Origin of the sequence: Bradyrhizobium sp. JYMT SZCCT0180 (genome assembly GCF_018130165.1) — a bacterium.
Classification (GTDB): Bacteria; Pseudomonadota; Alphaproteobacteria; order Rhizobiales; family Xanthobacteraceae; genus Bradyrhizobium.
The window spans coordinates 1-57,671 of the sequence record NZ_JAFCLZ010000010.1; the positions used below are offsets into that span (position 1 = coordinate 1).

The 57,671-nt window shown below is 63.6% G+C and carries 51 protein-coding genes and 2 pseudogenes (1 of these 53 running past the window's edge); 32 read left to right on the forward strand and 21 right to left on the reverse strand.

Annotated features, from left to right (window positions below; translation table 11 throughout):
- Positions 1–507: 507 nt before the first annotated feature.
- The 4 genes from gcl (at position 508) to JQ641_RS16105 (ending at position 4,524) form a co-directional block, all read left to right on the forward strand.
- Entirely contained in the window at positions 508–2,301 is a 1,794-nt protein-coding gene (gene gcl, locus JQ641_RS16090) for a glyoxylate carboligase (protein WP_211996934.1), read from the forward strand.
- Between the two features lie 14 nt (positions 2,302–2,315).
- Complete coding sequence (gene hyi / locus JQ641_RS16095) at positions 2,316–3,101, forward strand: hydroxypyruvate isomerase (protein WP_211996937.1); 786 nt, start codon at positions 2,316–2,318, stop codon at positions 3,099–3,101.
- Between the two features lie 26 nt (positions 3,102–3,127).
- Entirely contained in the window at positions 3,128–4,015 is an 888-nt protein-coding gene (locus tag JQ641_RS16100) for a 2-hydroxy-3-oxopropionate reductase (protein WP_211996938.1), read from the forward strand.
- Between the two features lie 119 nt (positions 4,016–4,134).
- Positions 4,135–4,524, forward strand: a complete 390-nt coding sequence (locus JQ641_RS16105) for a DUF1236 domain-containing protein (RefSeq protein WP_211996939.1) — start codon at positions 4,135–4,137, stop codon at positions 4,522–4,524.
- Between the two features lie 73 nt (positions 4,525–4,597).
- Here the strand turns inward: JQ641_RS16105 and JQ641_RS16110 are convergent, their stop codons facing one another.
- The 3 genes from JQ641_RS16110 to JQ641_RS16120 all read right to left on the reverse strand — a co-directional run bounded on the left by JQ641_RS16110 (position 4,598) and on the right by JQ641_RS16120 (position 6,208).
- Entirely contained in the window at positions 4,598–4,789 is a 192-nt protein-coding gene (locus JQ641_RS16110) for a VanZ family protein (protein WP_211996940.1), read from the reverse strand.
- Between the two features lie 232 nt (positions 4,790–5,021).
- Complete coding sequence (locus tag JQ641_RS16115; RefSeq protein WP_211996941.1) at positions 5,022–5,627, reverse strand: thiamine pyrophosphate-dependent enzyme; 606 nt, start codon at positions 5,625–5,627, stop codon at positions 5,022–5,024.
- An 8-nt stretch (positions 5,628–5,635) separates the two neighbouring features.
- On the reverse strand, positions 5,636–6,208 hold the full coding sequence (locus JQ641_RS16120; RefSeq protein WP_211996942.1) for a thiamine pyrophosphate-binding protein: 573 nt from the start codon (positions 6,206–6,208) through the stop codon (positions 5,636–5,638).
- Between the two features lie 198 nt (positions 6,209–6,406).
- Between JQ641_RS16120 and JQ641_RS16125 the strand changes: the two genes are divergently transcribed.
- The 3 genes from JQ641_RS16125 to JQ641_RS16135 are packed head-to-tail and all read left to right on the forward strand — an operon-like array spanning position 6,407 to position 9,338.
- Positions 6,407–7,372: a Bug family tripartite tricarboxylate transporter substrate binding protein gene (locus tag JQ641_RS16125; protein ID WP_349628568.1), complete on the forward strand. Its 966-nt coding sequence runs from the start codon at positions 6,407–6,409 to the stop codon at positions 7,370–7,372.
- Between the two features lie 16 nt (positions 7,373–7,388).
- A complete protein-coding gene (locus JQ641_RS16130; RefSeq protein WP_211996944.1) occupies positions 7,389–8,273 on the forward strand; it encodes an amidohydrolase family protein in 885 nt (294 codons plus the stop codon).
- A 15-nt stretch (positions 8,274–8,288) separates the two neighbouring features.
- On the forward strand, positions 8,289–9,338 hold the full coding sequence (locus tag JQ641_RS16135; RefSeq protein WP_211996947.1) for a hydroxyacid dehydrogenase: 1,050 nt from the start codon (positions 8,289–8,291) through the stop codon (positions 9,336–9,338).
- Positions 9,339–9,341: 3 nt separating this feature from the next.
- Here the strand turns inward: JQ641_RS16135 and JQ641_RS16140 are convergent, their stop codons facing one another.
- Positions 9,342–10,232, reverse strand: coding sequence for an MBL fold metallo-hydrolase (locus JQ641_RS16140; protein ID WP_211996949.1), 891 nt, complete (start codon positions 10,230–10,232; stop codon positions 9,342–9,344).
- A gap of 10 nt (positions 10,233–10,242) precedes the next feature.
- On the reverse strand, positions 10,243–11,457 hold the full coding sequence (locus JQ641_RS16145) for an ABC transporter substrate-binding protein (RefSeq protein WP_211996951.1): 1,215 nt from the start codon (positions 11,455–11,457) through the stop codon (positions 10,243–10,245).
- A 115-nt stretch (positions 11,458–11,572) separates the two neighbouring features.
- On the opposite strand from JQ641_RS16145, the gene JQ641_RS16150 reads away from it, so the two are divergent.
- The 4 genes and pseudogenes from JQ641_RS16150 (at position 11,573) to JQ641_RS16160 (ending at position 14,549) form a co-directional block, all read left to right on the forward strand.
- Positions 11,573–12,280: a TetR/AcrR family transcriptional regulator gene (locus JQ641_RS16150; RefSeq protein ID WP_211996952.1), complete on the forward strand. Its 708-nt coding sequence runs from the start codon at positions 11,573–11,575 to the stop codon at positions 12,278–12,280.
- Positions 12,258–12,416, forward strand: a pseudogene (locus JQ641_RS37955) (carboxymuconolactone decarboxylase family protein); the annotation flags it as partial. The gene JQ641_RS16150 and the pseudogene JQ641_RS37955, both read left to right, overlap by 23 nt.
- Before the next feature lie 17 nt (positions 12,417–12,433).
- Positions 12,434–13,270, forward strand: coding sequence for an SDR family NAD(P)-dependent oxidoreductase (locus JQ641_RS16155; RefSeq protein WP_211996953.1), 837 nt, complete (start codon positions 12,434–12,436; stop codon positions 13,268–13,270).
- A gap of 79 nt (positions 13,271–13,349) precedes the next feature.
- Positions 13,350–14,549, forward strand: a complete 1,200-nt coding sequence (locus JQ641_RS16160) for an ABC transporter substrate-binding protein (RefSeq protein WP_211996954.1) — start codon at positions 13,350–13,352, stop codon at positions 14,547–14,549.
- Between the two features lie 544 nt (positions 14,550–15,093).
- Here the strand turns inward: JQ641_RS16160 and JQ641_RS16165 are convergent.
- The gene (locus JQ641_RS16165; protein ID WP_211996955.1) at positions 15,094–15,543 is read right to left on the reverse strand and encodes a cupin domain-containing protein; all 450 of its coding nucleotides are present in this window, start codon (positions 15,541–15,543) and stop codon (positions 15,094–15,096) included.
- Positions 15,544–15,699: 156 nt separating this feature from the next.
- On the opposite strand from JQ641_RS16165, the gene JQ641_RS16170 reads away from it, so the two are divergent.
- From JQ641_RS16170 to JQ641_RS16185, 4 genes are all read left to right on the forward strand, one after another.
- Positions 15,700–16,461 (forward strand): SDR family NAD(P)-dependent oxidoreductase, encoded by a 762-nt coding sequence (locus tag JQ641_RS16170; RefSeq protein WP_211996956.1) that lies wholly within the window; start codon positions 15,700–15,702, stop codon positions 16,459–16,461.
- A gap of 112 nt (positions 16,462–16,573) precedes the next feature.
- Positions 16,574–17,410, forward strand: coding sequence for an enoyl-CoA hydratase family protein (locus JQ641_RS16175; protein WP_211996957.1), 837 nt, complete (start codon positions 16,574–16,576; stop codon positions 17,408–17,410).
- 223 nt (positions 17,411–17,633) lie between these two features.
- On the forward strand, positions 17,634–19,985 hold the full coding sequence (locus tag JQ641_RS16180; protein ID WP_211996958.1) for a bifunctional salicylyl-CoA 5-hydroxylase/oxidoreductase: 2,352 nt from the start codon (positions 17,634–17,636) through the stop codon (positions 19,983–19,985).
- A gap of 83 nt (positions 19,986–20,068) precedes the next feature.
- Complete coding sequence (locus JQ641_RS16185) at positions 20,069–21,313, forward strand: flavin-dependent oxidoreductase (protein ID WP_211996959.1); 1,245 nt, start codon at positions 20,069–20,071, stop codon at positions 21,311–21,313.
- Positions 21,314–21,472: 159 nt separating this feature from the next.
- On the opposite strand, the gene JQ641_RS16190 is transcribed toward JQ641_RS16185, so the two are convergent.
- Positions 21,473–21,928, reverse strand: coding sequence for a cupin domain-containing protein (locus tag JQ641_RS16190; RefSeq protein WP_211996960.1), 456 nt, complete (start codon positions 21,926–21,928; stop codon positions 21,473–21,475).
- 47 nt (positions 21,929–21,975) lie between these two features.
- Positions 21,976–23,151, reverse strand: coding sequence for an ABC transporter substrate-binding protein (locus JQ641_RS16195; RefSeq protein WP_192734382.1), 1,176 nt, complete (start codon positions 23,149–23,151; stop codon positions 21,976–21,978).
- Positions 23,152–23,368: 217 nt separating this feature from the next.
- Between JQ641_RS16195 and JQ641_RS16200 the strand changes: the two genes are divergently transcribed.
- The 3 genes from JQ641_RS16200 to JQ641_RS16210 all read left to right on the forward strand — a co-directional run bounded on the left by JQ641_RS16200 (position 23,369) and on the right by JQ641_RS16210 (position 26,238).
- Entirely contained in the window at positions 23,369–23,863 is a 495-nt protein-coding gene (locus JQ641_RS16200; RefSeq protein WP_211996961.1) for a MarR family winged helix-turn-helix transcriptional regulator, read from the forward strand.
- A gap of 166 nt (positions 23,864–24,029) precedes the next feature.
- Entirely contained in the window at positions 24,030–25,691 is a 1,662-nt protein-coding gene (locus JQ641_RS16205) for a benzoate-CoA ligase family protein (RefSeq protein WP_211997140.1), read from the forward strand.
- Between the two features lie 88 nt (positions 25,692–25,779).
- Positions 25,780–26,238, forward strand: coding sequence for a RidA family protein (locus JQ641_RS16210; RefSeq protein WP_211996962.1), 459 nt, complete (start codon positions 25,780–25,782; stop codon positions 26,236–26,238).
- Between the two features lie 124 nt (positions 26,239–26,362).
- Here JQ641_RS16210 and JQ641_RS16215 read toward each other — a convergent pair whose 3' ends face one another.
- Positions 26,363–28,672 (reverse strand): penicillin acylase family protein, encoded by a 2,310-nt coding sequence (locus JQ641_RS16215; protein WP_349628570.1) that lies wholly within the window; start codon positions 28,670–28,672, stop codon positions 26,363–26,365.
- A gap of 240 nt (positions 28,673–28,912) precedes the next feature.
- Here JQ641_RS16215 and JQ641_RS16220 point away from each other — a divergent pair, with 240 nt between their 5' ends.
- Positions 28,913–30,160, forward strand: coding sequence for an aminotransferase class III-fold pyridoxal phosphate-dependent enzyme (locus JQ641_RS16220; protein ID WP_211996964.1), 1,248 nt, complete (start codon positions 28,913–28,915; stop codon positions 30,158–30,160).
- A 12-nt stretch (positions 30,161–30,172) separates the two neighbouring features.
- Positions 30,173–31,750 carry a gamma-glutamyltransferase family protein gene (locus JQ641_RS16225; protein WP_211996966.1) on the forward strand — a complete coding sequence of 526 codons (1,578 nt, stop codon included), beginning with the start codon at positions 30,173–30,175 and terminating at the stop codon, positions 31,748–31,750.
- A gap of 2 nt (positions 31,751–31,752) precedes the next feature.
- Here JQ641_RS16225 and JQ641_RS16230 read toward each other — a convergent pair whose 3' ends face one another.
- From JQ641_RS16230 to JQ641_RS16265, 8 genes are all read right to left on the reverse strand, one after another.
- Positions 31,753–33,042 (reverse strand): aspartate aminotransferase family protein, encoded by a 1,290-nt coding sequence (locus JQ641_RS16230; RefSeq protein WP_211996969.1) that lies wholly within the window; start codon positions 33,040–33,042, stop codon positions 31,753–31,755.
- A 3-nt stretch (positions 33,043–33,045) separates the two neighbouring features.
- Positions 33,046–34,110: a phosphotransferase gene (locus JQ641_RS16235; RefSeq protein WP_211996971.1), complete on the reverse strand. Its 1,065-nt coding sequence runs from the start codon at positions 34,108–34,110 to the stop codon at positions 33,046–33,048.
- A 45-nt stretch (positions 34,111–34,155) separates the two neighbouring features.
- On the reverse strand, positions 34,156–35,091 hold the full coding sequence (locus JQ641_RS16240) for a 2-hydroxyacid dehydrogenase (protein ID WP_211996973.1): 936 nt from the start codon (positions 35,089–35,091) through the stop codon (positions 34,156–34,158).
- Between the two features lie 2 nt (positions 35,092–35,093).
- Positions 35,094–36,710 carry an ABC transporter ATP-binding protein gene (locus tag JQ641_RS16245; RefSeq protein WP_211996975.1) on the reverse strand — a complete coding sequence of 539 codons (1,617 nt, stop codon included), beginning with the start codon at positions 36,708–36,710 and terminating at the stop codon, positions 35,094–35,096.
- Positions 36,711–36,712: 2 nt separating this feature from the next.
- Positions 36,713–37,552, reverse strand: coding sequence for an ABC transporter permease (locus JQ641_RS16250; protein WP_211996977.1), 840 nt, complete (start codon positions 37,550–37,552; stop codon positions 36,713–36,715).
- Positions 37,549–38,520 (reverse strand): ABC transporter permease, encoded by a 972-nt coding sequence (locus JQ641_RS16255; protein ID WP_211996979.1) that lies wholly within the window; start codon positions 38,518–38,520, stop codon positions 37,549–37,551. The genes JQ641_RS16250 and JQ641_RS16255 overlap by 4 nt, the downstream gene beginning before the upstream one ends.
- An 87-nt stretch (positions 38,521–38,607) precedes the next feature.
- The gene (locus tag JQ641_RS16260; protein WP_211996981.1) at positions 38,608–40,173 is read right to left on the reverse strand and encodes an ABC transporter substrate-binding protein; all 1,566 of its coding nucleotides are present in this window, start codon (positions 40,171–40,173) and stop codon (positions 38,608–38,610) included.
- 57 nt (positions 40,174–40,230) lie between these two features.
- Complete coding sequence (locus JQ641_RS16265) at positions 40,231–41,004, reverse strand: class II aldolase/adducin family protein (RefSeq protein WP_211996982.1); 774 nt, start codon at positions 41,002–41,004, stop codon at positions 40,231–40,233.
- Positions 41,005–41,157: 153 nt separating this feature from the next.
- On the opposite strand from JQ641_RS16265, the gene JQ641_RS16270 reads away from it, so the two are divergent.
- A complete protein-coding gene (locus JQ641_RS16270; RefSeq protein ID WP_211996983.1) occupies positions 41,158–41,844 on the forward strand; it encodes a GntR family transcriptional regulator in 687 nt (228 codons plus the stop codon).
- A 57-nt stretch (positions 41,845–41,901) separates the two neighbouring features.
- Complete coding sequence (locus tag JQ641_RS16275) at positions 41,902–42,927, forward strand: histone deacetylase family protein (RefSeq protein WP_211996984.1); 1,026 nt, start codon at positions 41,902–41,904, stop codon at positions 42,925–42,927.
- A 198-nt stretch (positions 42,928–43,125) separates the two neighbouring features.
- On the opposite strand, the gene JQ641_RS16280 is transcribed toward JQ641_RS16275, so the two are convergent.
- Positions 43,126–46,590 carry an indolepyruvate ferredoxin oxidoreductase family protein gene (locus tag JQ641_RS16280; RefSeq protein ID WP_211996985.1) on the reverse strand — a complete coding sequence of 1,155 codons (3,465 nt, stop codon included), beginning with the start codon at positions 46,588–46,590 and terminating at the stop codon, positions 43,126–43,128.
- Positions 46,591–46,747: 157 nt separating this feature from the next.
- Between JQ641_RS16280 and JQ641_RS16285 the strand changes: the two genes are divergently transcribed.
- Positions 46,748–47,203 carry an Lrp/AsnC family transcriptional regulator gene (locus JQ641_RS16285; protein WP_211996986.1) on the forward strand — a complete coding sequence of 152 codons (456 nt, stop codon included), beginning with the start codon at positions 46,748–46,750 and terminating at the stop codon, positions 47,201–47,203.
- Between the two features lie 86 nt (positions 47,204–47,289).
- A complete protein-coding gene (locus tag JQ641_RS16290) occupies positions 47,290–47,577 on the forward strand; it encodes a hypothetical protein (RefSeq protein ID WP_211996988.1) in 288 nt (95 codons plus the stop codon).
- A gap of 92 nt (positions 47,578–47,669) precedes the next feature.
- On the opposite strand, the gene JQ641_RS16295 is transcribed toward JQ641_RS16290, so the two are convergent.
- From JQ641_RS16295 to JQ641_RS16305, 3 genes and pseudogenes are all read right to left on the reverse strand, one after another.
- Positions 47,670–48,176, reverse strand: coding sequence for a tetratricopeptide repeat protein (locus JQ641_RS16295; protein ID WP_349628571.1), 507 nt, complete (start codon positions 48,174–48,176; stop codon positions 47,670–47,672).
- A gap of 115 nt (positions 48,177–48,291) precedes the next feature.
- Positions 48,292–49,191 (reverse strand): annotated as a pseudogene (locus tag JQ641_RS16300) (Mrp/NBP35 family ATP-binding protein); the annotation flags it as partial.
- A complete protein-coding gene (locus tag JQ641_RS16305; RefSeq protein WP_502754968.1) occupies positions 49,154–51,142 on the reverse strand; it encodes a 4Fe-4S binding protein in 1,989 nt (662 codons plus the stop codon). The pseudogene JQ641_RS16300 and the gene JQ641_RS16305, both read right to left, overlap by 38 nt.
- Before the next feature lie 183 nt (positions 51,143–51,325).
- Here JQ641_RS16305 and JQ641_RS16310 point away from each other — a divergent pair, with 183 nt between their 5' ends.
- The 8 genes from JQ641_RS16310 to JQ641_RS16345 all read left to right on the forward strand — a co-directional run.
- A complete protein-coding gene (locus JQ641_RS16310) occupies positions 51,326–52,081 on the forward strand; it encodes a biotin/lipoate--protein ligase family protein (protein WP_211996994.1) in 756 nt (251 codons plus the stop codon).
- 7 nt (positions 52,082–52,088) lie between these two features.
- Positions 52,089–52,664: a DUF6505 family protein gene (locus JQ641_RS16315; RefSeq protein WP_211996995.1), complete on the forward strand. Its 576-nt coding sequence runs from the start codon at positions 52,089–52,091 to the stop codon at positions 52,662–52,664.
- Complete coding sequence (locus tag JQ641_RS16320; protein WP_211996996.1) at positions 52,661–53,683, forward strand: DUF6352 family protein; 1,023 nt, start codon at positions 52,661–52,663, stop codon at positions 53,681–53,683. The genes JQ641_RS16315 and JQ641_RS16320 overlap by 4 nt, the downstream gene beginning before the upstream one ends.
- Before the next feature lie 25 nt (positions 53,684–53,708).
- Positions 53,709–54,227, forward strand: coding sequence for a DUF3305 domain-containing protein (locus JQ641_RS16325; RefSeq protein WP_249150479.1), 519 nt, complete (start codon positions 53,709–53,711; stop codon positions 54,225–54,227).
- Entirely contained in the window at positions 54,224–54,919 is a 696-nt protein-coding gene (locus JQ641_RS16330; RefSeq protein WP_211996997.1) for a DUF3306 domain-containing protein, read from the forward strand. The genes JQ641_RS16325 and JQ641_RS16330 overlap by 4 nt, the downstream gene beginning before the upstream one ends.
- Before the next feature lie 146 nt (positions 54,920–55,065).
- Positions 55,066–55,848: a molecular chaperone TorD family protein gene (locus JQ641_RS16335; RefSeq protein WP_211996998.1), complete on the forward strand. Its 783-nt coding sequence runs from the start codon at positions 55,066–55,068 to the stop codon at positions 55,846–55,848.
- 41 nt (positions 55,849–55,889) lie between these two features.
- On the forward strand, positions 55,890–56,114 hold the full coding sequence (locus tag JQ641_RS16340) for a hypothetical protein (RefSeq protein ID WP_211996999.1): 225 nt from the start codon (positions 55,890–55,892) through the stop codon (positions 56,112–56,114).
- Positions 56,115–56,127: 13 nt separating this feature from the next.
- On the forward strand, positions 56,128–57,671 hold the 5' portion of the coding sequence (locus JQ641_RS16345; RefSeq protein ID WP_211997000.1) for a formate dehydrogenase subunit alpha. 1,423 nt of this gene lie beyond the right edge of the window; the window shows 1,544 of its 2,967 coding nt (coding positions 1–1,544); its start codon is at positions 56,128–56,130; the stop codon falls past the right edge of the window.

A 57,671-nucleotide genomic window follows, 5' to 3' on the forward strand; every position in this document is an offset into this window, starting at 1 on the left:
AGAACTCGTCTCCGGGGAGATCACGGCATAAGCCGTAAAGCCATTGCGCAGGGAAGGCCGGGTGTTCACCGCTGCCCTGTATGCTCGTGTGCATTTTGTTTTGTGCAAACCGCACACGGGACCGCGGGTGCAGCGCGCACCCGGTCTTCCCTGCGCCCTCTGTCTTCGAGGGCAAGGATTTCTGGCAAAGCTCGGGCGCGATGCGCCGCGAGAATGCGAAGTTGTGTATTCCAACCACAACTGTCATCGCCCGCGAAGGCGGGCGATCCAGTATCCCAGAGACGGCAGTGATTGAACCGGGAGGCCGCGGCGTACTGGATCACCCGCCTTCGCGGGTGATGACAATGCAGCTTGTAGCGATTTCACCCCGCATCCCGCCCAACCACCTGATCCACCGTGCTTTTCCCCACCCCTCCCACATCGCGGGAAACAAAAGCGTCGTCGTTGAGATCGAAGGTGGCAACCGTGATGATCGCGCCAGAGCAACACGGTCAAGCGAGGTGCAAAATGGCGAAGATGCGAGCGATCGATGCCGCGGTACGTATCCTCGAAAAAGAGGGCGTGGTGACCGCCTTCGGCGTGCCGGGGGCGGCGATCAATCCGCTTTATTCCGCGCTGAAACGGCGCGGTTCGATCAGCCACATCCTGGCGCGCCATGTCGAGGGCGCCTCCCACATGGCCGAAGGCTATACCCGCGCCAAGGCCGGCAATATCGGCGTCTGCATCGGCACATCAGGTCCGGCCGGCACCGACATGATCACGGGGCTTTATTCGGCCATCGCGGATTCGATCCCGATCCTGTGCATCACCGGGCAGGCGCCGCGCGCGCGGCTCTACAAGGAAGACTTCCAAGCCGTTGACATCGAGTCGATCGCAAAGCCCGTGACGAAATGGGCGGTCACGGTGCGTGAGCCCGCGCTGGTGCCGCGCGTGTTCAGCCAGGCGTTTCACATCATGCGCTCGGGCCGTCCCGGGCCGGTCCTGATCGACCTGCCGCTCGACGTGCAGCTGGCCGAGATCGAGTTCGACGACGAGACCTATGAGCCGCTGCCGGTCTACAAACCATCAGCGACGCGCAGGCAGATCGAGAAGGCGCTCGCCATGCTCAACGCCGCGGAGCGGCCGCTGATCGTGGCGGGCGGCGGCGTCATCAATGCCGACGCATCCGAATTGCTGGTGGCGTTTGCGGAAGCCGTCAACGTTCCCGTGGTGCCGACCTTGATGGGGTGGGGCGCCATTCCCGATGACCACGTGCTGATGGCGGGCATGGTGGGCCTGCAGACCAGCCACCGCTACGGCAACGCCACCATGCTGCAATCCGACTTCGTGCTCGGGATCGGCAACCGCTGGGCCAACCGCCACACCGGCTCGATCGAGACCTACACCAAGGGCCGCACCTTCGTGCATGTCGATATCGAGCCGACGCAGATCGGCCGCGTCTTCAATCCGGATTTCGGCATCGTCTCCGACGCCAAGGCGGCGCTGGAACTGTTCGTCACGGTGGCGAAGGAATGGCGCAAGGCCGGCAAGCTCAAAGAGCGTCAGGCCTGGCCCGCTTCGTGTCAGGATCGCAAGCGCACAATGCTGCGCAGGAGCCGCTTTGACGACATCCCGATCAAGCCGCAGCGCGTCTACGAGGAGATGAGCCGGGCGTTCGGCCGCGACACCTGCTATGTCAGCGTGATCGGCCTGTCGCAGATCGCCGGCGCGCAATTCCTCGGAGTCTATCATCCGCGCAACTGGATCAATGCCGGGCAGGCCGGTCCGCTCGGCTGGACATTGCCCGCCGCGCTTGGCGTGCGCGCCGCCGATCCGACCCGCGAGATCGTGGCGCTCTCGGGCGACTATGACTTCCAGTTCCTGATCGAGGAGCTCGCGGTCGGCGCGCAGTTCAAGCTGCCTTACATCCACGTCGTCGTGAACAATTCCTATCTCGGCCTGATCCGCCAGGCGCAGCGCGGCTTCGAGATGGATTATCAGGTGCAGTTGTCGTTCGAGAACATCAACGCGCCGGAACTCGGCGTCTACGGCGTGGACCACGTCGCGGTCGCGCAAGGCCTCGGCTGCAAGGCGATCCGCGTCACCGATCCGCACGACGCCCAGGCGGCGTTCGCGACCGCGCGCGAATGGATGGCGGAACACCAGGTGCCCGTGGTGGTCGAGTTCATCCTCGAACGCGTCACCAACATTGCGATGGGCACCGAGATCGACAACATCATTGAGTTCGAGGAAGTGCTCGACCTGCCGCTGGATGATGCGCCGGCGAAGTCGAACACATCTGGCACATTGTTGCCGGCTTAAGGGGGATATCGACGATGCCCAAATTTGCCGCCAACCTCACCATGCTGTTCGGCGAACTGCCGTTCCCAGATCGCTTTGCGGCGGCCAAGGCCGCTGGCTTCAGCGGCGTCGAATATCTGTTTCCCTATGATTTCGACAAGGCCGAGCTCAGCGAGCAATTGCAGCAACACGGGCTAACCCAGGTGCTGCATAACCTCCCCGCGGGCAATTGGGCGGCGGGCGAGCGCGGCATCGCGATTTTTCCGGACCGGGTCGAGGAATTCCGCGACGGCGTCGCGCGCGCCATCGATTACGCCAGGGCGCTGGATTGCCGTCAGCTCAATTGCCTGGTCGGCATCGCGCCTGAAGGGGCCGACGCGCACGAACACAACGAGGTGCTGGTCGGCAATCTGCGATTTGCCGCCGACGCGCTGGCCAAGGAACGGATCAGGCTTCTGGTCGAGCCGATCAACACAACAGACATTCCCGGCTTTTTCCTCAGCGGCACCGAACAGGCGATCCAGCTCATATCAGACGTGCGATCGAGCAATTTGTTCGTGCAGTACGACATCTACCACATGCAGATCATGGAAGGTGACATCGCGCGCAGCCTGCAGAAGCATCTGCCGCGTATCGCCCATGTCCAGCTCGCCGACAATCCCGGCCGCAACGAGCCCGGCACCGGCGAGATCAACTACCCGTTCCTGTTCCGGCATCTCGACGCGATCGGCTATCGCGGCTGGGTCGGATGCGAGTATAAACCGAGGACGACGACCGTCGACGGCCTCGGATGGCACGCGGCCCTGACGCTCGATACTTGATCGGGAAACAAACAAGGAAAAGCAAAATGATCGATATCGGCTTTATCGGCCTCGGCACCATGGGACGTCCGATGGCAAAACATCTCCAGACCGCCGGCCATCGCCTGTTCCTGCACGACGTGGCGCCGATCCCGCCTGAGTTGGTCGCCGAAGGCGGCGTGGCCTGCAAATCGGGCAAGGAGGTCGCGGAAAAATCCGATGCCGTCATCATCATGGTTCCGGATACGCCGCATGTCGAAGCGGTGCTGTTCTCCGAGGGCGGCGTCGCGCAGGGGATTTCAAAGGGCCAGATCGTGGTCGACATGAGTTCGATCTCGCCGCTCGCGACAAAAGAATTTGCCAAAAAGATCGAGGCGCTCGGCGCCGATTATCTCGATGCCCCGGTTTCCGGCGGTGAGGTCGGCGCCAAGGCCGCGAGCCTGACCATCATGGTGGGTGGACCCGAGCGCGCGTTCAACACCATGAAGCCGGTGTTCGACAAGATGGGCAAGAACGTCACACTGGTCGGCGGCAATGGCGATGGCCAGACCACCAAGGTCGCCAACCAGATCATCGTGGCGCTGACGATCGAGGCGGTCGGCGAAGCCTTGCTATTCGCCTCACGCGCCGGCGCCGATCCCGCACTCGTGCGGCAAGCGCTGATGGGCGGCTTTGCGTCGTCGCGGATTCTCGAGGTGCACGGCGAGCGCATGATCAAGCGGAATTTCGATCCGGGTTTTCGCATCGAACTGCATCAGAAGGATCTCAACCTCGCCCTTGAAGGCGCGCGCTCGCTCGGCATCTCCCTGCCGAACACGGCGATCGCACAGCAATTGTTCAGCTCCTGCGCCGCGCATGGCGGCAAGGCGTGGGATCATTCCGGCATGGTGAAGGCGCTGGAGATGATGGCTAACCACGAGATCGGAAAAACTTGATTGAAAGCGGAACCGGATGCGAAGTTCCTGTTCCGCGCGCACTATCTTGGTGCATGCGGAACCGGAACATCTGATGCCTCCGATGGTTGAAACGCACCATCAATTCACTGGAGGACATAATGAATAATCGTCTTGCTGTTTCGCTCATTGCCGCGTCGCTGCTGACATCGGGCGCGGCGTTCGCACAATCCACCACCGTTCAGGGCGCGCAGGACGGCGCCCGCACGGGTGGCGCCGTCGGCGGTCCGGTCGGCGAGGTCGTTGGCGGCACCGTGGGTGCGGCCGTAGGCCTTGGCCTGGAAATTCCGAATGCCGTGATCACGTCGATCCAGGCCGAACGCGCGCCGTCGGTCGTGGTGCGTGAGCGCGTCGTGGTGGGCGAGCCGCTGCCGCCGACCGTCGAGTTGCGCACGGTGCCGAGCCACACCGAATATCGCTATGCGGTCGTCAATGATCGCCGGGTAATCGTGGAGCCGCGCACGCGCAAGGTCATCAGGATCATCGACTAAGCGGGCCGCTTGCAATCGATCCTCGCGGGAGCATTCCTCCCGCGGGGATTGTTGCGTCAGGACGCACCGGCCGTTAGGACGCGCTGGCGCTCGATCGCTGCGTGCGCTTGACGACCAGATCGAAGGCCGCCGCGGCGGCGAGGCCAACGCAGACCGCAAGCGCGTCGACCAGAAAATCCTCCAGCCGCGCGTGCCGCCCCGGCGCCCAGAATTGCAGGATCTCGATAAGGCCGGTCAGCCCGACGGCGACGGCCGCCGTGAGCAAGCGATTGCGCGTGTAGGCCAGCCCGAACGCGAGGCAGACACCAGGCGAACAACTTGAGGGCGACTGACATGGCCTCGGCTTAGCACGATCAGGGCGCGAATATTGCACCTGCGAACAGCCACAATGCCGTGTGGTTAATGCCGATTTCTAGAGCGTTTTCGAGCGAAGCATGCCCTCGGACTTGATCCGGGGGTGGAGCCCGGTTCGCGTGAAGAAAACGCGTCAAAAAAAGCTAGAGCGGTTCCCGCACCCCCAGCCCGTGCATGAAGCGCTCCCTGATCTGCACGGGATCGCGCCGGGTGGTGCCGACGCCCGGCTTGTCGTCGATCCGCACGCCGATCAGCGTCGGCCCCGCAGTGGACATGGATTGATCGATCAGGCGCTCGAAATCCTCCTCGTCGGCGGCCCAGGCGCTGTTGCCGAGGCCGCTGGCGATTGCAATCGCAACGATGTCGGCCACAACAGCGCCCGGCGTCGGCTGCGCGCCGGTGATCTGGTAGACGCCGTTGTCCATCACCACCATGGTGAGATTCTTCGGCGCCAGGGTTGCGATCGTCGACAGCGCGCCCAGTTGCATCAACAGCGAGCCGTCGCCTTCGAGCGCGAAGATACGGCGCTCCGGTTGCGCGAGTGCCACGCCGAGCGCGATCGGAAAGGCGAGGCCCATGCTGCCGAGCATATAAAAATTCTGCGGCCGATGGCCGGCGGCCCACAGGTCGAAATTGGTGTTGCCGATGCCGCCGACCACGGCTTCCTCGTTCTTCAGCCTGGCGACCAGCCGCGAGGTGAGATCGAAGCGGTTCATGACCTTGGTATTGCGGGCAGGGGTGCTGTTCATGACATCGCTCACTTGTCGAAGGTCTTGCCGCCGGTCAAAAGCGGCGAAAGGATCAGCGCCACCGGCGCCTGCGTGGTGACGGCCTGCTTGATCGAGCGGTCGCAGATGAACTCGAACTCGTCGAGCCGTGTGCAGGTGTGATGCTCCATCGCGAGCGAATCCAGCACCGGGCGCATGGTGCGGCACACCAGTGACTGGCCGTAGTTGAACTCGCCGAGCGTGCCGCGTTCGGTTACGAACATGATCAGCGGGATCTGGTAGGGCATCGCCAGCGAGGCCAGCACGTTGGCGAGCGTCGCAAAGCCTGACGTCTGCATCAGCACCGCGCCGCGCCGCCCGCCCATCCAGGCACCGGAGACGATGCCGACCGCTTCTTCCTCGCGCGCGGTCGGAAAGGTCGTGAAAAACGGATCGGCATGCAGGTTCTTGATCAGCGTCGTCAGGATGCGATCGGGCACATAGGGCACCAGGCTGATATCGTTGCGCTTGAGCGATTGAAGCACGATGCCGTGCCAGCTCTTCTCCTGCGAGCTGTTCTCCAGCGAAGTCTTGGGCGAGGTTTTTTCCTCCGCAGCCGCCATACTGTCTTCTCCCTCGATCTTCCGAAAATTCTCGTTCGCGACGTGGTGCCGTCGCGCAGCTTTTGCCGCGCCGAAACTTGACGCCGCGGGCGGGATTGTCAACATGCCTTCACCGTTGCCGTGATCTGCAGACTTGGCGATGGCTTCAACGCGCCGGCATGCGACAATGTGAGATAACGAGAACATCGGGAGGCTGCCGTGGGAGTTTGGTTCCGGATGGCTGCGGTTGCGGCATTGATGCTCGCTGCGGCCGGCGCGGCATCCGCGCAGTCGTTCCCTTCGAAGCCCGTGCGTATTCTCGTGCCCTATCCCGCCGGGGGCGGCGTCGATGTCCTGACGCGCACGCTGGGTGAGGTGGTGTCCAAGCAATGGGGCCAGTCGGTCGTGGTAGAGAACCGCCCGGGCGCCGGCGGCGTCATTGCCTCGCAGGCGGTCGTAGCCTCGCCGGCTGACGGCTATACGCTGATCATGGTCGCGAGCGGCCACGCCACCAATCCGTTGCTGTACCCCAAAATTCCCTACGACACCTTCAAGGACTTCACACCGATTTCGCTGCTGGCGTCGTCGCCCAATATCCTGCTGGTGCGCGCGGATTCTCCGTTCAAGACGGTGGCTGACGTAATCACCGCTGCGAAGACCAGGCCGGGAGTTCTTTCATTCGCCCATGCCGGCACCGGCACGTCGACGCATCTTGCCGGCGAACTGCTGAAGAGCCTCGCCAAGGTCGATCTCAATGCGATACCCTACAAGGGAGGCGCGCCCGCAATCAACGATCTGCTTGGCGGGCAGGTCCCAATGTCGTTCAACAACGGCCCGGAATCGGTCGGCCAGCTTCAGGCCGGCACGCTTCGCGCGTTGGCCGTGACGACTGCCGATCGCGCACCGTTGCTGCCCAAGGTGCCAAGCATGTCGGAATTTGTTCCGGGCTACGACACAGGCGTATGGTGGGGGCTGCTCGGGCCCGCCAATCTGCCTCCAGAAGTGCTGGCAAAGCTCTCGAACGATTTCGTCGCTGCGTTGAATACCGATGCCGTCAAGGAACGGCTTGGCAAGCTCGGTGCCTTACCGATCGGCAGCTCGCCGGAACAATTCGAGACGAAGATCCGTGCCGACTACGAAAAATGGGAGCCGATCATCAAGGCGGCCGGGATGAAGGCAGAATGACGATGTGGTGCGTCCGATGATTCCAGCCTGCCTGCCGCCGCGTCCCGTCAGCCGTCCCAAGGTGCCGCTGCCGCCTGATGCCTGCGATACCCATGCCCATGTGTTCGGCCCGTCGGATCGCTTTCCCTATGCGGATGATCGCAGCTACACGCCGCCGGATGCGCCGCTGCAAAAATATCTCGGCATGCTCGACACGCTCGGCTTTGCGCGCGGCGTATTGGTGCAGGGCAGTGCGCACGGCCGCGACAATTCGGCGATGCTCGATGCGCTGCGGCTAGAGCCCGGCCGCCTGCGCGGGGTTGCGGTGGCCGACGCCAATGTCTCGCCTGACGAATTGCGCGCATGGCACGCGGCTGGTGTGCGTGGCCTGCGTTTCAATCATTTCTTCCGCGACGGGCAGTTGCATTATCGCGGCGGCGTGCCGTTGACGGAGGCCGAGAAGCTTGCGCCGGTCATGGCCGGGCTTGGCTGGCACCTGCAGCTCTGGATCGATGTGAAGGATTTGCCGCAAACGATTCCGGTCCTGAAGAAGATCGGCCTGCCTGTCGTAATCGATCACATGGGCCGCACCGATGCGCGCGCCGGCACCGGCACCGAAGGCTTCCAGAGCCTGCTGCGCGCGGTCGGCGAGGGCTGGTGCTGGGCGAAATTGTCGGGCGCGCATCGGCTGAGCCAGAACGCGCCTTACTATCCCGACGCGCGGCCGTTCCACGAGATGCTGGTCAAGATAAATCCGGAGCGCCTGGTCTGGGGCGGCGACTGGCCGCATCCGCGGGTCGAGGGCGAAATGCCTGATGCCGGACACCTTCTCGAATTGTTTCAGATGTGGACGCCTGATAAAGGGACCCAGCACGGCATTCTCGTCACCAACCCCGCCAAACTCTATGACTTCCCGAACTGAAAGTTGCACAACAAGATGACCGTCAACAACAAGCGCGTGTTCTACGTCAAATATCTCGCCCACGAGATCTACACCGAGATCCTGAAGGCCAGGGCCGATGTGCGGCTCGACAAGCTGGAAAACGAGAGCCCTGAATCCGTCGCGGCGCCGATTCTGGCCGAGGCGCACGCCTACCAGATCGGGGCGGCGCGCGATGAACTGGCGCCGCATTTCCATGCCCATGCAGATCTTCTGAAGCGGGCGCCGAATTTGCTCATCGTCTCCAGCAACGGCGCGGGCTTTGACCCCGTCGATGTCGATGCCTGCACCGCGGCCGGCGTGCTTGTGGTCAACCAGACCGGCGGCAACGCCAATTCGGTGGCCGAGCACGCGCTCGGCATGTTGCTGACGCTGTCGAAGCGCATCCTCGAATCCGACCGCGCGCTGCGGCGCGAGGCCAACGTCAATCGCAATGCGCTGATCGGCAACGAAGCGCAGGGCAAGACCATCGGCGTTGTCGGGATCGGCAATGTCGGCCGCCGCATCGCCGAGCTCTGCAAGGGCCTGCTCCACATGAAAGTGATCGCCTATGATCCCTATCTGACGGCAGAGGAAATCGCGGCGCGAGGCGCCGAGAAGGTCGAACTCGACGATCTGATGCGCCGCTCGGACTTCGTTTCGATTTCCTGCCCACTGACAAAAGACAACCGCCGCATGATCGGCGCAAAGCAGTTCGCGCTGATGCAGCCGCATGCGTTCTTCATCACCACCGCGCGCGGCTTCATTCACGACGAGGCCGCGTTGTACGATGCGCTGCGCGACAAGCGGATCGCCGGTGCCGGGCTCGACGTCTGGGACAAGGAGCCGCCGCCGCCGGAACACCCGCTGCTGCAGTTCGACAACGTGCTGGCGAGCCCGCATACGGCAGGTGTTACGAAGGAAGCCCGCGTCAACATGGGCAGGATCGCCGCCGAACAGATCCTCGACGCGCTCGACGGCAAGCGGCCGCCGCGCATCGTCAATCCCGAGGTCTGGCCGGCCTATGCCAAGCGCTTCGAGAAGACGTTCGGGTTTGCGCCGAAATAGGCGCTACAGGAAAACGAACCGGAAGGCGGATCCCTTCGATACCACGCGGCCGGCGGTCGGTGCCGGAAAATGCGCCGCAAGCAGGATGATCGGCGTGTCCGCGAGCCGCTCGAGCAGTTTGATACGGGTGGCCCGCGCGGCCTCCCGGTCGAAATCCGCCGCGTTCGACAGCCAGGGCGCCGCGCACTGGATCGGATGATGGATGATGTCGCCGGACATGACCGCGTGATCGTGCCCGCCGTTCAAATGGATCTGCATATTGCCGATCGTATGGCCCGGGGCGGGCTCAAAGTGCACCGTCGCGTTTCGATCGTCGAACAGCAGATGGTCGGTTTCCACGAATTCCGCCTGTCCGGCGGCAACCACCGGCAACACGGAATCTGCGAACGATCCGTGATTGACCGGATTGTTGGGGACGGCGGCGTGCGCCTGCTCCCAATGGCGATACTCGGCGCGGCCCATCAGGTAGCGTGCGTTCGGGAAGGTCGGGACCCAGCGGCCGTCGATGAGCCGCGTGTTCCAGCCGACGTGATCGACATGCAGATGGGTGCACATCACGTAATCGACGTCTTCGGGGCGAACGCCGAGTGCTTGCATGTTTTCCAGATAGGGCTGGTTGAGCTGGTTCCATATCGGGACGCGCGGCCGCGGCTTGTGATTGCCGCAGCAGGTGTCGACCAGGGCTGTCCATCGCTCGGTGCGGACCACATAGGAGTGGTGGCTGAGGATCATCCGCCCGGTGCCGGGCTCGATGTATCGCTCGTCCAGCCAGTCGCTGTTAGCCGCGATCACCTCGTCATCGACGTTGGCGAACAACCAGTTCTTTTCAAACGGCAGGCTGGCAATCTCGACCAGCCGGTCGATCCGCATGCTGCCGATTTTCAGCGTCTCCATGCTGGGCTTGTCAGTTCCGCAGCAGATCGCCGAACGGCACCCAGCGTGTTCCGTCATAGCGGATCAGCCGCATGCTCGTCATCGGCGTATAGCGTTCCGGCGAATTATTCACCGTCGTGCCGTTGATCAGCATCGGCAGGCGAACGTCTTTCAGGTTGGTCGCCTGCTTTATCACATTGGCGCGGGTGAGATCGTTACCGGCGCCCTTGAGCGTCGTTACCAATGTCTGGGCGATGGTGTAACCGTACACGTTGAGCCAGTCGCTCTTGTTGGCGTCCGGCAGGTACTTCTCCATGAAGGCCAGCCACTCCTTGTAGCCAGGGTCATCCTTCAGGCCGGGATCGGTGCTGTCTTTCAGATACTGGCTCGAGATGACGCCGACCGAACTCTCGCGCCCCGCCGGTTCGAGCACGCCGCTGATGGAGGCGGATACGTTTGAAATGATCGTGGTCGGCTTCCAACCGATCTCGCCGATCTTGCGGATCGCCTGCGCGGCGAATTTCGGCGTCGCCGCCACCAGCACAACATCGGCGCCGCTGCTCTTCAAGAGCAGTATCTGGGTATCGATGGTGGGCGAGGTGGTTTCATAGGGCGCCTTGGAGACGATCTGATCGCCGCCGCCGAGACCCTCTTCCAGCGCCTTCAGATAGTCTTTTCCGAGATCGTCGTTCTGATAGAGAACGCCGACCTTTGCCTTCGGGTGGCTGTCCCTGATGTATCTGGAGTAGGCGAGAGCTTCGTCGCGATAGGTCGGCTGCCAGCCGACCGTCCACGGGAAGCTCTTCGGATCGTCCCACTTCGCGGCGCCGGAGCCGAGGAAGAGCTGCGGCACCTTCTTGTCGTTGAGATATTTGTGCACGGCGTTGTTGGTCGGCGTCCCGACCCCGCCGAAGATCAGCAGGACTTCATCGCTTTCGACCAGGCGGCGGGTCTGTTCGACGGTCTTGGGTGGACTGTATGCGTCGTCCGCGATGATCATCTGGATCCGTCGCCCGTTGACGCCGCCTTCGTCATTGACCTTGCGAAAATAGGCTTCGGCGGATTTCGCGATCTGCGCGAAGGCGGAAACCGGCCCGCTGAGGGGGGCCGTGGTGCCGATCTTGATCGTCTTGTCGTCAGCGCCGGTGTCGTATTTCGCGGCGCCTTGCGCCTGCGCGGGGACGGCGGTGAGCACCGACAGGGCGATGCCGAGGGCGTGAAGTCGGGATCCAGGAAAACGGCGCACCTTTGTAGCTCCTCCCAGGTTTCCCGCCTCTTCGGGCGGGCTTTCCGGTCGTCCCGGCGTACGAACGATCGTTCGTTTGGTTGACTATCGAACGATCGTTCGTTAGTCAATGTGCATGATTTCCACTGCTTCCAATGCGGCCGAAACGGTTGCGACCTCCACCCGCGAGCGCATTCTTGCCGAGGCGCTCAGCCTGTTTGCCGAGAGTGGCTATGGCGGCGCCTCGATGCGCGAGCTGGCGCGCCGGGTCGGCGTCCGCGAAAGCAGCCTCTACAACCACTTCCCGGGCAAGGCGGCGATCCTGGAAGCGATCGTCAGCGAGCACGGGCCGGCGAGTTCGGCGAGCCGCCTCGAGCAGCCGCGCTATCGCCAGTTGCGCGAGCAGCCCGCGGCGTTCTGCCGGCAGTTTGCCCTCGACCTCGTCGACCAATGGTCGGACCCGCGCGAGCATCAGTTCCAGAAGGTGATCACCGCGGAACGAAACCGCGTGCCGGGCATTCGCGCGAAATTCGCCGATCAGTTCTATGCGCGCGAACAGCGCCTGATGACGGATTATTTCCGCGGCTTCACGCTGGCCGGTCTCGTCAGGACACCGGATCCGCGCGAGACCGCGCGGCTGTTCGCGGCCGGCCTGATCTATATTCGCCTCGAGCACTATGTGATGGGCGCGCAGTCGTCACCGCGCGACAAGGTGATGGAAGCCATCGAGCGGTTTCTCGGTTTCTTCTTTTCGTTGATCGCCATCAGCGACGTCGCAGAACCAACAAATACAAAAAAGCGAAAAGCTAAGGGAGAAGCGCGTGGCAAGGCTACCCCTGATTGATCCGGACGCGAGCACCGGAGACATTCGCGCCTGTTTTGACTGGATGCCGATCAAGCTCAGCATCTTCCGCATGATGGCGCACGCCGAAGCCGGCATGATTCCAGAGATGCGGCCGTGCAGATCCACTCTGCGCCAACACGACGCGAGATAAAAATGTCAGAGAAAATGCGTTATGTCCGCCAGCTCAGCGCGGCGTCCGAAGGTCAGGCTCCGGGCCGCGGCCGGCTTCGCGGCCGCAGGATCCTGGTCGTCGGTGGCGGTCAGCGGACGTTCGACGCCGCGACCGATCCGGTTGGAAACGGCCGGGCCATGTCGATGTTGTTTGCCCGGGAAGGCGCCCATGTCGCGGTCGCCGACCTGCACCGCGCCAGCGCCGATGACACCGTAAAGCGCATTGCCGGGGAGGGCGGTCTCGCCTTTTCGATCAAGGCGGATATCGCGCGCCAAGCCGATGTGAACAGGATGATCGACGAGGCCGTTGATGGTCTCGGCGGGCTCGACGGCATGGTGCTCAATGTCGGCATCGGCGTCGGGGCGCTGGGTCTCGACGGTGTCGATCTCAAGGAGTGGAATGACACGTTCGCGGTCAATCTGACCGGTCCGATGCTGTGTTGCCGCAAGGCGCTGAAGCATATCTCCGATGGGGCGTCGATCGTGTTCATCTCGTCGATCGCCGGGCTTCGCTCGGGCTCGCGGCTGATTGCCTATGACACGTCGAAAGCGGCGCTTGGCGGCCTGATGCGCAACGTCGCCAAGGAGGGCGCACGGCGCGGCATCCGCGCCAACATCATCTGCCCCGGGCTGGTCGATACGCCGCTCGGACGCCACACCAGCGCCGGCCGGCCTTCCCGAGACGCTTCCGGCGCGCCGTTCGGGCGGATGGCGACGGGGTGGGAGATCGCCTACGCCGCGCTGTTCTTCATGTCCGACGAGAGCGTTTACGTCAACGCGCAGACGCTGGCGGTCGACAGCGGCATCACCGGGCTATGAGCACGGTGAGGCAGCGGGTCAAGCAGTAGCCGGCACCGCATCGTGTCGGAAAGAAAAGCAAAAACAGGGGAGTGAGTGCATGTTGAGTAAGTCGCTATGGTCGGCTGTCGTTGCCGGAATCATCAGTGCTATCGTCTGGTCGGGAGCAGCATTCGCGCAGAAGAAATACGATCCCGGCGCGTCGGACACCGAGATCAAGATCGGCCAGACCATGCCGTACAGCGGGCCGGCGTCGTCCTATTCGACGATCGGCCTGGTGATGAAGGCCTATTTCGACAAAATCAACGCGGAGGGCGGCGTCAACGGCCGGAAGATCACACTGCTGTCGCAGGACGACGGGTTTGTTTCGTCGAAGACGGTGGAAGCCACGCGCAAGCTGGTCGAGCAGGATGATGTTCTGTTCATCGCCGGCTCGCTGGGCACGGCGCCGAACGCCGCGGTTCAGAAATATCTGAACATCAAGAAGGTGCCGCAGCTTTTCGTCGCGACCGGCGCGACGCGGTGGGGCGATCCGGAACATTTTCCGTGGACCATGGGATGGCAGCCCAGCTACCAGATCGAAGGCGCCATTCTCGGCCGTTACACGGCTGCCACGTATCCGACGGCAAAAATCGGCGTGCTGTATCAGAACGACGATTCCGGAAAGGATTACATCAAGGGTTTCAAGGCCGGCCTCGGTGATGCCGCCAAACTGATCGTGGCCGAGACCTCGTATGAATTGTCGGATCCGACGGTCGATTCGCAAGTCATCACGTTGAAGACGGCCGGCGCCGACGTGTTTTTCCTGCACGCGAATCCGAGATTCGTCGCCCAGGCGATCCGCCGAACGTTTGAGTTGACCTGGAAGCCCGCGATCATCCTGCCGAGCGTTGGCGCGTCGGTCGGCGCGGCTCTGGCTCCGGCCGGTCTCGAGAAATCGATCGGCGCCGTGACGGCGGCCTACATGAAGGATCCCACCGACAAGGTGTGGGAAAGCGACAAGGGCTTTCAGGACTGGCTCGCCTTCATGAAGCAATGGTATCCGCGGGGCAGCCTGATCGACGGCAGCAATGCCTACGGCTACTCCATGGCCCAGACCATCGTCCAAGTCCTCAAGCAATGCGGCGACGAGCTGACGCGCGAGAACGTCATGAAGCAGGCGGCTTCCATGAAGGATCTGGAGCTTCCGATGCTGCTGCCGGGCATCAACCTCAGCACCAGCGCCAAGGATTTTTTCCCGATCAAGCAGATGCGGCTGGCGCGATTTGACGGCACGTCCTGGATCGTGATGCCGAAGTGAGGCGAGGCGGCCTGGAACCCGTCCTTTCCGGGGACGGGTTCAGCGCCGAATGTGCAGTTCCGATCGCCAAATCCGCGGAGAAGATTTGCGCCGCGGCGGGCGCGTTCACGGCAATAATTCCACTGCCAAAGGGCGCCCGGACGACGCGCGCATTGCTATTTTCGTAGACATCTCGACTAGTTAGCCCGTTACGACCATTTTCCGTGGTGCGCCCCGTTTCTGGGAACAACCGTTCCGCCGGGCGCCATGGAAGATGAGATGCGACAGGTAGGTACATTTCTGCGCAACGCGCCGTCCCGGATCGGACGTCGCCTGGCCCAGATCGTCGCGATCGCCGCTGCCAGCCTGCCGGCTGCCGGGGCTTAAGGCCGCTTACGTCTATCTTGAAAGTTGAAAGCTTTTCGTCGCGCGAACTCTACGGTTCGCGGATACCGGGCTTGTCGCGCCATGTCTGGCGCAAATTCTCTCGCGCAGCGTCAGAGCTTGGCCGTCGTCGCCCGCGCGGCACATCGCGCGCGGGCTCAGCCAAAGTTCGCGCAGCGTTCTAGTCGTTCGCTTCCGGCGGCAGAAAATTCACTTCATGCTCGGCCGAGATGCGCACGATTTCGGCGACATCGCTCAGATTGTGCAGCTGGTTGAAAAGTGCTTCCAGCTTCTGCGTCGGTGAAACCCAGAACAGCGCCCGCGCCGGTTTGTCCGATTTGTTGAAATAGCCGTGCGGGATGCCGCGCGGCAACCGCACCAGATCGCCGGCCTTGGCCTGCACCCAGACGCCATCGAGTTTCAGGTCGAGCATGCCATCCTGTACCAGGATGAATTCGTCCTGCGTGGGGTGGATGTGGACCGGTACGAACTGGCCGGGATCACTGTTGGTCTCGAACGCAAAGGTCGAATCCGTTACGGCCTTGGGGAAATACACCTGGCCGAGGATGTTCCAGGTCTTGCCGGAATATCCGGTGCCGTTCTGCGTGATGCCTTTTTCGAGCGCCGCCATGTTGTTGATCCCTCTTTTGGCTGTCGCGACGACGCTACCCCGGGCCGGTCTTCTGTCAAGCAGTTGTGGCAGGCAAGGAATGCTTCCTTACTTGCTTCCTTGCAAAAGCTTGAAGTTTAAAATAAATGTCTGATGTCAGTTCCGGGAGGCCGACCGATGTCCAAACCGTTGCATTCCCAGCATGCGCTCGTCACCGGCGGCGGGCGGGGCATTGGCCGCGCGGTCGCCGCGACACTGTCCGAAGCCGGCGCTGTCGTCACCGTGCTGGGCCGCAATCGGGCGACGCTGGATGAGGCCGTTGCCTCAGGCGCCGCGCAGTTCGCGGTTGCTGCCGATGTCACCGATGCAGCTTCGGTGAAATCGGCCGTTGCGGAGGCCGCGGCGCGCCAGCCGATCGATATTCTGGTCGCCAATGCGGGCGCGGCGGAATCCGCGCCGTTCGGCCGTTCCGATGCGGCGCTGTTCCAGCGCATGATGGACGTCAATTTCATGGGCGTGGTGCATGCCACGCAGGCCGTGCTGCCCGGGATGCTGGAGCGCCGCCAAGGGAGGGTGGTCGCGATCGCATCGACCGCCGGCCTGAAGGGCTACGCCTATGTCAGCGCTTATAGTGCTGCGAAGCACGCGGTGATTGGGCTGGTCCGTTCGCTGGCGCTGGAAACGGCCAAGAGCGGCATCACCGTCAATGCCGTCTGTCCCGGGTTCACCGAAACCGATCTGCTCGAGGGCAGCATCGACAACATCATCAAGAAGACCGGTCGCAGCCGCGAGCAGGCGGTGGCTGAGCTCTCCAAGCACAATCCGCAGGGCCGCCTCGTGGCGCCGTCGGAAGTCGCCGATGCCGTGCTGTGGCTGTGCGGCGCGGGCGCCGGCGCCATTACCGGACAGGCGGTCGCGGTCGCCGGTGGCGAGGTTTGAAATCCGAAACCGTCATTGCGAGCGCAGCGAAGCAATCCATCTGTCACGAAGGAAGAATGGATTGCTTCGTCGCTTCGCTCCTCGCAATGACGAATGATACAAGGGAGATCCCATGAGCAGACCCGCCAACCCCGTCACGCTGCCGCTATCAGAATATTCGCCGAAGCATTTTCTGCTGGAGGTCGACGGCAAGATCGCCACGGTGACGCTGAACCGTCCCGAGCGGAAAAATCCGCTGACGTTCGACAGCTACCGGGAACTGACGGATTTCTTCCGCGCCTGCGCGATGGATGAGGAGGTCAAGACCATCGTGGTGTCAGGCGCCGGCGGCAACTTCTCTTCGGGCGGCGACGTCTTCGAGATCATCGGTCCGCTGGTGCAGATGGACACCAAGGGCCTCACCGCGTTCACGCGGATGACCGGGGATCTGGTCAAGGCGATGCGCGCCTGTCCGCAACCGATCATCGCTGCCGTCGACGGCATCTGCGCCGGCGCCGGCGCGATCATCGCGATGGCCTCGGACATGCGCCTGGCAGCGCCCGGCGCCAAGGTCGCCTTCCTCTTCAACAAGGTCGGGCTCTCCGGCTGCGACATGGGCGCCTGCGCGATCCTGCCGCGCATCATCGGCCAGTCGCGGGCGTCGGAACTGCTCTACACCGGCCGGTTCATGACCGCGGAGGAGGGCGAACGCTGGGGCTTCTTCAGCCGGATCGTCGCCGCCGACCAGGTGCTGGCGCAGGCGCAAGCGCTGGCAAAGCAGGTTTCGGACGGGCCGACCTACGCCAACACCATGACCAAACGCATGCTGGCGATGGAATGGGCGATGTCGGTAGAGGAGGCGATCGAGGCGGAAGCCGTCGCCCAGGCCCTGTGCATGACCACGGAGGACTTTGCCCGGGCGTTCGAGGCGTTTTCCAACAAGCGGTCGCCGGTGTTCCAGGGCAATTGAGCTACGCTCTTTCTCCTCGTGGTGAGGAGGCGCGTTAGCGCCGTCTCGAACCATGTGGCCCGCGGCCCATCCTTCGAGACGCGGCCAAGAGGTCGCTCCCTCGGTGAGCGCAAAGCGCTCATCCGGGGATGAGGGCGGTGTGCGTTGCAAGGGCCTTGCGGGAAAATTGCTTTAGGTTTAAAGTAATTTCCAGATGGCCCGTTAGTTTGCTTCGGAGGCGCTGATGAAGGTGGCGATAATCGGCGGCGGACCGGCGGGTCTTTATGCCGCGATCCTTTTGAAGAAGCAGCGGCCGCAGGCCGAGATCACGGTGTACGAGCGCAACCGCGCCGACGATACGTTCGGCTTCGGCGTGGTGTTCTCCGACGCCACGCTGGATAATTTCGAAAAGTACGACCCGCCGAGCTACCGCCGCATCACCCAGGAATTCGCCTATTGGGATGACATCGCCGTGCATTTCCGCGGCACCGTGCACCGGGTGGGCGGCAACGGCTTTTGCGGCTGTTCGCGCCGCATGCTGCTCTTGATCCTGCAGGAACGCGCCCGCGAACTCGGCGTCACGCTGCTGTTCGAAACCGACGTCGACGACGAGACACGTTTTGCCGATGCCGATCTGATCGTGCTCGCCGACGGCATCAACAGCCGTTTTCGCGACAAATATATCGAGCATTTCCGCCCCGAGATCGATCTGCGTTCCAACAAATTCGCCTGGATGGGATCGACCCGGCCGCTCGATGCCTTCACCTTCATTTTCCAGGAGACCGAGTGGGGCCCGTTCATTGCCCACGCCTACCAATATGAAACCGGCCGCTCGACCTGGATCTTCGAGACCGATTCCGAGACCTTTGCGCGCGCCGGACTTGAAGGCCTGAGCGAGCAGCAATCCGCCGATCGCATGGCGGAAATCTTCGGCTGGTTCCTCGGTGATCACAAGCTGCTGACCAACCGTTCGATGTGGCGCAATTTTCCGATGATCCGCAGCGAGCGCTGGGTCAAGGACAACATGGTGCTGCTCGGCGACGCCAAGGCGACCGCCCATTTCTCGATCGGCTCCGGTACCAAGCTTGCGATGGAAGACGCCATCGCACTCGCAGAGGCGATGGCGCAGGCGCCGACGGTGGATGCGGCCTTGCAGACCTACGAGCAGGGCCGGCGCGAAGAGGTCGAGAAGACCCAGCACGCCGCCGACGTGTCGCTGGTCTGGTTCGAGCATGTCGACCGCTTCTGGGATTTCGATCCCGTGCAGTTCGCGTTCGGCGTGATGACCCGCGCCAAGGCGATTACTTACGATAACCTCACGCTGCGTGCGCCGGATTTTGTGGGCGAAGTCGACAAGGCGTTTGCGAAGACCGTCCGTGCCAAAGGGTTTGACGTCGACGTCGAAAAACCTGTCGCGCCGATGTTCCAGCCGTTCAAACTGCGCGAGATGGAGGTGACCAATCGCGCAGTAGTTTCGCCGATGTGCATGTATTCGGCCGAGGAGGGCGTGCCCGGCGATTTCCATCTGGTGCATTACGGCTCGCGCGCGATCGGCGGCGCCGGTCTCATCTTCACCGAGATGACCTGCGTCGGCCGCGACGCCCGGATCACGCCGGGCTGCACCGGTTTGTGGAACGACGAACAGCAGGCCGCCTGGACGCGGATCGTGGATTTCGTCCACGCCAATTCGGCTGCGAGGATCTGCCTGCAGCTCGGCCATGCCGGGCGCAAGGGCGCCACCAAGCTGATGTGGGAAGGCATGGACCGGCCGCTGGAGCAGGGCGGCTGGGACACGCTGTCGGCATCGCCGATCCCTTACTTCCCGGACAGCCAGGTGCCGCGCGAGATGGACCGATCAGCGATGGATCGCGTCAAGGCTGAGTTCGTCGCCTCCGCGCTGCGCGGCGACGCCTGCGGCTTCGACATGCTGGAGCTGCACTGCGCCCACGGTTACCTGCTCGCGAGTTTCATCTCGCCGCTGACCAACACGCGGACGGATGAATATGGCGGCACGCTCGAGAACCGGCTGCGTTATCCGCTCGAAATATTCGAGGCGATGCGCGCGGCGTGGCCGGCGCACAAGCCGATGTCGGTGCGCATCTCCGCCACCGACTGGGCCGAAGGCGGCGTCACCGGCGACGATGCGGTGGCGATTGCCCGCGCGTTCGGCGAGGCCGGCGTCGATCTCGTGGACGTCTCTACCGGACAGACCGTGCGCGACGCGCAGCCGATTTACGGCCGCATGTTCCAGACGCCGTTCTCCGAGCAGGTCCGCAACGAGGCAAGGGTTGCGACCATGTGCGTCGGGAACATCACGACGTCAGACCAGGTCAATACGATCCTGGCCGCCGGCCGCGCCGACCTGGTGGCGCTGGGCCGGCCGCATCTGGTTGATCCTTCCTTCACCATGCGGGCGGCGGCCTGGTATGGCGCCTCCGATATCGGCTGTCCGCCGCAATATCTCCCCGGAAAAGAGCAGATTTTCCGCAACTCCGTCCGCGACCGGCAGGATTTCGACGACCTCAAAATTAAGGGTAAGCCGAAAACCCGCGCCGAGCTCAAGGCCGAGGCGACAAAGCCGCTTGCGGCCGAATAGGCTGGATGGCACGCTGGCTCTTTCTTCTCCCTCGCCCCGCTCTTGCGGGGAGAGGGGCAGACAGTTGAGTGGAGTTTGAGCGGATGAAGGCGATCATCGTCGGAGGCGGCATCGGAGGCCTCACCACCGCGCTGATGCTGCGCGCCCGCGGCATCGACTGCGAATTGTTCGAGCAATCCGACAGCATTCGCGAGCTCGGCGTCGGCATCAACACGCTGCCGCATGCGATCCGTGAACTCGCGGGGCTTGGCCTGCTGGACCGGCTCGACGCGGCCGCTGTTCGTACCGATGATTTGTATTACCTCAACCGTCACGGCCAGGAAGTCTGGCGCGAGCCGCGCGGCCTCGGCGCCGGTCACGACGTTCCGCAATTCTCGGTTCATCGCGGCCGCCTGCAAAGCGTCATCCATCGCGCCGTCGAGGAACGGCTCGGCAAGGAGGCGATCCACACCGGCTGCCGGCTCGGCGCCTTCGCGCAGCACGAAGGCGGCGTGATCGCGCATTTCTTCGACCGCACCGGCGCGCATATCAAAACCGCACGCGGCGATGTCCTGATCGGGGCCGATGGCATCCATTCGCGCGTGCGCGAAATGCTGTTTCCGGACGAGGGGCCGCCGTGCTGGAACGGGCTGATGCTGTGGCGCGGCGCACGCGACTGGCCGATGTTCCTGACCGGCAGTTCGATGATCGTGGCCGGCGGATTGAATGCAAAAGTCGTGGTCTATCCGATCGCGGAAGGATCGAGCCCCGCCAGCCGGCTGACCAACTGGGCGGTGCTGGTGAAGGTCGGCGACGCCAATTCGGTGCCGCCACGCCGCGAGGATTGGTCACGGCCGGGCAAGCGCGAGGAATTGATGCCACATGTGGCACGGTTCTCGGTGCCGCATGTCGATGTCCGCAACCTGATCTCGGCGACGCCGGAATTTTACGAGTATCCCTGCTGCGATCGCGATCCCTTGCCGTACTGGACCTGGGGCAGGGTGACGCTGCTCGGCGACGCCGCGCATCCGATGTATCCGGTCGGATCCAACGGCGCCTCGCAGGCGATCCTCGATGCGCGGGCGCTGGCGGATTCGCTGGCCCATGCCGAGCATCCGCGGCAGGCGCTGCTGGCCTACGAACAGAAGCGGCTGCCGATGACGGCGGAGATCGTGCGCGCGAACCGCCGCGGCGGTCCCGAGGGCGTCATCGACGCCGTCGAACAACTCGCGCCCGACGGTTTTACGGATATCGAGAAAGTGCTGAGCTACGGCCAGCGCGAAGCCATTGTGCGCGGTTACGCGTCGAAGGCGGGCTTTGCGGCGCCGTCGCTGGCGGCGGTGCGGTAGGTACGCACGTAACAGCGTCGAATCCTCATCCCCGCGCAACGGCTTCGCCGTTGTCGCTGGAGGAGCGGCCGCTTGGCCGCGTCTCGAAGGATGCAGGCCCGTCTGTGGCATCATGGTTCGAGACGGCGCTGAAGAAGCGCCTCCTCACCATGAGGGTCGTCACGCGCCCGGAGGCGGCGGCAGGAAGTGGATGTTGTGCTCGGCCGCCAGCGCCACGACAGCGTCGGGCGTCTGCTCTTTCATGTTGTGGATGCCCCAGAACAGGTCATAGAGCCGCCGCGTCGGCGAGACCCAGAACAGCACCTTCGAGGTCCGGCCCGACTTGTTGAAGATGCCGTGCGGCTTGCCCATCGGAAGCCGCACCAGATCGCCCGGCGAGGCCTGCGTCTCTGATCCGTCGAGGAAGAAGTCGAGCTTGCCTTCAAGGATGTAGAGATATTCGTCCTGATCGGGGTGGATGTGCGGTGGCACAAAAGTGTCGGGCGGGAATGTCGCATGCCATGAGAAGGAATGCTCGGTGACGCTTTTCGGCACATAGGTCTGGCCAAGGATGCTCCAGGAGACTCCCTGGATGCCTTCGTTGGCGCGGGTGATGCCGGCGATTTCAGTTTTCATTGTGTTGTTTCCTTCCAGATTTTCTTGCCAGCGTTTTCTTCGCCCGGCTATTTGCCGGATGCGCAATCCTTGGCGTAGCGGTCGGCGTAATTCGAAAAGACCTTTTCGACGATCTCGGTCTGGAACTTGCCGTCCGGGCGTTTCGCTACCTTGGTCAGGTAGAAGTTCTGGATCGGATAGCCGTTGACGTTGAACTTGAAGTCGCCGCGCAGCGAGGTGAAGTCGGCCTTCTTCAGCGCCGCCGATACCGCGTCCTTGTTGGCGAGATCGCCCTTCACCGCCTTGACGGCGCTGTCGATCAGCATCGCCGCATCATAGGCCTGGAAGGCATAGGTGCCCGGCACGATGTTGTAGGCGGCCTCATAGCCGGCCACGAATTTCTTGTTCTGCGGATTGTCGAGATTGGGCGCCCAATTGGAACCGCCGAACATGCCGACGGCGGCGTCCTGCTGCGCCGGCAGCGTCGATTCATCGACGGTGAAGGCGGACAGCACGGGAATGCGATCGGCAAGGCCGGCCTGCCGGTATTGCTTGACGAGGCCGACACCGAGGCCACCCGGCATGAAGGTGAACAGCGCGTCCGGCTTCGAGGAGGAGATCTTGGTCAGCTCGACCTGGAAATCGGAGGTGTTCAGCGGCAGATAGCTTTCCTCGACGATTTCGCCTTTGTAGTCGATCTTGAATCCGGCGGCGGAATCCTTGCCGGCCTGATAGTTCGGCACCAGCACATAGACGCGCTTGTAGCCGCGATCCTGGGCAACCTTGCCGAGGACCTGATGGACCTGATCGTTCTGGTAGGAGGTGACGTAGAAGAACGGGCTGCACTCCTTGCCGGCATAGGTCGACGGACCCGCGTTCGGGCTGATCAGGAACGTCTTGTTCTCTGTGACCGGCCTGTGAATGGCCTGCAGGATGTTGGAGAAGATCGGGCCTACGACGAAATCGACCTTTTCGCGTTCCAGCAGGCCCTTGACCTTGGTCACGGCCCCGTCCGGCTTGAGTTCGTCATCGACCACGACGAGTTCGACGTCCTTGCCTGCCATCTTGCCGCCGAGGTCCTTGACCGCGAGCGCAAAGCCGTCGCGGACCTGCTGGCCGAGCGCCGCCGGAGGGCCTGATAACGTCACGATGACGCCGATCTTGATCTTCTCCTGCGCCGCGGCTTGTCCTGCGGCGACACTCAGCAAGACCGCAAGTCCCGCCAGTTTCAACGGCTGCATCATGACTACTCCTTCATTCGGCCGCAGCCGAAACCAACCCACCAAATCCTCAGATCCAGCTTATTCTGAGGATGACTTCGGCCGCAAGCAACAAGCCCGCAAATAAGAACCTATGCAAGCTGCGCGCCAAATGCTTGAACCCTAAAGAAATTTGGGCAATGATGCCAAGCGGTGGTCGGTTCGGATTCCCCCGCACACGCAAATCAGACAAGATGGCGTCATGATGCTTGATTCAGAGACCAAGGCGGTCGAGCTCCCCGAGGATCACGGGGATGAAATCAGGCTGTGGCTCCGCCTTCTGACCTGTACCACCCTGATCGAGGGCGAGGTCCGCAGCCGTCTGCGCGAGCGCTTCGATGTGACGCTGCCGCGCTTCGACCTGATGGCCCAGCTCGACAAGGTGCCCGACGGCATGACGCTATCGGACGTTTCGAAGCGGATGATGGTGTCGAACGGCAACGTTACCGGGCTGGTCGAACGCCTCGTCGAATCCGGTCACCTCGACCGACGCACCTCGGATGCCGACCGCCGCGTCCAGGTGATCCGCCTGACCAAGGCGGGCCGTGTCGAGTTTCGCAAGATGGCGGCCGAGCATGAATTATGGATCGCCGACATCTTCGGGGATCTGACGCCGAAGGATATCCGCGAATTGATGCGCCTGCTGGCCAAGACCAAGGCCTCCGCGCAGAAATCGGCAAAGGCGCGCACGGCGTAAGGCGCAGTCGGGAACTGGCGGCGCGCCGGCTTTCAAAAAAGATTGAGATGGCCTGGATCTGGGGCCTTGCGCCAAATTACTTTAAGTATAAAATGATTGGTGAGCGCTGCCGGACGGTCTCAAGCCTTTCACCCCAACGCGAGGGCGATGGAAAATGTCAGGTAGGATTTTAGGCCCATCAGGCCACGTCGATGATTTCGCGCGGCGAAACCTGCCGCCGCCGGACCAATGGCCGGAACTGGTTCTCGACCGGCCGGAATTTCAATACCCCGAATATCTCAACGCCGCGGTCGAATTGACCGACCGGATCGTCGAGAAAGGTTTTGGTGACCGCACCGCGCTGATCGGCAACGGGCGCCAGCGGACCTACAAGGAACTCGCCGATTGGTCGAACCGCCTGGCGCATGCGCTGGTGGAGAATTACGGCGTCAAGCCCGGCCACCGCGTGCTGATCCGCTCCGGCAACAACCCGGCTTTGGTGGCGGCGTGGCTCGCGGCCACAAAGGCCGGCGCCGTCGTCGTCAACACCATGCCGATGCTGCGCGCCGGCGAGTTGACAAAAATCGTCGACAAGGCCGAGATCGCGCTGGCGCTGACCGACAGCCGCATCGCCGACGAGCTGGTGGCCTGCGCCAAGACCAGCAAGTTTCTCAAGCAGGTGGTGAATTTCGACGGCACGTCGAACCATGACGCCGAGCTCGACCGGGTGGCGCTGAACAAGCCGGTCCGCTTCGATGCCGTCAAGACCGGCCGGGATGACGTCGCGCTGCTGGGATTTACCTCGGGCACCACGGGCGAGCCAAAGGCGACGATGCATTTCCATCGCGATCTCCTTGTTGTGGCCGATGGCTATGCGCGGGAAGTTCTCAACGTCACCGAAGACGATGTGTTCGTTGGTTCGCCCCCGCTGGCGTTTACGTTCGGCCTCGGCGGTCTTGCGATCTTTCCGTTGCGGTTCGGCGCGACAGCGACCTTGCTGGAAAACGCTTCACCGCCCGAGATGGTCAAGATCATCGAGACCTACAAGGCCACGATCTGCTTTACGTCGCCGACCGCGTATCGGGCGATGATGGCCGCCATGGACAAGGGCGCGGATCTGTCGTCGTTGCGGCTGGCGGTGTCGGCCGGCGAGACCTTGCCTGCGCCGGTGTTCGACAGCTGGACCCGCAAGACCGGAAAACCGATTCTCGACGGCATCGGCAGCACCGAGTTGCTGCACATCTTCATCACCAACCGGATTGGAGAAGCCGTCGCGGGAACGACCGGGCTCCCGGTCTCCGGTTACGAGGCCAGGATCGTTGACGATGACATGAAGGAGTTGCCGGCAGGCACGGTCGGCAAGCTTGCGGTCCGCGGCCCGACCGGATGCCGTTATCTCGCGGATAGCAGGCAATCGAATTACGTGCGTGACGGCTGGAACCTGACTGGCGATTCCTTCGTGCGCGACGAAACAGGGCGACTGTCTTTCGTGGCGCGGTCAGACGACATGATTGTCTCCTCCGGCTACAACATCGCCGGTCCCGAGATCGAGGCGGCACTGCTAACGCATCCGGCGGTCGCAGAGTGTGGTGTCGTCGGCGCGCCCGACGAGGCACGCGGCATGATCGTCAAGGCCTACATCGTGGTCGCCTCCGGCTTCGATCCCGATATGGCGCTGGTGACGGCGTTGCAGGAGCACGTCAAGCGCGAGATCGCGCCGTACAAATATCCGCGCGCGATCGAGTTCGTCGCGCAATTGCCCAAGACCGGGACTGGAAAATTACAGCGATTCGCGCTCCGGCAGATGGCGCAGGCCAATCCGGCCTCGGCGGGCATGGCCGCGGAGTGAAGCGCATAGCGTTTTCGAGCGAAGTGGATACCGGTTCGCGTAAAGAAAACGCGTCAAACAACAATTTGGAAGTGATGGAGAGATTTCTGTGAGCACGTCAAAAGGGCCCACGCTGGCGGTGTTGCCGGTGACAAAGGGCGAGGGGCCGGCTTCGGGACTGCAGGTCCTGCAGCCGAGTGGCTGGCCGATGCCGAAGGGATACGCCAACGGCATGGCGGCCGACGGACGCCTGATCGTGACCGGTGGTGTGATCGGCTGGGACGCCAGCAACGTACTGGCCGATGGCTTCATCGCACAGGTGCGCCAGACGCTGGAGAACATACTGGCGATCCTGGCGGAGGGAGGCGCGAAGCCCGAACACCTGGTGCGCCTGACCTGGTATGTCGTCGACATCGAGGAATATCTGGCGAACCTGAAAGCGCTCGGAAAAGTCTATCGCGAAACATTTGGCGCGCATTACCCGGCGATGGCGCTGGTTCAGGTGGTACGGCTTGTCGAGAAGGCCGCACGGGTCGAGATCGAGGCGACGGCCGTGGTGCCGCGGTAACTTCCCTCATACTCCGTCATGGCCGGGCTTGACCCGGCCATCCACGTCTTTCTTGCGTAACGCGACCAAAGACGTGGATGCCCGGCACAAGGCCGGGCATGACGAAGTTCTTAAGTCAGGTCGCTCAAATCCTGCTGAGCGTCTGGTGTGAACTCGCCCCGCGCTTGATCGCCTCCCAATCGTAGAGCATCGGCACCATTTCGCCTTTCGCCCATGTCGCGTTCTGGTTTGCGTAATGCGGACTGGCCGGATGGCCCGACGCGCCATGGAAGACGATCCACCGGCAGTTGTTCCAGGCGCCGACGTCGAAGACGTAGCGGGACAGCGCGGACGAAGTGGCCTGGAAGCCGAGCTTCATCGAATATCCCGCCATGAATACGCAATCATTGTCGCCGGATATCTTGGCGCAATCCTTGTCGAGCTGGCCGGCATAATCGGGGAAAGCGACCGAGAGCGGGTGCTTGAGCTTTGGCGTATGCAGCGTGCCCCAATCGGCGGTCGGCGCATTCTTCGACACCGTGACCACAGCCTCGCGCAGCAACTCATTCCAGGTCGCGCCTTTCAACAGGCTCTCGTCATTGCTGCGTAGCAGTTGCGGCAGCGTCCACCAGAACTGGACTTCCGGAAACAGGCCCGGGGCCACCCTGGTGAAATCGCTGTCGGTGGTCTTGTCGAGGCCCGATCGGCGCAGCGCGAGCTTTGTCAATTCCAGCCGGACGGCGGAGTAGGCCGCGGCCGCGACCGAGTCGCCGCGCATCTCGCCATCCCAGCCGAGGATCAAGTCGCACAATTGCTTCGTCTGCGCCGGCAGCCCGATCGCGCGTAGGCGTTCACGGATTTCGATGGCGGGAATGCTCAGGAGGTCGCGGTGAATCGCCGGCATCTGCTCGGGCGAGGGCCGCTTCAATTCCTTGAGCCGCAGCCAGATGCGGCGGGTGCGGTGCGGCGGCATCGGATCGGTCGAGAGATATGGTTCGCGCTCGGGCTCCACCACGCGATTATTGGCGGTCACGATCATTCCTTTATCGGGCGCAATCGTGTGCGGCATCTCTTCGAACGGCACCGTGCCGTCCCATTCGTGTTCGCCGGTCCAGCCCGGCACCGGCAGCCAGCCATTGGAGCGCGGCCGCTTCGGCACCAAGGCGCGCACGCGGTGGCCGATTTTGCCTGACGTGTCGCCGGCAACGACATTATGGTCCAACAGCGCAAAGCCGCGCGTCGCTTCGTATAGTTGCTCGACCGATTTGGCGCGCAGCATCCGCACCATGCAATCGAATGAGGCGTCGGGCACCGCGAACTGCACGGATTTGAGCGCCAGCGCTGTGCCCTTCATGGGATCGCCCGCGATGACGGGCCCATGTTGGGTCTCGACCACGTCGATCGTCACGTCCTTGCCGTTGCGCACCTTGAGGGTCTCGGGGCGATGCGTCGCCGGCAGCATCTCTCCCTTGAAGCGATAGTGGCGGGCGTCGGCGTCGAATTGCTCGATATAGAGATCGTGGATGTCGACAAAGGCATGCGTCACGCACCAGGCGACATGGGCCGTGTGCCCGAAATGCGGGAAGCCGGGCACGCCGGGGACGGTGAGGCCGATGACGTCGAACTCGTCGCAGGCGAGATGCGCCTGTGCGTACATGTTCGGCATTTCCAATACGCGATGCGGATCGCCGGCGACAATCGCCCGGCCGGTCGCGGTGCGCTCGGCCGAGATCGCCCAATTGTTGCTGCCGCCGTCGAGCTCCGCGCCCATCTGCTCCTGCGCGGTCGCCAGCAGGGCTGAGATGCCGGGCTTGAGATCGGCCAGAGCAGCCGCCAGCCGCTTACCTTCCACGCCCGGCGGCACGCACAGCAGATCGCTGCCGCCATCATCGAAACGCAGTTTTGCGATGTTGTCGGCGCCGACGATCGGCAGCGCCGCGGCGCGCCAAAGCTTCCACCACACCGATCCCATCAGGAATCCGATCTGCCGCATCACAGCGACGGAATGCCAGGGCTCCCAGGCGGCAGGTTCGCAGCCGAGTATCTTGTATTCGACCGGCCATCGGCGCAGCGCGATGAACGCGTTGACGCCGCGCGCGTACGCCACCAGCATCGCCTTGGCCTCGTCGCCGAGCAGGGCGTAGTCGCGGCGCGAAGCGGCGTCGCCATTCATCTGCCGGGCAATTGTATCGCCAGCGACCGCGCGGGCGCCAAGCCATTCGGCATAGCGGCCGGTGCCACGCCGCAGCAGCGCCTCCATCTGCCAGAGCCGGTCCTGCGCCTGTGCGAACCCGAGCCCGGCGAATGCATCCTGGAGGGTGCCGCCGCGGACATGCGGGATGCCCCACGCATCGCGCCAGATGTCGACATGGCCGAGCAGTCCCTTCACCTGCGCCGGGCTGACATAGTCCGGCAGGTGATCGGCCGGGTTGATCCGGTTGGAGGTTGCGGTCACAGGGCGCTCCCGAGCTTTTCTGATTTGTTGTTCTTGCGACGGACGCATCATACGCATGCGCGCATGCAAAGCCATGCCTGATAGCCGCGCCGGAACGGGTTCGCATTTTCGTCGGCACCTTGCCGTTATTCGCGTCCGATGCTTTGATGGCGGGATGGAGCCTCCCCCTTCATCGAAGCGGGGAGGCACCACGGCTGCGGCACGCGAGAAAAAACAACAAGCGCACACCAAGAGGACGCCATGAACAAGCCGGCAGCGGTATTGAGCGAAACACAGAGCGCGGATGCGATGTTGCGGGCGCGAGCCCAGCGCGTGGTGCCCGGCGGCATGTGGGGACATCTCAACGCCGCGCGGCTGCCGGAAGGTTATCCGCAGTTCTTCGCCTCCGCCGAGGGATGCCGGGTACGCGACGTCGATGGGCGCGAATATATCGACTTCATGTGCAGCTGGGGGCCGGTGCTGCTCGGCCATCGCCACCCCGAAGTGCAGGCGGCGGCCGAAGCGCAGGCTGCCCTGGGCGATTGTCTGAACGGCCCCGGCGAGGTCATGGTGGATCTGGCCGAAGATTTCGTCGCGATGGTGCCGCATGCGGATTGGGCGATGTTCCAGAAGAACGGCGGTGACGCGACCACGGCCTGCGTGACCATCGCGCGGGCCGGCACTGGTCGGCGCAAGGTCCTGGTCGCCAAAGGCAGCTATCACGGTGCGCTGCCATGGTGTTCGCCGAGCGTGGCCGGCGTCACCAGCGAAGACCGCGCGCACCTGCTGCACTTCGAATATAACGACGTCGCGAGCCTGCAGGCGGCGGTTGATGCGGCGGGAAAGGATCTTGCCGCGATCCTGGTCACCGGCTTCCGTCACGATATCGCCCGCGATCTCGAATTGCCGACGCGCGAATTCGCCGCCGCTGCACGTGCCGCGTGCGACACCACCGGCGCCGCGCTCATCCTCGACGAGGTGCGCACCGGGCTGCGGCTCGATATCAGGGGAAGCTGGGAGGCGCACGGCGTGCGGCCGGATCTTGCCGCCTGGAGCAAGGCCATCGCCAACGGCTACGCGCTGGCGGCCGTGACCGGCAATGACAAATTCCGCGAGGCGGCAACAAAGGTGTTCGTGACGGGATCATTCTGGTGCGGCACCGTGGCGATGGCGGCGGCACGGACGACGCTGCGGATCGCGCGGGAAACCGATGTCCCCGGGCATATCCGTGCCATGGGCTTACGGCTGCGCGAGGGGCTGGCGTCACTGGCAAATCAGCACGGCATCGCGATCCGCCAGAGCGGTCCGCCGCAGATGCCGCTGATGCTGTTCGACGCCGATCCGGATGTGAAGAAGGGCCGCGCGTTCTGTTCAGCGGCCCTGCGTCACGGCGCATTCTTCCATCCCGTGCACAACATGTTCCTGTCCGCAGCCCACCAGGCCGCTGATATCGATGCGGCGCTGGAAGCGGCCTCGCTCGGCTTTAAAGCCGTCCGCGCACTCACCTGAGGAGTCCTTCAATTGCGTAATTTCTTCTTCCCCGGCCGCTCGCCGGTCTATGCCGCGCAGGCGGCCGCCGCTACGTCACACCCGATGTCGACCTTGGTGGCGTTGGAAATGCTTCGCTCCGGCGGCAATGCTATTGACGCCGGGATCGCGGCGGTCGCCGTGCAATGCGTGGTCGATCCGATGATGACAGGCGTCGGCGGCGATTGTTTTGCGCTCTATGCCCCGAAGGGACGTGCGACGCCGATTGCGCTCAACGGCTCCGGCCGCTCGCCGGCGGCGGCGGAGGCCGCATGGTATCGCGAACGCAAAATCTCGATCACCCAGCATTCGCCGCATGCGGTGATGGTGCCCGGCGCGATCGGTGCCTGGGCGCAACTGGTGAAAGACCACGGCACGCGCAGCCTCGGTGAAATCCTCCAGCCGGCGATCAAGCTCGCCGAAGAAGGCTACATCGTGCAGTCCCGCGTCGCCTGGGACTGGGCGCGCAACGCCGGCATCGCGGCAAGGGATCCCGACACCGCGAAATCCTTCCTGGTCGACGGCAAGGCGCCGGTCGCAGGCAGCCGCATGCGTAATCCGCAGCTTGCGGCGACGTTGCGGCTGGTTGCGGAAAAGGGAGTGGCTGGTTTCTACCAGGGCGCGGTGGCCGAAGACATCGTGAAAAAACTGCGCTCGATCGGCGGTCTGCATACGCTCGACGATTTTGCCAGCGCGCAGTCGGAATACGTCACGCCGGTGTCGACGGACTATCGCGGCTATCAGGTCTATGAATGTCCGCCGAACGGGCAGGGACTTGCGGCCTTGATGATGTTCAACGTGCTCTCGGGCTACGACATCGGCAACATGTCCGATGTCGACCGCATCCACATCTTTGCCGAGGCCAGCAAGCAGGTCTACCTGCACCGTGACGCGCTGTTCGGCGATCCGACGCAGGTCGAGGTGCCCGTCGAATATTTGCTGTCGGCGGAATGGCGGGACCAGGCGAGCCGCCATATCGATCCGAACAGGGCAAAGCCGCCGGTGCTGTTTCCGGCGCGGCCGCACAAGGACACCATCTATCTCTGCGTGGTCGACCGCGACGGCAATTCGCTGTCGCTGATCAATTCGCTGTTCGAGGCGTTCGGCAGCGGCATCCTGGCGCCGGGAAGCGGCGTGATGCTCAACAACCGCGGTTTCACGTTCAACACCGAACAGGGGCATCCCAATTGCGTCGCTCCGCGCAAGCGGCCGATGAACACGATCATTCCGGGCATGCTGATGCGGGACGGCGAGGCGGTGGCGCCGTTCGGCGTGATGGGCGGGCATTACCAGTCGATGGGGCACGTCGAACTATTGACCGGGATCATCGACCGCGGCCTTGACGTGCAGGAAGCGCTCGATGTGCCCCGCAGTTTTGGCCACGACGACGTACTGGATCTCGAACAGAGCATCTCGCCGGTCATCGAGGCCGAGTTGCAGAAGCGTGGGCACAAGATCAGCCGGCCGATCGTTCCGCTCGGCAGCGGGCAGATCATCTGGCGCGACCGGGCAACCGGTTCGCTGATCGCCGGCTCCGACTGCCGCAAGGATGGCAGCGCCGCGGGGTTCTAGCGTCAGGCTTTGTCGAGCGCCTGCAAGGATTGATCGAGCCGTTCGATCAGTATGTCGACGTGCTCGGTGGTGAACACCAGCTGCGGCCGTATCTTGAGGACATTGGCTTGCGGTCCCGCCGCGCTGATCAGCACGCGCCGCTCGCGCAGCATGTTGACGATGGCGGCGGTTTCGCTGGCGGCCGGCGTCCCGGCCGGTCCGCCATGCCGCAGCTCCACGCCGAAGAACAATCCGGCGCCGCGCACCTCTGATATCAATGGATGGCGCGCCTGCAGCTGCCGAAACTGTTCACGCAGATAGCCGCCGACGCGCTTTGCATTCGCAAGCAAGCCTTCGGACTCGATCACTTCGAGCACGGCTATTCCGGCCGCCGCCGAGACGGGATTGCCGCCAAAAGTGTTGAAGTAGCGTGAGCGCGCGCCGAATTCGGCCAGCACTTCCGGACGCGCCGCCATGCCCGCGACTGGATGGCCATTGCCCATCGGCTTGCCCATCGTGACCAGATCGGGAATGAGACCGTGGCGGGCAAAACCCCACATCTGCTCGCCGGTGCGGCCGAAACCTGGCTGCACCTCGTCCGCAATGAAAATGCCGCCGGCCGCACGCACCGCTTCGACCGCGGGGCGCAGGAAGCCCGCAGGGTCGGCGAACACGCCGTCGCTGGAGAAGATGGTATCGACCAACAGTCCGGCGGGGCGAATGCCGTTTTTCTTCATATCGTCGAGCGCGCCGCGAACGTGGCGCGCAAAGGTCTCACCGGTGTCGTCGCCGGCGGAGCGCGGCGCAGGCACCAGCCGGGCGTGGCTGTCCTTCGCCAGCGGCAGCCCGAGCGAAGGCGACAATTCGGCCAGCGCGCTGGTGACGCCGTGGTAGGCGGTTTCCGTCACGATGAAGCCGGTGCCGCCGGTGCAGGTGCGGGCCACGCGCAGCGCGAGGTCGTTGGCCTCGCTGCCGGTGCAGGTGAACATGATCTGGCTGATCTCGGCCGGGAAGGTGGCGAGGAGTTTTTCGGCGTAATCGAGCACGGTCTCGTGCAGATAGCGCGTGTGCGTGTTCAGCACCGCGGCCTGCCGCGCGATCGCCTGCACGACGTGGGGATGCGAGTGGCCGACCGACGCCACGTTGTTGTAGGCGTCCAGATACGCATTCCCTGCGGGATCGTAGAGCCACACGCCTTCGCCGCGGACGAACTGCACCGGTTGTTCGTAGAACAGACGGTAGGCCGGCCCGAGCAGGCGCTTGCGCCGCGCGATCAGGTCGTTAGCCGAAGCGGTCTCATGGTTGGTGGACATCGGTTACTCCGAATTGCAGGCAGACTGAATCTGCTGCCGGGCCTGGGCCCGGGGAATACCAGCGATTCGCTGCAATCTGCCCCAGGCCGCTGGATTGTTGCGCAGAATATAATCCCGATTCCCGGGATAACGGATGGCCCGCCAGCTGCTGATCACGATGGTCATGACCATGCGCGTCGCGATCAGATCGAACAAGATCTCGAATTCGATGGGCTCGAGCGGCGTGACCGCATGGTAAGCCGCGATCATATCGCAGGCAGGCGCGAGCGGATCGTCGCCATCGACGACCTGGTACGCCGCGGTCACGGCAAGGTCGACGACCCGGGCGGTCGATGTCATGTCGCCAAAGTCGATGATCCCCGCGATGCGCTCGCTGTTGGCGGAATCGACGACGATGTTGTGCGGGTTGAGATCGTTGTGAAGCGGCTGTTTGGGCAGGCCGGGCAGCACGGGAAGGACGTGCGTCTCGAACCGGTCGAGGGTGCGCTCGACGAGGGTGCGTCGGTCGGCCGGGACGGCGTCGATCAATGGACGCAATTCGGCGGCGTGCTGAAGGTCCCACAGCAGCTTGTGGTTGGCGCCGGGATGCCGGAAGTCGCGAAGTCCCCGCGCCATCCGCGCGGCGCACTGGCCGAGGTCGCGCCGCAGCGCCGCCGAACTCTCGACGGTGTGGAAGGGCGTTCCGGCCAGAAACGACAAGAGACGCACGACCCGCGTCGAACCGTCGTCGAAGCCGATCTCGAGTTCCGTTGCGCCATTCAACGCCGGGAAGATGCGCGGCACCGGCAGGCCGGGGTCGGCGGCGGCTAGCTGAACCAGGGCTTCGGTCTGCAGATTCGTGACCGCGCGATCCTCCGTGGGGTTCGCGATCTTCAGCACATATTCGCGTCCGTCAGGCGTCCGCAGCCGGAAATTCTGATCGCGCTCGCTGTCGAGGCGACGCACCGTGACGGACAGGCCGTAATGTTCGGCCGCCAGTTCCCTGGCAAGCGTCTCCGGAATGCTTGATGCGGCGCGCAGGCCATCGATCGGATGTGCCGCGTCAATCGCGGGAGAGGAGTCTGGCACCGCAGTGTCCTTTAGGCCGTGATCCCTTGGGGGCGTTACGACCGGTCAATAGCCGCGTTGGCGGTCGATGGCGTTCGGCGGCCGTCGGCCGGTTTGTATCGCGTCGGCGGTTGCGACGACCGTGGTCGCAACGGCCTCGACCCGGACTTCGCAGGCGTCGTGTGGCGTCACGACGATTTTGGGATGATGCCAGAACGGGTGCGCCGGCGCCAGCGGTTCGGCCGCGAACACGTCGAGCGCGGCGCCGTCGAGCTGACCGCTCTCCAGCGCGGCCAGCAGGTCCGCTTCGACCAGATGTTCGCCGCGTCCGACCTGGATGAGATAGCCGCCGCGGCGCATGCGGGCGAACAGTTCCGCGTTGAGAATGCCCTGGGTCTCCTGCGTCAAGGGCAGCAGGTTCACCAGCACCTCGCTTTCACCCAGCATGGCGGCGAGGCCAGCGGGGCCGTGGAATCCCCGGACGGAGGCGGGCGTCGGCTTCGCCGTCCGGCTCCACGCCATGACGGGGAAACCGAGCTGCGCAAGGTCGGCGGCAACGCGCTGGCCGATTTCGCCGTAACCGAGGATGCCGACCGGCACGTCCTGCGCGGCACGCTGCGGGAGGCGCTTCCAGATTCTGTCTCGCTGCTGGGCCAGATAAGTTGCAAAACGCCGCTGATGCGAGATCACATGCCAGATGACAAAGCCTGACATCGTCTGCGCCTGCAGGGGGTCGACGATGCGAACGACGTCGATATCCGGCCGCAGGCTCGGGCAGGCGACGATATTGTCGACGCCTGCGCCGATCGAACAGACGGCCTTCAGGTTCGGGTAACGCTCGAAGGCGTCGGCCGGCGGGTGCCACGCGATCGCAAGGCTGATGTCCGCGTCGGACCCGTTGCGGCGATGATCGACGATTTCGATGCGGTCGGCGATGCGGGCGAATTCTGTACCGAGGTAGCCTCTGATATCGAGGCTGCTGCTGACGAGCGCACAACGCATCTTCACGCCGCCTTGGAGGACGAAATCTGGCCGGGCACCGCGGCAAGCAGCTCTCGCGTGTAGGGGTGCTCGGGGGAGGAGAACAGCGCTGCGGCTGATCTCAGTTCGACGATCGATCCGCGCTGCATCACCGCAATGCGGTCGCAGATCTGCGCTGCTACCCGCAAATCATGGGTGATGAACAGCATCGACAGCCCAAGGCGAGTCTTGAGGTCTTCGAGCAGGTTCAGAACCTGCGCCTGCACCGAGACGTCGAGCGCGGAGACGGCCTCATCCGCGACCAGGATTTCCGGATCGAGCGCCAGCGCCCGCGCGATCCCGATCCTCTGCCGCTGGCCGCCGGAGAATTCGTGCGGGAAACGTTCCATCGCGCTGGCATTGAGGCCTACCAGACCCAGCAGATCGTGGGCGCGCGCTCGCGCGGCCGCAGGGTCGGCGCCGTGCGCGATCGGGCCATCGGTGATGATGTTGCCGACCTTGCGGCGCGGATTGAGCGAAGCGAACGGATCCTGAAACACCATCTGGATGCGCTTGCGCTGTTCGCGCAACGCCTTGCCATTGATGCGCGTCAGGTCGGTTTCACCAAGCCGCACGGTGCCGCCATCCGGCTCGATCAGCCGCATGATCAGGCGCGCGATGGAAGATTTGCCGGACCCGGATTCGCCGACCAGGCCAAGCGTCTCGCCCTGAAAAATGTCAAAGCTCACTTCCTTGGCGGCCTGGACGCTGCGGGTCGGCTGAAACCAGCCGCCGCCGCTGACATAGGTTTTCTCGATACCGATCACCTCGACCACCTTCGGCCGATCGAGTCGGGAAGCGCGCACCGGCGGCTGCAGTTTCGGTACGGCGGCGAGCAGCGCGCGGGTATAGGGATGCTGCGGACGCTGCAGCACGTCGTCGGCTGCGCCCTGTTCGACCACCTTGCCGTGCTGGAGCACGACGACGCGATCGGCGATATCGGTGACGACGCCGAAATCATGGGTGATGAACATCACGGCCATGTTGCGGCTGCGCTGCAGGTCGCGGATCAGTTTCAGGATTTGCGCCTGTGTGGTGACGTCGAGCGCGGTCGTCGGCTCGTCGGCTACCAGTACCGCCGGTTCGAGCGCCAGCGCCATCGCGATCATCGCGCGCTGCCGCTGGCCGCCCGAGAGCTGGTGCGGATAGGCGCGCACGCTGCGTTCGGGGTCGGGTAGGCCGACTTCGCGCAGCAGGCCGAGGGCCTTTTGCTTCCGTTCTTTCGGCGTCAGCAGGCCGTGCGCCTCGAACATCTCGGCGATCTGGTCGCCGATCCGCATCAAGGGGTTGAGCGCCGTCATCGGCTCCTGGAACACCATCGCAACGCGGCGGCCGCGCAAGCCCAGCCAGCCATCTGCGTCGAGGGTCAGCAGGTTTTGGCCGCCAAAGGTGATTTCGCCGGCCTCTGCGATCACGGTGTCGGGCAGCAGACCCATCAGGGCATGCGCGCACATCGATTTTCCGGAGCCGGATTCGCCGACGACGCAAAGGATCTTGCCGGCGGTGAGTTCGAACGAAACGCCGTCCACGGCGTAAGCGCGGTCGCTGCCGGGCGGCAGGGCCAGTTTGAGGTCCTTGATAACTACGGCGGCGTCAGACATGCTCAGCGTCCGTCCTTGTTGAGACGCGGGTTGAGCGCATCGTTGAGGCCTTCGCCGATCAGGTTCAGCGCCAGCACCGAGATCAGGATGGCGACGCCGGGAAACACCGTGATCCACCAGGCCTGACGAATAACGGTGCGGCCGGCGCCGACCATGTAGCCCCACGACATCAGATTGGGGTCGCCAAGGCCGAGAAACGACAGCGAGGATTCGAGCAGGATCGCGGTGGCGACCATCAGCGACGCCAGCACGATGACGGGGGAGAGGGCGTTGGGCAGGATCTCGCGCCAGATGATCCAGCTGTTGGTCTGCCCGGTCACGATCGCGGCCTGGACATACTCGCGGGTGCGGAGCGACAGCACTTCGCCGCGGACGAGGCGCGCCACCGGCGGCCAGCTGACGATGGCGATCGCAATCACGATCGAGACGATCGACGGCTGCAGCACGGCGACCAGCACGATCGCCAGCGCAAAGCTCGGAACGGTCTGGAAGAATTCGGTGAAGCGCATCAGGGCGTCACCGATCCGGCCGCCGAAATAGCCGGCCGCGGCGCCCACGGGAATGCCGACCGCGAGCGCAGCCAGCGTCGAGACGAGCCCGACCAGCAGGGACACGCGGGCGCCGTAGATGATGCCCGCCATCACGTCGCGACCGAGCGCGTCGGTGCCGAGCGGCAGGCCGGCCAGCGTGAACGGCGGCAGGAACGGCCGCTGCACCATGCGCCACGGCGAGGTCGGAAACAGCAGGGGCCCGAACACCGCGACCGCGATCGCGATGGTCAGGATCACGAGCCCGATCAGCCCGCCGGGATTGCGGAGCATCAATCTCCAGAACTGTCTCATGCGGCAAACTCGATGCGGGGATCGACCGAGCGATAAATCAGGTCGGTGATCAGGTTGAAGGCCAGCACCATCGCCGAGCAAACGACGAAGACGCCGAGCAAAAGGTTGTAATCGCGCTGCAGCAGCGCCTCGTACATCAGGCGGCCGATACCGGGCCAGGCGAACACGGTTTCGGTCAGCACGGCGCCGCCGACCAGCGTGCCTGCCTGCAATCCGGCCAGTGTCACCACCGGCAGCAGCGCGTTTCGCAGCACGTGGCGGCGCTGGATCACCGCATCGCGCAAACCCTTGGCGCGCGCGGTCTTGACGAAGTCGAGCCGCTTGACCTCGAGCATCGAGGCGCGGGTCATGCGGGCGTAGGTGGCCATGAAGAACAGGCCGATCGTGGTCGCCGGCATGATCAGATGCGCGCCGACATCCAGCACGTGGGCGAGGCCAGTGTAATTGGCGCCGACGGTTTCGTAGCCAAAGCTCGGCAGCCAATCCATCGTGACCGAGAACAGCAGGATCGCCATTAGCGCGACCCAGAACAGCGGCGTGGCGTAGAAGATCAGCGCCAGCACCGTGATAAGGGTGTCGGTCCAGCTGCCCGCGCGGCGTGCCGCCAGCGTTCCGAACAGGACGCCGAAGGCGAGCGAGATCGCAAACGCGGTGCCGGTCAGCAGCAGGGTGGCGGGAAGCCGGTCGAGGATCAGTTTTGAAACCGGCATTTGCTGGCGGAACGAAAAGCCGAGATCGAGACTGACGATGCCCTTGACATAAAGATACAGTTGCACCGGCAGGGGCTGGTCGAGGCCGAATTTTTCGCGGAGTTGGGCGAGAAAAATCTGGTCGCCGGCGCCGGCTTCACCGGCCATCACCAGCGCCGGATCGCCAGGCGCCAGCCGGATCAGGAAAAAGTTGAGGACGACGATTGCCAAGAGGACGATGACGGCCTTGCCAATTCGTTGGGCAATGAATGCGAGCATCGTGTGGATTTCCGGTTCGAAGCTTGGTGTTGAAGTGTCAGACCGCGGCGAAGCGCGGGAGGCGCCGCCGCGGTCCGATGTCAGGCGTTACTTTTCGATCCACGCATCGCGAAAACCGTCATTGACGCCGATCGCAGTCGTGACGAGGTTCTTGACGTTGCAGCGGGTGATGGTGGGGAACTGCAGCTCGAGCAGCCATGCCACCGGCACGTCGTCGGTCAGGATCTTCTGCGCCTTGGTGTAGATCTCCTGGCGCTTGGAATCCGGGAAGGCGACGGCGCCGTCCGCGAACAGCTGATCGATCTCCGGATTCGAATAGCCCTCGACGTTGTTGAACGGCGAGCCCTTCGTTATCTGGCTCGAGACGTAGTTGCGGCCGACGCCGAGCGCGGGGTCGCCGTACTGGTACAGATAGGTGAAGGCGATATCGTAGTCCCAGTCGGCGGTTTTCTGATTCCAGCCGGGGACATCGGTCGCCACCATTTCGATATTGATGCCGACGTCCTGCAGATTCTGCTTCACCGCCTCGGCCCAGCGCTGCCAGGTTTCGCCATAGGGCAGCGGCAGCAGGCGAACTTTCTCGCCATTGTAGCCGGCCTCCTTCAGAAGCGTCTTCGCCTTCGCCGGGTTGAAATCGTATTTCGACACCGCGTCGGTGTAGTACTTGATCGAGGAGCCGGACGGACCGGTCGCGACCTTGCCGAGGCCGTTCCAGATCACGTCCTTTGCAAAATTGCGGTCGATCGCGAACATCACGGCCTGACGGAATTTCTTGTTGGCCGTCGGCCCGGAGCGATTGTTGAGCCACAGCCACGAATGCGGGCTGAAGAATTCCCAGCCAGCGCCGGTGACGCACACGTTTTTGAGTTTGCTCAGGCGCGGAACGTCGAAATTCTCGACCGAACCGCCCGGCAGAACGTCGACCTTGCCGGTCTCGAACGCCACCGATCGCGCCGCGGCGTCGGGGATGACGTGCCAGTAGATTTCGTCGAGGTTCGGCTTGCCCTTGATGTAGTAGTTCGGGTTCTTGACCAGCCGGATGAACGAGCCCTTCTGCCATTCCTTGAACATGAAGGGGCCGGTACCCACGGGCGTATTGTTGGCCGGGTTGGTCTTGAAGTCGGTTCCTTCATAGATGTGCTTCGGAATCATCGGCATCGAGCCGACTTCGAAGATGCCGAGGAACGGCCCGAACGGCTGCTTCAGCGTGAACACGACGGTGGAATCGTCTGGCGTTTCCACCTTGTCGAGCTGAGCCAGATTGCCGCGCGCGCGGGCGTGGGTTTGCTTGAGGAATTCGATCGAGAACGCCACGTCGGCCGACGTGAACGGCTTGCCGTCATGCCAGGTGACGCCCTTCCTGAGCTTGAAGGCGTAGACCTTGCCGTCTTCGCTCACGGTCCAGCTCTCGGCGAGACCAGGCAGCGGCTCCAGCTTCGGGCTGTAGCGCAGCAAGCCTTCGTAAATATTACCGGACACCATCTGCGTCGGGCCGTTCTGCACGATGCCCATCATCAGGCCCGGCGGTTCGGGCTGGATCACGGCGTTGACGACGCCGCCGGCCTTCGGCTCTTGGGCAAACGCTGTGCTGGTAAAGGCTGTGCTTGAAAGGGCGCCTGCCACCGCAAGACCCATAACAAATTGCTTCAGCATGACATATCTCTCTTGATCGCCTGAGCGGCGCGGTTGCGTTGAAGTGTGAGTGGGGGGCTAGTTCATGAAATCCGGATCTGACCGTTCCAGCATCCGCTTGAAGGCAACCCATTCGATGTCGGGAACACCGTTGAGTTCGATGCTGTCGTAGAAGGTCGCGTATTGGCCCGCGGTCTTGCGGGCGACGGATGCGGAGAGCGGCACGATCTCGGCGCCAGCGCCCTGAACCGCGAGCTGGGCGCGGCACGAGCGCTCCAGATTGTGCATCAGCTTGAAGGCTTCGGAGACCGAGCGGCCGCAGGTGAGCATGCCGTGGTTGCGCAAAACCATGACGAACTTGTCGCCGAGGTCGGCGACCAGACGCTCGCGCTCATCCAGATCGAGCGCGATGCCCTCATAGTCGTGATAGGCGAGGCGGTCGGTGAACTGCATCGACCATTGATTGAGCGGCAGCAGTCCCTGCTTCTGGCAGGACACCGCGACGCCGGCGACGGTGTGGGTGTGCAGCACGCAGGCAGCATCGGTGCGCGCCGCGTGCACGGCGCTGTGAATGGTGAAGCCGGCCGGGTTGATGCCGAGGTTCATCGGGTCGTCGATGACGTTGCCGTCGATATCGACGGTGACCAGATTGGACGCGGTGACTTCTTCAAACCGCAGGCCGTACGGGTTGATCAGAAAACGGTCATGGGCGCCCGGCAGCCGGGCCGAGATATGGGTGTAGATGCTGTCGTCGAGGCCGAGCCGGTGAATCAGGCGGTAGGCGGCGGCGAGATCGATTCGGGCTTGCCGGGTTCCGTCCTTGATGGACGGGGGCGGTACGTGCGCTGTCATTATTGGAATGCACCCTTTTTGAACAGGTCTAAGGGTTGCATCGCAACTAGGCTCATGACAAGACTAAACTGTCGACAATCGACGCTTAAATTATGTACAAGTAGTAAAACCTGCCAAAATCGGGTAAGAATCGGCCAAAATGGACCCATTTTGATGCGCACATTGTCCCCGCCGGTTGGATTGCCCGCCCTCACCGAGACCGATCTGGTCGGCCAAGTCGCCCGCCTTTTGACCCAGGCGGTGGTCGAAGGCCGGCTGGCGCCGGGTTCCAAAGTCGTGGAAGCGGGGATCGCGAGGGAGCTTGGCGTGAGCCGGGCGCCGGTGCGCGAGGCCGCGCGGCTGCTGGAACAGCAGGGACTGCTGGTGGCCAGTCCGCGCCGCGGCTTCTTCGTGCGCAAATTCGCCGCCGACGATATCGACGACATCTATGACTTGCGGCTGTGCGTCGAGCGGCACGCGGCCGTGCTCGCTGCGCGCAACCTGACGCCGGAGACGCGCGACATGCTGCGGCGGCAGATCGACGTGCTGCACCAGACCGCCGATCTCGAAGATCCCGCAAGGCAGGTCGAGGAGGACTACCGCTTTCACCGCCTGATCTGCGAGATCGCGGCGAACCGGCGGCTGTTGCGGTTGTTCGACGATCTCGCGTCGGAAATGCGCATGGTGATCGGCCTGATCGGCCGGCTGTACGACGATCCGCATGAAATCGCCCGGACACACGAACCCGTGTTAGCGGCCATCGAACAAGGCCATCCCGAACGTATCGTGGCGCATATCGACTATCACATCGGTCATGCGTGGCGCGAAGTCGGAAAACTCGTGCGGGAGATTCCCGCTTAGCCGGCGGCGCACGCTGGTGCGCGCCAGATTTTATTGACAGGAAACAGGAGTATCCGCGTGAAGGCCGTCTACACCGAACTGCACCGCAGCCACGATCCGCAATTCTTTCTGGTACGTGGCGTCGTCCAGCGCACCACCGAGCAGCCCGAACGCGCCGACCGGCTGCTCGCAGGATTGAAGGCCGGCAAGCACGAACTGGTTGCGCCCACCGTGTTTGGGCAGGGCCCACGTGCAAGGATTCACAGTCCGGAATATCTCGGCTTTCTCGCCGAGGCCTGGGAGGCCTGGTCCGCACTCGGCAATGCCGGTCCGGAAATGATCGCCAACATCCATCCGGTGCGCCATGCTGCGACCTATCCGACCCATATCGTCGGCCGGCTCGGCTGGCATACGGCCGATACCGCAGCCCCGATCGGCCCGGGTACTTTTGCGGCCGCCTGCGCGGCAACGGATGTGGCGACGACGGCGGCTCAGCTCGTCATGGACGGCGAGGACGCGACCTATGCGCTGTGCCGTCCGCCCGGGCATCACGCCTACCGCGATATGGCGGGCGGCTTCTGCTTCTTCAACAACAGCGCGATTGCAGCTGCGCATCTGCGCCAGCGCCATGAACGTGTTGTCATCCTCGATGTCGATGTCCATCACGGCAACGGTACGCAGGGCATTTTCTACGAACAGTCAGACGTGTTTACGGTTTCGATCCATGCCGATCCCACGTCGTATTATCCGTACGTCTGGGGTTATGCGCATGAGCGCGGCGCGGGTCCAGGTCTCGGCACCAACCTCAATATTCCCCTGCCGATCGGCACGGGCGATGACGGCTACATGGCGTCGCTTGGCGTTGCAAAGAAAGCCATCGACGCCTTTGCACCTGGAGCATTGGTGGTCGCGCTCGGCCTCGATGCGTCGGAGCACGATCCGCTCGCAGGGCTCGCCGTGACCACCGCCGGATTCCGGCGCATCGGCGCCGCCATCGCGCGGCTCGGGCTCCCGACCGTCTTCGTCCAGGAGGGCGGATATCTCTCCGACATTCTCGGTGCCAACCTGACATCCGTTCTCGCCGGCTTCGAAGAAGCCCGCTAGACTCTGCTCCCCTCCCTCCGCGAAGCGGTGGGGAGGGGTCGGGGGTGGGGGGTGCTTCAGCGAGTCCCGATGCTCGTGAGTTTGCCGCACCACCCCCCACCCCGACCCCTCGAGAGCGAGCTTCGCTCGCCTCGGACCCCACCACGCGCTGCGCGCGCGGAGGGAGGGGAGACGGAGAGGCCGCGATCAAGCTTTAGTTCAGGCCGCACGGCTCTCGGGCGCCGACGACTTCAGGAGACGGAGTAAATCCTCCGTCTCCTTTTGTACTTTCGCCACCGCTTCCATCTTCACGGGGCCATAGCCGCGAATGTCCATCGGTGCGGCGGCGATCTTGGCCAGGCGTTCGATGGTGTCATGTGAAATCCACGGCGTCAGATCGATCACGAGCCTCTCGTACCAGTCGATCAGGCTGCGCTCCATCTGGCGCTCGTGCGTATAGCCGAACACGTCCAGCGTGGTGCCGCGCAGGAATTTGAGCCGCGCCAGAATCCGGAATGGCGTCTGTATCCATTGCCCGAACTGACGCTTGAGCGGCCGGCCACGGGCGTCCTTTCCGGACGACAGCACCGGCGGCGCCAGATGATACTTGATCGCGAAGTCGCCCTCGAACTCCTGCCGCAGCTTGTCCTGAAACCCGGTTTCCATATGCAGCCGCGCCACCTCGTACTCGTCCTTGTAGGCCATCAGCTTGAAGAGGGACCGCGCGACGGCGGTCGTTAGCGCCTGCGAGCCGGCTACTTGGCCTTCCTCGGCGGCGCGGACTTGACCGACGAATTTGAGGTAACGATCGGCATAGGCCGCATCCTGATAGGCGGTGAGGAAGTCGGCACGGCGGGAGATGACCTGGTCCAGCGTCTCTTCCTTTCTGGCCTGCCCAAATAGCGACGTCACGAAATCACGATCCGCTGCGGCGAGGCGCCCGCTGGCAAAAGCTTGCTTGTTCTGTTCGATCGCAACGCCATTCAACTCGATCGCGCGCATCAGCGCTTGCAGCGTGACCGGCACCAATCCTTGCTGCCACGCCGCTCCGAGCATGATCACATTGGCAAAGACCGTGTCGCCGAACAGCGCGTCGGATAGCCGGTTCGCGTCAAGACTCCTGAAATTGTCCGATCCAACGACGCGTTCGAGGTGCCGAAGCCTCGCCGCCGCCTCTAGGCTGGCATCGCGATTGCGCACGATGTCTCCGGTCGGCATCTCGGCCGTGTTGACGATCGCCCGCATGCCCGGTCCGTAAGTGCCGGAAGCCTTGGGCGAGGAGCTCACCACGATGTCGCATCCGATCAGCGCGTTCGCCGCTCCCTGGTCGATCCGGACTTGATGGATATCGTCAGGGCTATTCGAGAGCCGGATGAAACTCAGCACGGGGCCGAATTTCTGCGCGAAGCCGGTAAAATCCAGTACCGACGCGCCCTTGCCCTCCAGATGCGCCGCCATCGTGATCAATGCGCCGACGGTGATGACGCCGGTGCCGCCGACGCCGGTCACCAGCAGGTTGAATGGCTTTTCAAGTGAAACGAAGTTTGGCTCGGGCAGCGCCGTCGTGCGGGCTAGCGCGTCGATGCCGGCGCCTTGCTTCTTGCGCCGGGTCGCGCCTTCAACGGTGACAAAGCTCGGGCAAAAGCCGTTGACGCAGGAAAAATCCTGGTTGCAGGTCGAGAGATTGATCTGGCGCTTGCGGCCGAACGGCGTCTCCTTTGGCTCCACGCTGAGACAGTTGGACTCGACGGAACAATCGCCGCAGCCTTCGCAGACGAGATCGTTGATGACGGCGAATTTCTTCAGCTCAGGCGCCTGGCCGCGCTTGCGCTTGCGCCGCCGCTCGGTGGCGCATTCCTGTTCATAGATCAGGACGGATACGCCGGCGATCTGTCGCAGTTCGCGCTGCACGGCGTCCAGATGCGCGCGGGGATGGATCGTTACGCCGTTGGGAAAATCGCTCGCGTGCAATTTGTCGGGCGCGTCGGACACGATCGCAATCCGCGCCACGCCGTTGGCACGAACTTCGTGGGCGATGGCGGTCACGCTGATCGGCCCGTCGACGGGCTGCCCGCCCGTCATCGCGACCGCATCGTTGAACAGGATCTTGTAGGTGATGTTGGCCTTGGCGGCCACGGCCTGGCGGATCGCCATCGATCCGGAATGATAGTAGGTGCCTTCGCCGAGGTTCTGGAACACGTGCTTGCCGCCGGTGAAGCGCGAGGAGGCGATCCAGTTGACGCCTTCGCCGCCCATCTGGATCAGCGAGCTCGTATCGCGGTCCATCCAGCTCGCCATGAAATGGCAGCCGATGCCGGCCAGCGCCTGCGATCCCGCAGGCACCTTCGTCGACGTGTTGTGCGGACAGCCCGAGCAGAAATAGGGCGTGCGCGTTGCGCCTGATATGTTGATGATCTCCGCGCTCGGGCGGAGCAGTTTTTCGGCGCGCGCCGTGAGGTCGAGGCCGGGGAAAATCAGGTCAAGCCGCCTGGCGACGATCGGCGCCAGCAGCCGCGGCGACAACTCGCCGACCCAGGGCACCAGCGGGTCATTGTTTTCATCGCTCTTGCCGGCCATGTGTTCGGGCTTGTGGCCGGGATAGTCGTAAAAATATTCCTTGAACTGGCTTTCGATGATGCCGCGCTTTTCCTCGATCACGAGGATCTCGCGTTTCTCCCGGACGAATTCCAGCGCGTCGTGATGCGCCAGCGGCCACACCATCCCGACCTTGTAGATGTCGATGCCAAGCCGCCGGCATTCGGATTCGGTGAGACCCAGCAGTTGCAGCGCCTCCATCAGGTCAAGATGAGCCTTGCCCGTCGTGACGATGCCGTAGGTGGCGTCGGGGATGTCGTAGATCCTGCGATCGATCGGATTGGCGGCGGCAAAGGCCAGCACCGCGTTCTTCTTGGCTTCCAGCCGCTGCTCGATCTGCGGCCCCGGAAGGTCCGGCCAGCGGTAGTGCAGGCCGCCGGCGGGTGGTTCGAATGCCGGCGGGTTGAACAGGCGGCGCGGCGGCAGCTCGACCGAGGCGCAGGACTCGACGGTTTCGGAGATTGCCTTGAATCCGACCCACATGCCGGAAAAGCGGCTCAGCGCGTAGCCATACTCGCCGAAGGAAAGATACTCGGCCACGCTTGACGGGCTAAGCGTCGGCATGAACCACGCCATGAAGGCGACGTCCGACTGGTGCGGCATCGAGGAGGACACGCAGCCATGGTCGTCGCCGGCAACGACCAGCACGCCGCCATGCGGTGAGGAGCCGTAGGCGTTGCCGTGCTTCAAGGCGTCGCCGGATCGGTCGACGCCGGGGCCCTTGCCGTACCAGAGGCCGAACACGCCATCGACTTCGCGCGCCGGGTTGGTTTCGACCTGCTGCGATCCCAGCACGGCGGTGGCGGCGAGGTCTTCGTTGACGGCGGGCAGGAATTCGATGCGCCGTTCGCTCAGGAGTTTTTCGGCGCGCCAGAGTTCCAGATCGACGCCGCCGAGCGGCGAGCCGCGATAACCGGAGACGAATCCGGCCGAGTTGATGCCGTCGGCAGCATCGCGGTCGCGCTGGTCGAGCAGGATGCGCACCAGCGCCTGCGTGCCCGTCAGCAGCACACGCCCGCTCCGGCGCGTGTATCGGTCCATCAACGCGTAATCGTCGAGGTCTCTGCCTGTCGTCAGGGTCTGGGTCATGTCGGCCTCCCGCCGTATCAGGTCGGTGAAAGTGTCGACCCGATCGGGTGGAAGAGCTGTTCTAATTGTTCGATATTTCCGTCTGTTATGGTAGAAACTACCAGCAGTGACGTATCTTCCGGTATGATCTGCCACGGCAGTTCAGGAGAGGCTCATCATGATTGAAGGACAGGATCGACGATTGCTGGCCCATCTCCAGAAAGATGGCCGCCGCAGCAACCAGGATCTGGCTGACGATGTCGGCATGTCGTCTTCGGCGTGCTGGCGCCGGGTGCGGGCGCTTGAAGAGTCCGGCGTCATCACCGGCTATGCGGCGCTGGTCGACCGGGAGAGGGCGGGCTTCCTGACCTCAGCCATTCTGCATGTGTCGCTCGATCGCCACGACGCCACCTTCGTCACCCAGTTCGTCGCGCGCGTGAAACGGCGCCCCGAGGTGCTCGAGTGTTTTGCGACGACGGGAGATGCCGACTATCACCTGCGCGTCGTCGTCGCCGACATGGCCGCCTATAACCGGTTTCTCGACGAATTCATGTTCAAGATTCCCGGCATCCGTCACGTCCGCACCAACGTCATCCTCAAGGAGATCAAGTGCGACGTCGCGCTGCCATTCTGAAAGGGGCTGGGGGCGGGGAACCATCGCTGTTGCCGAACGTTTGTCTTTCGAATTTCGAAAACCTTTTTTGGTTACGGGAGATCAAAATGATTCGTGCAGCCGCAGCAATTCTCGTGGGATCGTTGGTCATCGGACCTGCGGCCGCGCAATCGACGACGCCGTCAAGCGAAAAGCCGGAGACCAGTTGCACGACAACGGGCTCCGCCACCTCGGGACACGGCGACGAGAAGACGTCGAATTCAATGGCAGTCGGAAAGAGCGCGATCCTTCCCGACGCCGGCGGCGCCAATTCGGCCGCACCGACGGTGCAAAGCGGCGACAAGCCCATGGTGGTTCGAAAGGACTGCCCGCCGGATTCCAAAGCAAAGGGATGAGCGCATCGACGGTTCGCGAATGCTCTTTGTGTCTTCGCTAGCAGCCGGCGTCAGAATGATGCCGGCCTACCTGATGTGCGAAGTGCGTTCGCTCAATCGCACTGCTCGTAGCCGGACGACTTGCATTTCTGCGCCTTCTCGCGCGCTTCCGTGACCTGCTGCGGGCTCAGCTCCTTGGTGAGCAAAGCGAGATCTTTCTTGGCTTCGGCATTGCCCTGCGCAGCCGCCACTTCGTACCACATGTAGGCGCGAACGGTGTCGGGCGATTCCTCGCCGCTGGCCTTGTAGTAGAGGCTGCCGAGCAACGTTTGCGCTTGCGGGTTGCCTTGCTTGGCGGCGAGCCGGCTCCACTTCCGCGCTTCCTTTTCGCTCTTGGGAACGCCGAGGCCCATCCTGTGCATCACCGCGACCTTGTATTGCGCGATGGCGTTGCCTTTTTCCGCCAGCGGCCGGAACAGCTTGATCGCCGCCGCATACTGCTTCTTCGCAAACGCAGTCGTGGCTTCCTTCAAGCTGTCGGCATGGGCTGCGGGTCCGTTGGCAGTGAGAGCGAGCAAGAGGATCGCGGTCATCAATCCAAAACTTCTCAATAAGCGCACGATTTTTTTCCCTTAAATGCTTTGAAGAAAAATTATGAGTCTCTCGTATCTCGAAAATCGGCGCGGCACAATCGCGTGGCGATCCCGCAGCTTCGCTACGAGGCAATGAACTCGTTCACTCAATGATAATGCGAGGCGGCGGCCGGCTTGCCGAGCCTGACGTGATCGTCGTCCAGACTTCGCGGGCGATCGCGATGTAGTGGCGCGCATGAACGCCGTCCGGTTCGGTCGCGACCACCGGGCGGCCGTCGTCTGAGGTCTCGCGAATTTTGATATCGAGGGGTATCTCACCGAGATACGGAATCCCGCGCCGTTCGGCGTCCTGCCGTGCGCCGCCATGGCCAAAGATCGGCGTGAGCTTCTGGCAGGCCGGGCAGCAGAACGCCGACATGTTTTCGATCAGGCCCAGGATCGGGATGTTCACCTTCTCGAACATCGCGATGCCGCGCCGCGCGTCGATCAGCGCGATGTCCTGCGGTGTGGAGACGATCACCGCTCCGGCCAGCGGCGCCTGTTGCGCCATCGTGAGTTGCGCGTCGCCGGTGCCCGGCGGCAGGTCGATGACCAAAATATCGAGATCGCCCCACGCCACCTCGCGCAGCAATTGCGTGATCGCCGAGATCACCATCGCCCCGCGCCAGATCATCGCGAGGTCTTCCTCGACCAGAAAGCCGATCGACATCACCTTGACGCCAAACCGCTCCAGCGGCTCCAGCATGCGCGGGCCGACCTGGCGCGGCTTGCCGCGCAGCCCGAACAGTTTTGGCTGCGATGGGCCATAAATATCGGCGTCGAGAATGCCGGCTTTCAGCCCCATGGCGGCAAAACCGAGCGCGAGATTGCACGCGGTGGTGGATTTGCCGACGCCGCCCTTGCCGGACGCGACCGCGATGACGTGCTTGACGCCGGGAATGCCTGACGCGCGCGACGTCGCGCGGGCTGCAGGGGCAGGCTGGGTGGCGGACACGGCGGGCTCCTTACGATCCAACGGGATCGCCCTTCTTGCCATCGCGCGCGCGCAAATAATCTTCCGTCGACATCACCGGCGGCCGTTGCGGCGCCCCGTGCGGGTCAAAACCCTCATTGACCACGGCTTCGACGCGGCAATCCGCGCACATCTTGATGACATCGATCCGCTTGGCGTTGGCGCCCTGGAACATCCAGTGCTTCTCGCCGAGTTTTGCCAGTACGCGTTCTATCGAACTTTTGGTCCCGAACGGTTTGCCGCAGGCGATACAGTTGAATGGTTCTTCTTCCTTCAGAACGCGCAGCGGCGCGTTCCATGCCGCAAAATCCAGCCGCGGCTCGAGCGTGATGACTTTTTCGGGGCAGGTCGCTTCGCAGAGTCCGCACTGCACGCACAGGCTCTCGGTGAAGCGCAGCATGGCACGATCGGGATTGTCCGATAGCGCGCCGGTCGGGCAGGCGGTGACGCAGGCGTGACAGAGCGTGCAGCCTTCGACATTGAGATTGACGCCGCCGAACGGCGCGCCCGGCGCAAGCGGGACGCTATCCACCGGCGCGGGTGCCGCGAGGTGAAGTTCGCGAAACGTCGTTTCGAGCACGCTGCGCTTGGCGCCGCGCGGCACAAAGCCGGCCGGCTTTGGCGTCGCGACGCCGCCTGGCGCCGCATCGAGCATCGCGCGCAGCTGGTCCGGATCGTCGGTCTCAAGGATGCGCACCAAGCCTGCGCCGAAGCCAAGCGCGGCAACCACGGTGTCGGATGTCCCGGCGGTCCGGCGCAGTCCGGCAATATCGTGCTTGGGTTTGCCGCGCGTCAGGATCGCGACACCGTTGCCGCCATAGGCGAACACCGCGGCGATACTCTCCGGTCCGAGCTGTGTCACTTCATTGACGCGCAGCGGCAGCACATGGGCCGGCAGTCCGGCGCCGAATCTTGCCAACGCGTCGATCAGCGCGTCGCCATGCTCGCCGTCGTGGAACAGCACGATCGCGTTGCTGCCGCCGGCCTTGCGATAGGTCTGCAGCAGCGTGCGCAATCGCCGCATCAGCGCGTCTGCACTGGGCAGTGCATATGAAGCCGCACCGGTCGGACACACCGAGGCGCAGGCGCCGCAGCCGGCGCACACATTGGCGTCGATCGCGACCGCCTTTCCGTTCGGCGTGATCGCGCCGGTCGGGCAGAGATCGAGGCAGCGCGTGCATCCGGTAATGCCGGAGCGCGAATGGGCGCACAGCGCTTCCTCGAACTGTATGAAGCGCGGCTTGTCGAAGGTGCCGACCAGATTGCCCGCATCCGAAATCGCGCGCTCGACAGCTGCGCGGTCACGCGGATCGGCGCGCAGATATCCCGGACGCAGTTCGTGTGCGGGGAACAGCGGCGTACCGCCGCTGAGATCGAGGATCAAATCGCAGGTCGATGTCGCGCCATTGCGCGCGGCACCGAATACGAGCTTCGCACGCGAGGAGGGCTGCGGCAGCGCGTAGTCGTCGATCGCGAGCTCGAACGCGCCGAGATGACCGCGCGCGTTGCGGATGGTGCCCTTGAGCACCGGAAACTCATTGCTCCGGCGCGGCATGACGTCGCCGGGTTTTGACAGAAGCACGGTGATGTCGAGACGGTCGGCGAGGCGCTGCGCGGCGTCGATGGCGAGTTCGTCGCTTCCATAGATCAGCGCGACGCCGTTGCTTTCCAGCGTCACCAGCGAAATCGGCGGCATGTCTTCCTGCGCAGCCGCGATCAGCGCCGCGGCTTTCGGACCGGCCGCCGCCGCATCGTTCGACCAGCCGCCGGCTTCGCGGATGTTGGCAAAGGTGAGTTGGGCTTGCGGGAAATCCTCGGCGACTTCGCGGAACAGCGGCGCTTCCTGCGTGCAGGCCACTGTGATCGGCGCGCCGTCGGCAAGCGCTTGCTTGAACCGGTCGAGTTCGAGGCCGCAGAGCTGGTTGGCTTGCGTGATCTTCCCGGCGCAGCCACGGTTGATCGCCGGCACGTCGAGCGGCATGGTCTTCTCGCAACTGCAAATCAGAAGATGAGACGCCACCGTAGCCATCGTTAACTTCCTGAACCGGCGCGCATATCGCACGGTTCGTTTTCTGGTTCCGCTCGCGTTGCGAGCCAGAGGGGGATAGCATACACCGGCGAATTGCAAAGCAATTTAGCAAAGCAACGCAGGATGAGCTTTTCGATGATGTCGCGTCGCGGGGAAGTGGATCAGGCACCCGATCTGCCCCCCGGTTATACTTTGGTCGCGTTACGCGAGCTCGGCGACGCGTTTGCCCATGGATGCGAAATCGCGGCCGAAGCGGGTGCCGGAACGCTGGTCTGGGTGCGGCGCTACGACCTGGTCGAATTCGCCGTGGTGCTCGAACCCGACGAACCCTTGAACTCGGCGCGCCGGGCGTTGTTCGCCGGCATGAACGCGGTGGCGGACGCGATTGCCGCCCATTGTCCGCCCGAGCGGGATGTCAGTTTCGACTGGCCTGATGCCATCCGGTTCGACGCGGGATTGCTGGGCGGCGCGCGGCTCGGCTGGCCTGCCGATTGCGCGGAGACCGACGTGCCGAACTGGCTGGTTTTCGCTGTGATCCTGCGCGCCGCCGACATGGTGCATCTCGACGAGGTGCAGGCCGCGTCCGGCGTTTCGATGCTGGGCGCAGGCTTTGAAATGGTCGATACCGACGCGATTATCGGCAGCTTCGCCCGCCATCTGATGACCGCGTTCGATCGCTGGAACGAGCGCGGTTTTGAGGCCATCGCCAGGGATTATCTGGAGCGGCTTCCGAGGCGCAAGGCCGGTGAGATCAGGGCCATCGACGTCAATGGCGATCTACTGGTCAAGCTGCCCGCCGGCAGCGGGCCGCCCGATCGATCCAGCCTCGTGGATGCGTTGGCCAAAGCGGACTGGTATGATCCGCAATTGCGCGGTCCGAAGTTCGGATGAGGCTGACATGCTGAAGCTGCCGCGAACCATCAGGCTCGACCCATCGGACACGTTCGTATTCGAGCGTGCCGCGGAACCCGGAGAATGGGCGGTTTCCGGAGCGTTCGTGTTCTGGAACCAGGATTCGGCGACGCTGGCGCAGAAGCAGCGCGTGGCGCTGCGGTCCGGATTTCTCGGGGTAGATAGTCTGGGCTGGTCGACGCTTGCAATCGTGACCGAGGCGACGGAAGCGGAGCGGCAAGCCGCGGTCGATCGGCTTGCTTCGCAATTGCTGGAAAAGTTCGGCGCGCCGGATCTTGAAGCCGCGCGCGGCGCCGCCGAAGAAGAGGTCGCGTTTGCGGCCTCGCTGTGCGATCACCCGGCGCAGACCTTGCTCGCTGTGCAACGCAGCATCGAGGATGGTGAAATCCGCGAGCGCTTTCGCACCCTCAAGCCGCGCGAAGCGGCAGGTGATGCCGACCGGTTGCACGCCCATGCCAGCGCCTTTACCTTTCATGAGATCGAAGGCGACGATGAACCTGCCGAGGAGGTCGATCTCTTGGGATTGATGGGAACTGAACAGAAAACCGGAAATCGCAAATGAGAGAATTCTGGGTAGCGTCCGGCCATCATCTGACGCGGCGCGCCGATCACGGCGGGTTGATCGCGACCCCCGAACTGATCATGGCCTATCTCGCGCGGCCCGAACTGATGCCGCCGGAGGACGCCTGCGAAGCCGAGCGGAACCTGCACGCGGGCCTGTTGGCCGATCCGCTCCGTTCGGTTTCGAAAGCCGATATCGCCGCGCTCGCCGATCCCGATGCGCGCGAGAACTGGACCTTTATGATGAACTTTCGCGACCGGCTGGTCGCGGCTCCGTCACTCGAGGCGGTCTATATCAACCTGGCCCGCAATGGCGCCGGCGACCTGCCGCCGATCTTCGTCTCGCAGCTCTGCCACCTGATCCTGCGCAACGCGCTCGAAGGCTGCGACGATCCCTACATGCTGCGCGCGGCCGAACTGTTCTATCGCAGCCAGCAGGCGGCGTTTCATGAGGGCACGCTGTTGCTTGCGGACGCCGAAATCGTCGAGGCGCAGCAACAGGCCGAACATGACCTGCATGCGTCGCCGCTCACGGCGATGCTGGCGCCGCCAAAGGCGTTCGGCGAGATGGATGTGATGGACGACGAGAACGCCTGGACCTATTGGTCGCGTTCGGATGCGCATGCGATGGTGATGAACATCGGCGGCAATCCGAAGGCGCGCGCCGGGCTTTGCCGGGTGATCGAACGATGGATCGCCCATCTGCTCGATGTAACCGTCAGCGTCGAGACGGTTCCCAGTATCGAAGACCGCGACTGGCGCTGGTTTGTCGGTCTCGACAGCGGGGGCACTAAAATCGGCAATGCGCTGTGGAACGGCACGTCGGTGGACGCCAACGCCGCCGAGCGCATCGTCGCGCTGATGCGCCTGACCATTGCGGATACGCGGCTGGTGGATGAACGCGTCGGCAGCAAACCGGTTTACCTCATCCTGGCGATGGGCGCGGACAAGGTCGTGCGGCTGAAGCCGCAAAATCTGGTCGCCGGGCTGCCGCTCGCGCCAAAGGCGAATGTGGCATGATCGGCCTGTGCACGGAGGATCGCGCATGGCGATGACCGCATCCCGCGAAGTGGGTGTGGTGGTGCGGCGCCGCGCCGTCGATAATCCATGGATCGATCATATGTGGTCGCCGGCGATGGTGCTCGACGAGGTGCCGGCAACCGCGCCATGGACCGTGCTGTCCACTGAACCGGATGTGACGATGTATTACGCGGGCGCCGCCAGCATCGACCTGTTCAGTTCCGACACCGCCAATTACCGCGACAATCTCGCCGACGGCGAACCGCGCATCTGGGTCGCGCTGCGGCGACAGGCCGGCGGATCCGAACTCGAGTTGACAAAAATCACGGCTGATCCGACCGAAGGGGAGGCGATCTTCGAAAGCGGTTGCGACGTCATCGGCACCGTTCCGATGTCTCCGGAGATCGCGGCCTGGATCGCCGCCTTTGTCGACGAGTTTCATGTCGAGCGGGTGTTCCACAAACGCAAGCGCGATCGTGCCGGCGGCGAGCGCCAGCCCGGCCCAAAGGATCGCGGCCCGGACGAAGGGACAGGGCGCGCATGAGTGGTCAGGACCAGGGCGACGACAAAGGCTTTTTGGCGCGATGGTCGCAGCGTAAGCAGGAGGCCAAGGAAGAGATAAAGCAGCCCGAGCGCGAAGCGCCCGTTGCCGACGCCGAAATCGCTGCTGCTCCGGCGACCGAGGCCGAGAAGGAGGCTGCGCCGGAGTTCGATCTCTCCAGCCTGCCATCGCTCGAAGAATTGACGTCGGAAACGGACATCACCGGCTTTCTGCGCAAGGGCGTTCCCGAACATCTGCGCAATGCGGCTTTGAGAAAATCCTGGGCGCTGGATCCCGCGATCCGTAACTACGTCAATCCCGCGTTGGAATACGCCTATGACTGGAACACGCCGGGCGGCGTGCCGGGCAACAGCGAACTCGGCGCGGGCATCGATATCGCACGGATGGTCACCCAGATCATGGGCACCGGCGAAGCGCCTGCCGAGCCGCCGGTTGCCGCCGAGGTCCCGGCGGAGATCGCGGGTGACCCTGAATCTTCCGGCCAGCCAAAGCCTGATCTGCCGGATCAACCGCTGAGATTGAGCGGTCAGCCGGAGCCCGCGGAGCCGAATCATTCGAGCGCCGACGAGCCAGTCGGGCTCGAAACGGAGCGGCAACCGGCCTCCGTGCCCTCTGGCTCTGTTGCACCGCAGCAGCCGGTGCGACGCCATGGCTCGGCAAAACCTGTTGTTTAGACAAAAGTTTTCGAGACATAGGCAGCGCCTATGATACAAATTTAGGACTGGAATAATTCCAGTTCTAATTTGTATGCCCGATCAAGAGGCATCGGACACAGGATACGGGACACTGGGCGCGAGGCTGGGGAGAAGTCGGGTTCACCATGCGTGACGCCGGACTGGAACAGGCAATCAGGGCAGCGGGTGGCGTCGCTTCGTTAGCGCGAGCGATCGGCATTGCGCAACCCTCGGTTTCATCTTGGTCGCGGATTCCCGCCGAGCGGGTTCTCGCGGTCGAGGCATTCACGCGCGTCGAGCGTTCCGTGCTTCGCCCCGATCTCTACGGATCATCCAACGTGTCATCGAAACCGGAAGTCGACGAGATCGATCAGCTGCGCGCCGCGGAATACGGCTTGCTGTCGCTGCTGCTCGGCAAGGCGCCGGACGCGGGCACGCTCGCACGCGTCGCGCAGTTGAAGGGCGACGCCTCCGAACTCGGCATGGCACATGTCGAACTCGCCATGGCCGCTGCAGCCGTGGACGACCGCGCCGCCAGCAAGGAATTCTTCGACCTGTTCATCGGGCTCGGGCGCGGCGAGCTGCTGCCCTATGCCTCCTATTACCTGACCGGTTTCCTGCACGAGCGCCCGCTCGCGCGTGTGCGCGAAGATCTGGACTTGCTCGGCATCGAGCGTGCCGGCCCCTCGCGCGAGCCGGAAGATCACATCGCGATTCTGCTTGAGGTGATGGCAGGCCTGGCGCGCGGCGACTTTGAGGCGGAGTTCGCCGAACAGACGCGCTTCTTCGACCGGCACCTCAAGCCGTGGGCGGCGCGGATGTTCGTCGATCTGGAGATGTCCGGGACCGCCAAATTCTACCGTGCCGTCGGCCGCGTCGGCCGCGTGTTTATGGAACTGGAAGCCGAGGCCTTCACGCTGTCCGAGTGACGCGCAAAGGCAATCGAACGTTCGAAGTGGAGGAGACCGCGATGAGCAAACCATCCGACAAGGCGCCGGCCGACAAGCTGCTCGATGCCAAGGGGCTCGATCGTCGTCGCTTGTTCATGATGGGCGGATCGGCAGTCGCTGCAGCAGCCGTGGTGCCGCTGGCAGGCGGCGAGGCGGTCGCGGACGAGTCGCAGGCCGAGCGCGTCAAGGCCCGCTACAAGGAAACCGATCACGTCAAGAATTTCTACCGCGTCAACCGCTATTGATGGGACCACGCACATGTTGATGAAGCGAAAAGACGGATCCGCAGGCAAGGCGCGTTTGCAAGGTGTCGCCGCCGGCCTGGCTTCGGGGGTTCTCGACCGCCGCACGTTCCTGCGCCGGTCCGGTCTGGCTGCAGGCGCCGGCGCCGCCCTCGGCTTGATGCCGCTCGGTTCGGTGCGCAAGGCGGAGGCCGGTCCAAAGATCGTGGGCAAGCCGACGGAAATCAAAAAGAACATCTGCACGCATTGTTCGGTTGGCTGCACCGTGATCGCCGAAGTGCAGAACGGCGTCTGGGTCGGCCAGGAGCCGGCCTGGGACAGCCCGATCAACCGCGGCTCGCATTGCGCCAAGGGCGCCTCGGTGCGCGAACTCGTGCACGGCGACCGCCGCCTGAAATACCCGATGAAACTCGTCAACGGCGAGTGGCAGAAAATATCGTGGGACGTCGCCATCAACGAGATCGGCGACAAGATGATGGAAATCCGCGCCAAGTCCGGCGCCGATTCCGTCTATCTGCTCGGCTCCGCGAAATTCTCCAATGAGGGCGGCTATCTGTTCCGCAAATTCGCGGCGTTCTGGGGCACCAACTCCATCGACCATCAGGCCCGCATCTGTCATTCGACCACCGTCGCCGGCGTCGCCAATACCTGGGGCTACGGTGCGATGACCAATTCCTACAACGACATGCGCAACTCGAAGACCATCGTCTTCATGGGCTCGAACGCCGCCGAAGCGCATCCGGTGTCGCTGCAGCACATCCTGACCGGCAAGGAGATCAACCGCGCCAACGTCTTCGTGCTCGATCCGCGCTTCACCCGGACAGCAGCCCACGCCACCGAATATGTGCGCTTCCGCAGCGGCACCGACATCGCTGTGATCTGGGGCATGCTGCACCACATCTTCGCCAATGGCTGGGAAGACAAGGAATACATCAAGCAGCGCGTCTACGGCATGGACCAGATCCGCGCCGAAGTCGCCAAATGGACGCCGGAAGAGGTCGAGCGTGTCACCGGCATTCCCGGCGAACAGGTCAAGAAAGTCGCCGAAACCTTCGCCAAGCAGAAGCCGTCTGCGTTCGTCTGGTGCATGGGCGGCACCCAGCACACCGTCGGCACCGCCAACGTCCGCGCCTATTGCAACCTGTTGCTGGCGACCGGCAATGTCGGCACCTTCGGCGGCGGCGCCAACATTTTCCGCGGCCATTGCAACGTGCAGGGCGCCACCGATATCGGCCTCGATATCGTGACGCTGCCGCTCTATTACGGCCTCGTTGAGGGCGCCTGGAAGCACTGGGCGCGGGTCTGGGAGGTCGAATACGATTATCTGCAGGCGCGCTTCGACGAAGTACCGGCCAAGGCGGGTCGTCCGGCCCGCACCCGCAAGCAGAACATGGAATTGCCGGGCATCCCGTGGACCCGCTGGTTCGATGCGACGCTGGCCAATCCTGATGATGTCGATCAACGCGACACCATCAAGGGCGTGGTCATCATGGGGCATGGCGGCAATACCATCCCGCGCATGACCGAGATGGTGAAGGGCCTCGAGAAGCTCGAACTCCT

Coding starts and splice junctions, on each gene's coding strand:
- JQ641_RS16280 (WP_211996985.1), bottom strand. CDS start 46,590: ATGACCCAGACCCTGACGACAGGCAGAGACCTCGACGATTACGCGTTG.
- JQ641_RS16135 (WP_211996947.1), top strand. CDS start 8,289: ATGACCGTCAACAACAAGCGCGTGTTCTACGTCAAATATCTCGCCCAC.
- JQ641_RS16250 (WP_211996977.1), bottom strand. CDS start 37,552: ATGAGACAGTTCTGGAGATTGATGCTCCGCAATCCCGGCGGGCTGATC.
- JQ641_RS16325 (WP_249150479.1), top strand. CDS start 53,709: ATGGCGATGACCGCATCCCGCGAAGTGGGTGTGGTGGTGCGGCGCCGC.
- JQ641_RS16155 (WP_211996953.1), top strand. CDS start 12,434: ATGTCAGAGAAAATGCGTTATGTCCGCCAGCTCAGCGCGGCGTCCGAA.
- JQ641_RS16130 (WP_211996944.1), top strand. CDS start 7,389: ATGATTCCAGCCTGCCTGCCGCCGCGTCCCGTCAGCCGTCCCAAGGTG.
- JQ641_RS16175 (WP_211996957.1), top strand. CDS start 16,574: ATGAGCAGACCCGCCAACCCCGTCACGCTGCCGCTATCAGAATATTCG.
- JQ641_RS16340 (WP_211996999.1), top strand. CDS start 55,890: ATGAGCAAACCATCCGACAAGGCGCCGGCCGACAAGCTGCTCGATGCC.
- gcl (WP_211996934.1), top strand. CDS start 508: ATGGCGAAGATGCGAGCGATCGATGCCGCGGTACGTATCCTCGAAAAA.
- JQ641_RS16115 (WP_211996941.1), bottom strand. CDS start 5,627: ATGAACAGCACCCCTGCCCGCAATACCAAGGTCATGAACCGCTTCGAT.
- JQ641_RS16305 (WP_502754968.1), bottom strand. CDS start 51,142: ATGCCGCTCGACGTGCCGGCGATCAACCGTGGCTGCGCCGGGAAGATC.
- JQ641_RS16160 (WP_211996954.1), top strand. CDS start 13,350: ATGTTGAGTAAGTCGCTATGGTCGGCTGTCGTTGCCGGAATCATCAGT.
- JQ641_RS16100 (WP_211996938.1), top strand. CDS start 3,128: ATGATCGATATCGGCTTTATCGGCCTCGGCACCATGGGACGTCCGATG.
- JQ641_RS16230 (WP_211996969.1), bottom strand. CDS start 33,042: ATGTCCACCAACCATGAGACCGCTTCGGCTAACGACCTGATCGCGCGG.
- JQ641_RS16140 (WP_211996949.1), bottom strand. CDS start 10,232: ATGGAGACGCTGAAAATCGGCAGCATGCGGATCGACCGGCTGGTCGAG.
- JQ641_RS16195 (WP_192734382.1), bottom strand. CDS start 23,151: ATGATGCAGCCGTTGAAACTGGCGGGACTTGCGGTCTTGCTGAGTGTC.
- JQ641_RS16240 (WP_211996973.1), bottom strand. CDS start 35,091: ATGCGTTGTGCGCTCGTCAGCAGCAGCCTCGATATCAGAGGCTACCTC.
- JQ641_RS16255 (WP_211996979.1), bottom strand. CDS start 38,520: ATGCTCGCATTCATTGCCCAACGAATTGGCAAGGCCGTCATCGTCCTC.
- JQ641_RS16185 (WP_211996959.1), top strand. CDS start 20,069: ATGAAGGCGATCATCGTCGGAGGCGGCATCGGAGGCCTCACCACCGCG.
- hyi (WP_211996937.1), top strand. CDS start 2,316: ATGCCCAAATTTGCCGCCAACCTCACCATGCTGTTCGGCGAACTGCCG.
- JQ641_RS16170 (WP_211996956.1), top strand. CDS start 15,700: ATGTCCAAACCGTTGCATTCCCAGCATGCGCTCGTCACCGGCGGCGGG.
- JQ641_RS16285 (WP_211996986.1), top strand. CDS start 46,748: ATGATTGAAGGACAGGATCGACGATTGCTGGCCCATCTCCAGAAAGAT.
- JQ641_RS16320 (WP_211996996.1), top strand. CDS start 52,661: ATGAGAGAATTCTGGGTAGCGTCCGGCCATCATCTGACGCGGCGCGCC.
- JQ641_RS16315 (WP_211996995.1), top strand. CDS start 52,089: ATGCTGAAGCTGCCGCGAACCATCAGGCTCGACCCATCGGACACGTTC.
- JQ641_RS16335 (WP_211996998.1), top strand. CDS start 55,066: ATGCGTGACGCCGGACTGGAACAGGCAATCAGGGCAGCGGGTGGCGTC.
- JQ641_RS16120 (WP_211996942.1), bottom strand. CDS start 6,208: ATGGCGGCTGCGGAGGAAAAAACCTCGCCCAAGACTTCGCTGGAGAAC.
- JQ641_RS16260 (WP_211996981.1), bottom strand. CDS start 40,173: ATGCTGAAGCAATTTGTTATGGGTCTTGCGGTGGCAGGCGCCCTTTCA.
- JQ641_RS16150 (WP_211996952.1), top strand. CDS start 11,573: ATGATTTCCACTGCTTCCAATGCGGCCGAAACGGTTGCGACCTCCACC.
- JQ641_RS16270 (WP_211996983.1), top strand. CDS start 41,158: ATGCGCACATTGTCCCCGCCGGTTGGATTGCCCGCCCTCACCGAGACC.
- JQ641_RS16105 (WP_211996939.1), top strand. CDS start 4,135: ATGAATAATCGTCTTGCTGTTTCGCTCATTGCCGCGTCGCTGCTGACA.
- JQ641_RS16330 (WP_211996997.1), top strand. CDS start 54,224: ATGAGTGGTCAGGACCAGGGCGACGACAAAGGCTTTTTGGCGCGATGG.
- JQ641_RS16290 (WP_211996988.1), top strand. CDS start 47,290: ATGATTCGTGCAGCCGCAGCAATTCTCGTGGGATCGTTGGTCATCGGA.
- JQ641_RS16220 (WP_211996964.1), top strand. CDS start 28,913: ATGAACAAGCCGGCAGCGGTATTGAGCGAAACACAGAGCGCGGATGCG.
- JQ641_RS16200 (WP_211996961.1), top strand. CDS start 23,369: ATGATGCTTGATTCAGAGACCAAGGCGGTCGAGCTCCCCGAGGATCAC.
- JQ641_RS16310 (WP_211996994.1), top strand. CDS start 51,326: ATGATGTCGCGTCGCGGGGAAGTGGATCAGGCACCCGATCTGCCCCCC.
- JQ641_RS16265 (WP_211996982.1), bottom strand. CDS start 41,004: ATGACAGCGCACGTACCGCCCCCGTCCATCAAGGACGGAACCCGGCAA.
- JQ641_RS16245 (WP_211996975.1), bottom strand. CDS start 36,710: ATGTCTGACGCCGCCGTAGTTATCAAGGACCTCAAACTGGCCCTGCCG.
- JQ641_RS16190 (WP_211996960.1), bottom strand. CDS start 21,928: ATGAAAACTGAAATCGCCGGCATCACCCGCGCCAACGAAGGCATCCAG.
- JQ641_RS16165 (WP_211996955.1), bottom strand. CDS start 15,543: ATGGCGGCGCTCGAAAAAGGCATCACGCAGAACGGCACCGGATATTCC.
- JQ641_RS16180 (WP_211996958.1), top strand. CDS start 17,634: ATGAAGGTGGCGATAATCGGCGGCGGACCGGCGGGTCTTTATGCCGCG.